This window comes from Colwellia sp. MB02u-6 (assembly GCF_014077095.1).
In the GTDB taxonomy this organism is placed as follows: Bacteria; Pseudomonadota; Gammaproteobacteria; order Enterobacterales; family Alteromonadaceae; genus Cognaticolwellia.
On sequence record NZ_JACGVG010000036.1, the window covers coordinates 115,344 to 173,014 of the forward strand.

Sequence of the window (57,671 nt, forward strand, 5' to 3'; positions counted from 1 at the left end):
AAATGCTTAATTCGTTCGCCATGAACACCAACAATATGCATACCTATGTAGAGGAGATAAATAGTTATCGACCCACAGCAATGGTTTCTTATGTGAACCCTTTATATGAATTAGCTCGATTTATTATCGAACACAAAATATCGGTATTCTCCCCGAAAACCATTCTGACTGGTGCCGAGCCATTGCACGAATTTCAAAGAGAAATCATCGAAAAAGCTTTTAACTGTGAGGTTTATAATACCTTTGGTTGCCGTGAATTTATGTTAATGTCAGCAGAATGCCAAGAACACAAAAATCTTCATATCAATAGTGATCACCTAGTGGTGGAAACCGTTAACGATTTAGGGCGGTCAATAACTGGCGAGTCAGGCGATTTGGTTGTTACCGACTTATATAATTACGGTATGCCGTTAATTCGATATCTGAATGGTGATCGAGCCACTTTAATAGACCAAGCTTGCGGGTGCGAAAACCCGTTACCCATTATGAGCAGTATTGATGGCCGTAAACTCGATATGATTAAAACTGCTTCTGGCAAATCAATTCCCGGCGAGCTTTTCCCACACTTGTTTAAAGAATTTATTGGCATAGATAAATTTCAAGTTAAACAAAGTGAAATATCTAGTTTGCAGATACTGTTGATTATCAATAAGCACTTTACTGAACAAAACAAAAATGACATTGCCAAAGAGATAAATAAATACGCTGAAAACGAGTTACAGCTGATGTTTGATCTAGTAGATGATATACCGCTAACCGTTAGCGGCAAACACAGAGTAACTATCTGTGAACTCTGATAAAAGCAAACAATCACTTGTTATCATATCTAATTTATACCCTTTACCTTGGGAGCCTAACAGAGCAACATTCAACCGTCAGCAGTTTGCTCAACTCGATGATGACTTTACTAAAAGTGTTTTAGTGCCCATTGCCTTTGCTGATTGGATTTCACATAGAAAAGCGCTTAAACAAACAGAGAACTTGCGATACGTGCCTTACTTTTACCTGCCAAAGTTTGGTCGACGATTTTATAGCGCTATGATGTTTGCCTCTATAATGCTGCATTCTGGTTACTGGTTAATGCACAAAAAGCCGAAAAAAATATTCGCCAGCTGGGCCTTTCCCGATGCAGTAGCGGCTAGTTGGATCAGCAAGCTATTTAATTGTGACTTCTATTTTAAAGTGCATGGCAGTGATATTAATTTGCATGGCAAAGTACCGGCTCGCGCCAAACAAATAGTTAATGCCAGTAAAAAAGCTTTAGGTATTTTGTCAGTCTCTCAGGCTCTCGCTAATGAAATGATAGCTATGGGTGTTAATAAAGAAAAGATTCATGTTATTTACAACGGTGTTGATCACCAAAAGTTTCAAGTTCAACATGCCATATCAAAAGAAAAAACTGATGATTATATTTTATATGTCGGCAATTTAAAAAAAGAGAAAGGTGTCATTGAACTACTCAAAGGCTTTGCTGCAATAAGTGAAAAACACCCTACCCTTAAATTGTTATATGCTGGGCCTGGTAATTTACGCAGTGAAATTTCTAGCCAAGCAAAACATTTAACCATCAGTGACAAGGTTATTTTATTGGGCAGTGTTGATCATGACCAATTGCCTGAGCTTATCAGCCAAGCTCGTGTATTAGCTTTACCGAGTTATAACGAAGGTGTGCCGAATGTAGTACTTGAAGCAATGGCTTGTGGCACAACGGTATTGGTCAGTAATGTTGGTGGTATTCCTGAAGTGGTTGACGAAAAAATTTGTGGCAAAATAATTGCAGCCAAAAGTGACTTGGCCGTGGCCAATGGCTTGGCTTATGTTTTATCAAAAAAATGGGATAAAGAAAAAATACAGCGGCATAGCTTACAGTTTTCTTGGCAAAAAAATCGCCAGCAATTACTGCAAATGTTAATGAAAATTAACATTTAATAGCTTAATTATTAACATTAAGGGTATGATTATTAATCGTTACTGTTACACTGTGATTAAATCAAATAATGGAACTATGATTTAATGCTCAGTAAATTAAAATATCTCCTCAGGTCAATCATAATGCCCGACCGTTTATTTTTATTGAGCAAAACTCAACAAGAAAAAACACTCTACTTAACCTTTGACGATGGCCCTGTTCCTGGCATAATCGAGCGTTTGTTGGATTTACTTGATAAATATCAAATTAAGGTCACCTTTTTTATTATTGGTAGTCGAGCAGAAAAAAACCCTGATTTACTGCACGAAATCCACAAGCGCGCTCACACCATCGCCAATCACTCTTATAGTCATCCAGCGTTTGATAAAATTTCACATACTAAAAAAATAATAGAAATTGATAAAACTAATCTCATTATTAAACAGGTTACGGGTAAACCTTGTACCTTATTTAGAGCGCCTCAGGGGCGTTGGGATAAACGCTTAATATTGACACTGCTGCTGAAAAAAATTACCGCAGTACATTGGAGTCGCGACTCTCAAGACTTTTTAAAAGAGCCTGCTAATAAAATTGCCGAACGCTTGCTAAAACAGCCAGTTAAGTCTGGCGATATTATTCTGTTTCATGACGACAACATACTTTGTATCGATGCACTTGACATACTAATTCCGCAATGGCTTGAGCAAGGTTACTGTTTTAGCGCACTGGAGCACAAATACGAGTGAATATTTTATTTCATCATAGAACCCGTGGCAGAGGTGCTGAAGGTGTGCATATTCGAGGTGTTGTTAAAGGCTTGAGGCAATTAAATCATCATGTTTATATTTTGTCTTTGCCCGGTGCAGAGCCTGAAATGGAGGAGGCAAAGGCTACGGTTGAAAAAGTGGCGCAAGCAGCGACTAAAAAAAGTAGTTTTTCCATATTGTCTGATCTGACTAAACATGTGCCAGAATTTGTCTTTGAACTTTTTGAACTGGCTTTTAATTTAATTGCCTTAATACGTTTACGTAAAGCGGTTAAAGAAAAAGATATTACCCTTATTTATGAACGTTATTCTTTATTTATGTTTTCCAGTGTTTGGTGGGCAAAACGTCATAACTTACCTATAGTGCTAGAAATTAACGACTCTTGCCAAGTTCAAAGGGTGCGTGCATTAAGCTTTAAAAAGCTTGCTGCAAAAATAGAGGCTTGGACTTTTAAAAATGCCACCGGCTTAGTGTTTATTTCAACGCGATTTAAGCAAGTCGCTGAGCAAGCCTACGGTGAGATTGCAAACTCTGTTGTTTCACCCAATGCGGCCGACTTAGATAAGTTTGTTATTGACGAAAGTTCAGGTTGCGCTTTAAGAAGTAAACTCGGTATTGAAGACAAAATAGTGCTGGGTTATGTCGGTGCATTCGTGCATTGGCATGGTATTGACTGGTTTGTAGATTTAGTGTGCCATCGATTAAAACAAACACCTGAACTAGTATTATTGCTAGTAGGCGATGGTGTCGCTTTTGAGGGTATTAAAAACAAGGTGATTGAAGCCGGTGTTGAATCGCAAGTTATTTTACCGGGTAAAGTGCCACATCACCAAGTTTCATCCTATCTATCTGCCATGGATTTAGGGATATTACCTGATTCAAATGATTATGGTTCACCGATGAAATTATTTGAATTTATGGCGATGGGCAAAGGCATGATCGCTCCTGATTTTAGTCCTATTGCTGAGGTTGTTCGAGATAACGTTACAAGTTGGTTGTTCCCCGCAGGCGATGAACAAGCCTGTATTGACAAAGTTTTTGCCATTGTTAATGATAGAAAAGCGCATAAAGCTGTCGGTATCAATGCCCGTGCTTATATTGAAAGCGAGCGCCAATGGCAGCATAACGCGGCGCAGTTATTATCGCTCGTTAATCTAGATATAAGTCGAGATGTTAATTTAAATGGATAATTTAAAAGCTGACTTAAGAAGAAAAAAACAAATTTTTGCCCAAGATGGTGCTGATGTCAGTATGCTCAGAATTTTCATGGCTGACGGCACAAGCGCTAATGTGCTGTATCGATGTATGCGCTGGTGTGCTAACCACCAACTTGGCTTATTGGCTTACTTTTTTCAATGGACTAATAAATTTTTAAATGCTTGTGTTATCGGTAGTGGTGCTGACTTTGCCCCAGGTTTTGTCATTATGCACCCTATGGGTATCGTTATTAATTCTAAGGTGGTTGGCGGCTATAATATTACGCTAGAAAGTGGCGTGGTTATTGGCGATGAAAAAGGTCAGTCACCTATTTTAGCTAACAATATATTTGTTGGTGCTGGTGCAAAAATTATTGGTGGGCTAACCGTCGCTGATGATGTGAAAATTGGTGCTAATGCCGTACTGACTAAAAATGCTGATAAAGGCACAACTATGCTTGGTATACCGGCCGAAGCGTATGTGAAAAAAAATGACGGGGCAGCGAGCTAATGGAAAGCTTATTTTGGGTTAGCCTCACAATAATTATCTACAGTTATTTTATTTACCCGTTAGTTTTATTTACTTTTAGTGGTATTAAACAAGCTTTCAGTGACACTAAGTATTTATGGCGCAGACATCAACGCCGGACCTTAAATATTAAGGATTACCCTGCTGTTACTGTCATTATTGCTGCATATAACGAAGAGTCTTGTATCAAAGCCAGAATAGAAAATCTATTGAGCTTAGATTACCCAAAAGAAAAACTTACGTTATTAATTGGCTCAGATGGCAGTAACGATCAAACTGCAGATATACTCTCAGCCTTTAATATCGAAAATTTACACGTGCATATTTTTAACACTAACAGAGGAAAAATGAGTGTTTTAAATGACTTAGTTGAAAAAACCATTGACGATATCATCATATTTTCTGATGCTAATACCCATTTTCAATCTGATACCATAACGCAATTAGCTCGGCATTTTAACAATGATAAAGTTGGCGCGGTTTGCGGTGAGCTGCATCTAGTAGATGGCGATACGGGTGACAATAAAGACAACGTATATTGGCGTTACGAACAAGTACTAAAATTTCATGAATCTAGGCTGAATGCGCTGCAAGGGGCAAATGGGGCTATTTATGCTATAAGAAAGTCACTTTTTATGCCATTGCCTGCAAACACCATTGTTGATGACTTTCACATTGCGATGAATGTGGCAAAGCAAGGTTTTCGTTTAGTTTACGACCCTGAAGCCATAGCCGTTGAAGAGATAGCCCCAAACCTTGCCGAAGAAAAAGGCAGAAGAGTGCGCATTGGCTTAGGCAATTACCAAGCTTTTTTTAAGATGTCTTGGGCTTTAAACCCGTTATTAGGTTGGCGTTTTGTCGCTTATATTAGCCATAAAGTCTGCCGATGGTTTGTACCCCACTTGATGTTGATCGTTTTGATTAGCAATGTGCTGTTACTTGATAGTGGTTTTTATCAAGCGATACTGGCGGCGCAATTAATATTTTATTTCACTGCCTTCTATGGCATTAAACAACAGGCTGATAACAAGAAAACAACAACGTTAATCGCACTTTTAGCCTTTTTTGTCGCGATGAATCTGGCATTGATGCGTGGATTTATTAAATATTTTAGTTCCAATGTGCAGGGAACTTGGCAAAGGACAACTCGCTAGTGATCATTTTATTTTTATTTATAATAGCTTTATATCTATTTTTTCTTATTTTAAAGAAGAAAAATATGCAGGAGTGGCTGCCACAATACATTAAACAACGCATGAAAAAACCAGCCCACAACGCGGCAAATACCCAACATATTATTTTCTCTTTTGTTGATCACTATGAACCTCAGTGGGGTAAGCCAAATAGCATTGATATTGAACGCAGCCGTGTTGACCGTTGGTGTGAAGAATATCCCGCCATGGCAAGTAAACACCTTGATGCCAACGGCGTACACCCTCAACACACTTTTTTCTACCCCGAGGAAGAGTATCGCGTTGAACATTTAGATAAAATTGCCAAATTATGTCGCGCTGGTTTTGGTGAGATAGAAGTACACTTGCATCATGACAACGACACCTCTGATAACCTAAGAGCGTCAATTAGCCAATTTTGTCATATTTTACATAATGACCATGGTGCTTTGTCTCATCACCCAGAAACAGGGCAATTAATGTATGGCTTTATTCATGGTAATTGGACACTCGATAATTCAGGTCATGACGGTAAGCTTTGTGGTGTAAACGACGAATTAATTGTTTTAAAAGAAACCGGTTGTTACGCAGACTTTACCTATCCGTCGGCCCCTCATAGTACACAACCTAAAACCATTAATAGTATCTATTACGCCAAAGATGATGCGCTTAAACCAAAATCGCATAACACGGGTGTTGACGTGAGTGTTGGAGGAAGCCCATGGGGTGACCTTATGATAGTGAACGGCCCATTGATGTTGAACTGGAAAAAATTAAAAAAAGGCATTTTTCCTCAAATCGAAAACGCTGACATTAGAAAAGGCATGGAGCCGACTGATAAGCGTGTTGATTTATGGGTAGAAGCTAATGTGCATGTTAAGGGTAAGCCTGATTGGGTATTCATTAAAGTGCACACCCATGGTACACAAGAAAGAGATATGGACATTATATTAGGAAAACCTGTTGATGATATGTTTTCTTATTTAGAAGCTAAATACAACGATGGTGAGCGTCATCAATTGCATTACGTTAATAGCAGGGAAATGTACAATATGATTAAAGCAGCCGAAGCAAATGAGGCAGGAAGTCCTCATCAATACCGTGATTATATCTTACCCAAACCTAATTTTTTTGCGAAATAGCGCATGCTGATTAATAAAATTAGAACGCGAATTTTCCGTCATTTAGGTATAACAAAACTATTATGGCGTTATCGAAAAAATGGCATTTATTGCTTTAACTTTCACCGTATAGGTGACGCTAATAAAGGCAAGTATGACCCTAATATATTTTCTTGTAGCGTAGAAGACTTAAAAAAACACCTGTCTTTTATTAAAAATAATTTTGAAGTCATCAATCAAGCTTGCTTTATAGCCATAGTCAATAGTGGCCAGGTAGTGGATAAAAAGCTCGCTTACATTACCTTTGATGATGGTTATTTAGATAACTACGAATTAGCTTTTCCTGTTTTAAGGGCCATGAATGTTCCCGCAACCTTCTTTGTTGCTACCGGGCTAATTGAATCAAAAGTTGTTCCCTGGTGGGATGAAATTGCCTGGCATGTTAGGCAGTGTAATTTAGATGAACTGAGTCTGCCTTCGTGGCATAAACCGATTGTATTATCGAACACAACATTAAATAATAATATTAGAGCCGTATTAAGCCAATTCAAATCGGTATCGGTGCCGATAGAGAAGCAATTAGTAGAATTACGCCAGATTACTGGCTTGGTATTAGAGCATTATGACAGTGAATTTATGACTTGGGCGCATATAGCTGAAATGGAGTCTGCTGGCATGGCAATCGGTGCTCATTCACATTCGCATCGTATTTTTTCAGGCTTAAGTGCCAAAGAACTATCACATGAATTATCGCATGCAAAAATGTTATTAGAAGCGAAATTAACTCAAAAAATATTGTCTATTTCTTACCCCGTGGGCAATGCCTCAACCTATAACAAAGACATGTTTGATGAAATAGATCGACAAGGATATCAACTTGCTTTCACTTTTCGATACTTTATCAATCAACAATTAAAGCCTAACAAATTTCAATTAGGACGATTCTCAATTTCTGAGCCCTTTACTGAAAGAAGATTTATGGAGTTGTGTCTTAACGCACCTACCCTTTAAATGATAACAACAGCTTGAAGTTTTAAGCTGTTGGCTGTCAGCTTTCAGTTAATAAATAGCGGTTTTAAGTGATTAATATTACGGTGTAAACCTGCATAAATGTGGGGGGGGGGGGTATTCCTGAAGCTACCTCTCAAATTCAAGTACATAGGCACTTGAATTTAAAGATATTAGGGTGGAAAGTTTAGCGGCCTTTGCCAAATAAAATGATTTCAACTGTTCTGATTAAAATCAGTAAATCCAACATAAAGCTGCGATGTTTGATGTAATACAAATCGTATTTTAGTTTTTCTAAAGAGTCATTTTCTGTAGCGCCGTATGGGTACTTAAGTTGCGCCCAGCCTGTTAAGCCCGGTTTAACATTATGGCGTTCATTATAGTATGGAATATTCTTAATCAACTGCTGAACAAACTCTGGCCGCTCGGGACGAGGGCCAACAAAACCCATTTCACCCAACATTACGTTATATATTTGTGGTAGTTCATCAATGCGATATTTTCGAATAAACTTGCCAATTTTTGTGGTTCTATTGTCATTTTCTGAGGCCATTTGAGCACCATTTTTTTCTGCATCAAGTCGCATACTTCTAAATTTAATAATATTAAAAGCTTCGCCATCTACGCCAACACGCTCTTGGGAATAAAAAACAGGCGCTTTTAACCCTTCATCTAACTTAATTAATAGGGTAGTAATGAGCATAATAGGCCAAGTGACCATCAGTAAAATCAAGCCCATACCCGCATTAAAAATCCAGTCTAAAGTGTTTCGTAAATGATTAGATGATGCAAAGCCATTAGAATATATAACCCAACTTGGATAAATTAAATTAACAGCAATTTGACCCGTTTCACGCTCTATAAAGTCAAGGATTTCTGTTATTTCAACGCCCCTAATTTTACAGGCAAAAAGTTCATCCACAGGTAGATTTTCTCGGCGCTCGTCGTTGGCCACAACAATTTCATCAATTTGATGCTCTAACGCGTAATTAACTAATGAGGTATCTAACTTAATGATATTTTCATTGATGATGCCATGGTCAGCATCGCCATTAAGGACCACAAAGCCATGCATAAAAAAGTTTTGTCGGTCAACATCTCGACGCATTCGCCTTTCTATAATCGAGGCACGTTCACCTACTCCTAATACTAGGATATTGCGTTTATTGAAACCAAAAAAGTCTATTCGTAGTGTTAAATACCTCACGGCACTCACTATGAAGAAACTTATCAATGACGCCGTAGCTAATAACTCAATAGCTAATGCACCATCACCGTAAATAAGATTAAGCAAAGAAACAATAAAGAAACCGATAGCGACCGACACTAGTGATCTTCTCATTACGCCTCGTAAGTTCTCCCTTAATTTTGAGTTATAAAGTCCCATTGCCAAACATGAAAGCTGAACCATCAAGGCAAAAACAACTGCGTGGATAAACAACACGTTTAACGCGACACTTTGTGGATCGTAAGCAACAAAATGAAATAAACTATTTAGGTATAAGCTCAGTAAAAGTGCGCCCGCAAAACAGAAAAATTCGATTAGGACTAAAGACTTGCTACCCACAGGTAAATTGCGAAATTTAAGATTCGACATAAGCTTGGAAAGTTCCTTTTAGTGAATAAAAATAAACCAGCATGTAATGCTTTTATTTTATTAGAGTTGATTCATTACTAAATGTAAATATTGATGTAGGTAAACATTAGTATATTTAAAGTACTTTATTTACAATATCTTTACAATATATTAAATAATGTGCATCATATGTGAAAATCAAATACAATCTAATCGCTTATATAAAAAACAGTTGTAAATAAGAAGGTTAATACCATGGAAAAATGCATGACTAATACATTAAAAGCACTTATATTTCTTGCACTAGGCTATATTGTAACCGGATGTAGTTCACCTACATTACCTCCTGCCCAGCTTCACCCGTCAAACACTGTAGATGTAGATTCGTACAAATATTTAATTGGTGCCGGCGATGTGGTCAATATTTTTGTTTGGCGAAATCCTGAAGTTTCGGGCACGTTTATCGTCCGTCCTGATGGTATGATCACCACTTCGCTAGTTGAAGATATTCCCGTATCAGGCAAAACACCCACAGAACTTGCCCGTTCAATTGAAGAAATACTTGCTACCTATTTGCGAGAACCTGTTGTGACCGTAACGGTCAATAATTTTGTTGGCCCCTTCAGTGAACAAATTCGCATTATTGGTGAAGCAGCCCAGCCCCAGTCGGTTAGTTATATTCAGCAGATGACCTTATTAGACGTTATGATCCGCGTTGGTGGGTTAACTGAGTTTGCCAATGGTAACGGGGCAATATTAGTGCGTATAGAAAATGGTCTACAAAAACAATATGACATATTTATTGAAGACCTAATTAAAAATGGGGAAATATCAGCAAATGTTGATGTATTACCTGGCGATATTATCGTAATACCTGAAACATGGTTTTAAACGTAATAGCTTTATTTACCTGTTTTAGAGGTCAGGAATGCAAGAAATTATAGAACAAATTATAGATTACCTTAAAGGGATTTGGCTTAAGCGTCGCTTTATTATTATATCAACTTGGTTAATATGCCCGTTAGCGTGGGTTTATATTGCTCAACTTGATAATGTGTATGAGTCTGATGCCCGTATATACGCAGATACTCAATCTATCCTGGGTCCGTTGTTAAAAGGTTTAACGGTTGAAACAAATCCCCAAACACAAATCCGTTTAATGATTAAAACGCTGTTAAGTCGCCCAAATCTAGAGCGCATAACGCGTATGACAGATTTAGATGTGCAAGCCACCACGCCTGCAGCTTATGAGTCATTAATTGATCGCTTAAAATCTAATATTACGATTAGAAAAACGGGTGGTCGTGCAGACAATATTTTTACCATTTCTTATCTAGATAAAGATCCTGAAATGGCAAAAAATGTTGTTAATTCTGCATTAACTGTTTTTATTGAGAATACGTTAGGTGAAAATCGAAACGATTCCAACTCAGCACAAAAATTCTTAGATACCCAGATCAAAGACTATGAAAATCGCTTATTAGCCTCTGAGTCTAGGTTGACCGATTTCAAACAAAAATATAGTGGCGTTTTACCCGGTCAATATGGCGGCTATTATCAAAAGTTAAATCTTGTAAAAGAGCAACTAAAAGTAATTGATTTAAGTTTACGTGAATTAGAGACTCAATTAAAGTCTGCGAAAGCGCAATTAAGCTCTTCTCCGTCCAGTGGTGGTAATGCTCAAAATAATATTAAGAATTCCTATAGTATTCAAACCACTTATGACGGTCGTATTGCTGAATTAGAAGCAAATTTAGATTCACTGCAATTACGTTATACAGAAATGCACCCTGATGTTAAAGAAGTTAAACGCAGACTTGCTCACTTAAATAATCAACGCAGTGAAGAAATTGATGAATATTTAAGTAGCACTAAAAATGACGATGGCAGTAAGCTTTTAAGCAGCCAAAACCCCGTTATACAACAATTGCAAATACAGGTGAATCAGTTAGAAAATCAAGTAGCATCAACTACCGTTCGAGCAAATGATTATCGCCGGCAAGTTAAAGAGCTTGAAAGCAAAATTCACATTTTGCCAGAAATTGAAGCAGAGTTAACCTCATTGAATCGTGGCTATAACATTACAAAAGAGAAATATGAACAATTACTCAACCGCAAAGAAACAGCACTGTTAGCTCAACAAGCCAATGAAACAACAAACCCAATACAATTTAAAGTTATTGACCCACCTCGAGCCCCAACTGCACCCGTTGGACCCAAACGCGTGCTATTTTTAGTGGGTTCGACTATTTTTGCTTTTGGTGTTGGTGTTGGCTTATCTCTGTTATTTAGTCAAGTTAATCCCGTGGTTACCTCTAGTAGTCAGGTAGCAAAAATTACGGGTATTCCTGTCTTTGGTGTGGTGTCAGCCACAGAAAATCTTGGCTTGCAACGTTGGTATAAACGAAAAACCCTGATTTTTATTATTTCTAATAGTGTGCTCTTCATCATGCTGGCATTTTTTATGCTTTATGCCATTGCACCCAATGTTATATTAGCGCCGATTAGAGGGATTTTATAATTTATGAGTATTATTGAAAAAGCGCGAGCCAAACAACAGCAGAAAAATTTGGAAACCTCCGTTAAGGAGGCTCAATATTCGCTAGAAAAAGAGAGTATTAAGGAGCCTATTTACGCAAGTCCAAAGCACGAATTGCCCCTTGATAAAATAGGTTTAGCAGAGCGCGGTTATCTCATTGATAACGGTACTCGGAAAAGTATCAAAGACGAATTCCGTAAAATCAAGCGAATACTGCTGAACAATGCTTTTGGTAAAGCGGCAAAAACACTACACCATAGTAATTTAATTATGGTCAGTAGTGCTAAACCCAACGAAGGTAAAACCTTTGTTGCAATTAACTTAGCGTTAAGTATAGCGCTTGAACAAGATAAAACGGTATTGCTTGTCGATGCAGATGTTCTTCGGCCAAGTGTTATGCGTGAATTAGGTATTGAAGAGCAGCTTGGTATGATTGATTATTTACTGGGTAAAACAGAACACGTAAGCGATATAATTTACAATACCGATATTAATAAATTGAAATTAATACCGGCTGGGAAACTACACCATTTGTCTAACGAATTATTAGCCAGTGAGAAAATGGCTACATTGGCTAATGAGTTGGCTAATCGTTATCCCGATCGTATCGTTATTTTTGATTGCCCGCCATTGATTGGCGTCACAGAAACACTGGTATTAGCAAATTTAATGGGACAAGCAGTCATTGTTGTTGAGGAATCAAAAACCTCAATTGTTGATATACAGGCGGCAACTGAACACCTCAACGAAAATTTAGCTTTGGGGCTGGTACTTAATAAAGCAATAAGATCTCATAAGGATTTGTATGGCTACTACGGCTACGGCTATGGGTATGGCACAAAAAACTAAACTCACTAGTGTTTTTTTCGCATTGATTTACTCTAACTTTGCTTTTGCAGGTGATTGGCAATTTGACCCGAGCATTAATCTTGATGAAACCTATACTGACAATGTTGGTTTAGTTCTTAATAATCAACAATCTAGCTTAGTAAGCCAAGCTGGGGTTAATATAAAAACCAGTTATACCGCACAACAAGCAAAATTTACTTTGTCGTCGCAAAGTAATTATGCACTGTATAGCCATAATCATAAACTTGATAATGATTACCACACGATAGCGAGTGATTTACGGCTTCAGCTTTGGCCTAACGGCATTGTACTTTTTGGTGCTGTGAATATTTCAAACCAATCCCGTAATGGCAGTAGAAACGCCTTAGCTGATATTGTTTCCGCCGATACAACTCAAGTTGAAACCTATAATGGTGGTATTGAATACAATATTAACAATAGTACTTATGTTGTTAATTCGTCTATTGGCTATAAAAAAAGCAATTCAGCAGATAATATCGGCAATCGAGAAAGCGTAATTACCCAACTCAACAGTACTAATGGTACTGGTACTCGACATGCGTTTTGGGAATTACAGCATAATTATCAAGAGCAAAAAAATAATGGCAAGAATGGTCAGCAAAGCCAAAGTGAAGCTATTATTGGCTTAATTACTGACTATAATGTCAATCCCTTTGTACGTTACTATAGCGAAGATAATAGTGGTGATATAAATACTACGAATCGATCATTAGAGTCAAATTCTTATGGCTTAGGGGTTCGCTGGTTAATTTCACCAAGACTGCGTTTAGATGCCTCATATAACAAACCGATTGGCGATAAGTTAGATCTGAATGACGATGAACAGAAAGCATATGTAAATGCCGCTGTTCAATGGCAACCTTCTCCTCGCACCAAGCTTTCAGCAAACATTTCTGAACGCTTTTATGGTACGAGTTATGGCCTTGATTTAACACATAGTAATAGGCGTTTAACCAACACTATTAGTTATGTCGAAAATATTCAGACGTTTACCCGTAATAATTTTGTACCAAACACTATTGGACTTTATTTTTGTCCTAATAATATCTTGCAGATCGAAGAATGTATTCTTAAAGATGATACTACCATTTTTCTTAATACCCCAAATGACTCAAGCAATCAGGGCTCTCAAATAGTTTTGATTCAAGATTTTACCTTAGCAGAAGATAACGTTTATTCACTTAATAAAACCTTTAGTTGGACCTCTACACTTGCGCTACCTCGCACCACAATTAGTATTAATACTAATCAGCAAAATCGAGAAAATCTCGACACCCGTATTGAAGACGAATTGAGCTCAGCAAGTTTAAGCATAAAACGAAGAGTCAGTGGCCGTTCTAGTGCTGGTTTTACTTTATCTTATACTGAAACTAGCTTGCAACTTGATACCGAGCTAGAGCGTACTGATAGGTATCGACGTTACCAACTAGACTACGATACATCCCTAAATAGTGCATTGTCTTTTAATGTCGCTGTGAGCTACCTAAACAGAAGCTCTGGCAATGCACTTCTCAATTATGAAGAAGGCCGCATTAGCGCCAAAATTACCAAAGGCTTTTAGCAGTATGTATGAAATTTACTATGGTTTTAAAGAAAGACCTTTCCAATTAAGTCCTGATCCAAGATTCTTTTTTGCGTCTAGTCATCATCAAAGAGCGTTGTCTTATCTACAGTATGGTTTAGACCAAGGTGAAGGATTTATCGTGGTCACTGGGCCCATAGGTACAGGTAAAACGACTATCGCGCGCAATTTATTAAATAACTTAGGCGATAAAAGTATTGTAGCAGCTCAGCTTGTTACCACGAAACTAAATCCTCAGGAGTTACTTGAGTTAGTCGCTTCAGAATTTGACATCTCCGTTATTGGTAATAGTAAAGCAGATTTACTGCAAGGCATTGAAAAATTTCTAATTCGATTACATCAACAAGGAAAAAGAGCCTTATTAATTGTTGATGAAGCGCAAAACTTACCCAGTGAAACTGTTGAAGAGTTACGTATGCTGTCTAACTTCCAGCTGGATAATAAACCTTTAATACAGAGTTTTTTACTTGGCCAAGAAGAACTAAAAGGTATTATACAAGCGCCTAATATGGAGCAGTTTCGCCAACGTATTATTGCTTCTGCACATTTGAAACCTTTATCAAAAGCAGAGGTGAAAGAATACATCAATCATCGCTTGCACCAGGCCGGTTGTATTAAAGATGATTTGTTTTCCGATGCGGCATTTGACCTCATTCATGAGAAAACCCTCGGTGTGCCACGAAAGATAAATATTTTTGTCGACCGCTTACTTTTATTTGGTTTTTTGGAGGAACTTAAAAGTATAAACACTGATGCGATTAATGAAGTTGCACAAGAAATGGAAGTTGAACTCACCGGCTCACTAAATACCGCAGAATTAGCCAGTAATGAGCCAAGTCAAGTTGTGGTAAATTCTTCAGAAAAAGTGGAAAGCATTAAAGAGATATTAAGAGAAGTAGAAGAAATACTGGAAGGTAATATAAAACAAAAAATAAAAATGGCTCGTTACATTGATAAAATACTCAAACATAAAAGCCGTATTTACACCAATACAGAAGAGAGCACTCAAAAGTAACACACCTTATGGTTATAGCTTTGCCTGCGCAGATTAAGTGTAGGTTGAGCTAAATGCCAATCAATGAAGTAGTTTCCACTACGAGTGTTTTTTGGCCCATTCAGTTAATCGCCCGCTTAACGATTGACGAACTGAAGTCCGACCTACAAAAAAATTACCCAAGGCTAGATTATCACCCCTAGAGTCGATGTAAGTTGAATTTTAGTCCATCAAGTTAAATAAAATTTAACCATTAACTTTTAATCCATACTTTTCTATTAATGAATAAAGTGTTGGCCGAGTTATACCAAGCAAATCAGCTGCTTTAGACATGTTGCCGTCAGACAGTGTATAGGCTTTTTGAATGGCGATTGATTCGGCTTGCTCACGTACTACACGTAAATTAAGTGAGAGTTCAAAACTTTTATTTTGATGATCAAAGAAACCTAAGTCTATTGCGGTTACCTGTGTGCCAGTCGTCATAATAACCGAACTTTTCACCTTGTTTTGTAACTCACGTATATTACCTGGCCACTTGTGCGCTTTAATCGCGCTTAATGCATCTTCAGAGAAGCCTTTAACGTTACGCTTATATTCAATAGCATAATGTTGAAGAAAGTACTGTGCAAGGATGATGACGTCTTCATCTCGATCACGTAACGGCGGAATATTTAAAGTAATTTCACTAACACGATAAAACAAATCTTCTCGAAAGGTCTTATTAGCAACCATCTGTTCAAGATTTTGATTGGTCGCGCAAACAACTCTGACATCAACTGAAATTTCTTGTCGGCCACCAAGACGCTCTATATTTTTTTCCTGCAAAAAACGTAACAATTTGGCTTGTAAACTATAGGGCATATCACCAATTTCATCGAGAAATAATGTCCCGCCTTCTGCACATTCAATTTTTCCTTTGGTGGTACGATGCGCGCCAGTAAAAGCGCCTTTTTCAAAACCAAATAATTCACTTTCCAATAAGGCCTCTGGAATAGAGGCACAATTTATCGCAATAAAAGGCTTTTTTTTACGTTCACTCGCTAAGTGTACAGCATTAGCCGCTACCTCTTTACCGGTGCCACTTTCGCCTAACAGTAAAGCCGTTATGCTTGTTGGAGCAATACGTTTTACCATCATGCGCAAACGTTCAATACTCTCACTGTTGCCAATAATACCCATGTCACTGCCGGCAACCGCACGCATTTTGCGGTTTTCTTGTTCAATAGCTGCCAAACTAAATGCACGAGAAACAATGACATTAATCACGTCAGTTTCAATCGGCTTTTGATAAAAATCATACGCCCCAGCAGAAATCGCTGCTAACGCATGGGTTCGATCATCATTGCCGGTGATAACAATAACTTTACTATGTGGTGCAATAGTCAAAATTTCTTGCAATGCAGCGAGACCTTCTGACACGTTAGCTGGATCGGGTGGTAAGCCCAAATCTAAGGTGATAACTTTAGGTTCATGACGGCGAACTGCAGCAATCGCACTTTCACGATCGCCTGCGAGTACAACATCGTAATCAGATAAACTCCATTTTAATTGCTTTTGGATTCCTTTATCATCGTCTACGATTAACAACTTTTCCATGCTGGTTAGATCCTTATAGTAAATCTTGACTGCTTATTGCGCCCGCTAATTTTAATGGCAGATCAATAGTAAACACTGTTCCTTGTTTAGGCGTACTTGCTACTTTGATAATACCCGCCATATTCTCAAAAAACTGCTTTGCTTCAAATACCCCAATGCCCATACCAGCATTACCTTTGGTTGAGTCAAAAGGCCGAAATAATCGACTTTTAATAAATTCTTCACTCATGCCACAGCCATTATCTGCAATGGTAATTCTAATAGTGCGTTTTTTTTCAATAAGAGAAACTTTTATCCAACCATCCTTTGTTGTTGCCTCTTGTGCATTTTGTATCAAATGATGCATGACAGACTGAAAAGATTCACTATCTATATAAGTCACACAATTACCATGTTGCTCAAATTCAATCCCTGGTAAGCTTTGACTACATTGCGAAACAACCTTTTTAACGATTGTAGCTAAATCAGTCTGGCTATGAGAAGACTGTTCAATCTGTTTTTTTCGCAGTTGAGACAATACCTTTTCTAGCCTTTGTGTTGCTGATTCGACCGTTTCAAAAACGTCATCAATAAATTCAGGATTATTGCGATGCTTTTCGGCATTTGAAGTAATTAAGGCTAATTGCGCCTGAACATTTTTCAGATCATGTACCAAAAATGCTGACATACGATTAAAGGCATCAAATTGCTTTGATTCACTGAGTTTATCAGTGGCTTCATAGAGTGAAATAAAATTGCCAAGTTGTTTAGATATGGCAAATAATAAATCTCTGTCTTCCCAATTTAGTCCTTTGAGTTCATTTTCATCCGCAAGTAAAAATAAGCCATAAAATGCTTTGCCAATAAATATTGGCACTATAATTTGGATGTGGTTAGACCGACATAGCCCGACATCTAAGGTTAATTCAGGATAAAGAAAAGGAGAGTTTTCGTATTCATTGACGTCAACTATCCAACCTTTTTGGTGGCAGAATAGCCCAACTTCCAAAAGCTGTTTTTCTATCTCTTCATTGATTTCAAGCCCATGGCTGTATTGAATTTGATATTGTTGGTTGGTAAACTTTTTAATGATCGCCCCACGTGAAGCCTCTACTTTAGACATCATAATTTGTGTTGCCATTTGATAATGGCTTTCGCCGCTAGCCGTTTCTATTTTTTCAATCAGGTTTAACCACTCGTCGCGATATTCATATTTATTGGCAAAAAAGTTTTTGGCGATAAAAACTTTAACGCGACGGCGCAAAGACTCTGTAATCAACAAAGCAACAAGGACAATACCACTGAGCATTAAAAAACCAATACTAACTAAATCACCCCATTCTCCACCTAGGTAATTTATAACATAACCAGTAAATGACATTAGCAGTAAGTAAGCACCTGCTATCATCAACATGGAACTATAGAAAACAACGTGACGAGAGACAAAAATACGTACTTCACCATTATTAATACGGCGAATGCTGATCAATAAAAGTGGTGCCACAAATAGCGCTAAAAAACCTCGGCTAAACCAAAAGTTAAAAGCAATGCTATCAACCATAGCGGCTTGTGCATATAGCACAAAGTCAAATATAGCGACACCGGCAAGAGCGACTACCAACGGCCAAATAGCCCAACGCACTTGCCGGCTAGCATTGCGATAAAGCTGTTCAAGCAACACTAACATCCACAAATTAAGCACGATAAACAGCAAAAATATATATTTGTAGGCATAATCTAACCAGTAGCTTGCCAACCAACAACCCAACATCAACAGTAACCAAACACCAAGGTATTGGCGAATGGTGTAATTGCCCAATAGTGCTTTAAAATCACGATTTTCAGTATTAAATAAAATAATTAATAACGACCAACAGGCTATTTTAATGCCATCTGCTAACATAGCCCATTGCAGGTTATAACCTAATTTAATTTGTAGGGTAGCCACGACATTACTGCTTAACGTGACTAAGGTACAAAATAATACCGCTTGTGCAACTAAGCTCTGGTTACGGGCAGCAATAATGAGCAGTGCAAGTAATGCATAGACCACGACGGCTGAAGAGAAGCCTAATAAACCAATAAAATCCATAAATTATGCTTTAATCTTTCTTGAAAAGTCTGTTTTTGTAAATAACTCGGTGAGTATCGGCACAATGATAAAACTCGCAATAGCCGAAACACATAAGCCAGAAATAATAACGACACCCAAGGGTTGCCACAAACTGCCACCAAAAAGTGTTAAGGGTAATAAACCGCCAATAGTTGTAATTGTTGTTAATAATATTGGCGTAAAACGCGTGGCACTGGCAGATAAAATAGCTTGTTTTTTATCTAAACCTGTTGATAAATTTCGGTTGGTTGTGTCGATTAAAATAATGGCATTATTAACCACAATACCAAAGAGGCTTATCAAGCCAATAAAAGCCATCATAGAAAATGACAGGTTAGTTAAATACAAGCCAAATACTGCGCCTGCCATAGCAAAAGGTATTGAAGTAAAAATGATCAGTGGCTGTGAAAATGATTTAAATTGCAAAACTAGAATAGCAAAAATACCGATAGCTGTTATTAACATAATTTGTGACAGGCCCGAAAAAGACTCTTGTCGAGACTCTTCTTCTCCCCCTAAGCGGTAATACATACCTACTGGCAATGTATACTTATCTAGGTAGTTAACCACTTCACTGGTGATTGCTTGCACAGAATAACCTTGGGCTGCATCAGCCGATACACGTGCCATACGTAACTTTTGATAATGAAAAAAATCTGTCCGGCCTTTATGCAATTTTATCTCAACAAACTGCCCTAAAGGAATACTCTCACCTTGTTGATTAACAATTGTTATATCAGAAAGTACGGTTAAAGCACTTTTAGGCCGACGCACTAAAATAGGATAGTTCTCACCATTAACATCATTAAATTGTCCAATAAATGTGCCCGAAAGCGCGGTTTGAATACTATTATCCAACTGGTTTATGTCTATGCCTGACAGTGCTGCTTTATCATAATCTATCGCTAAGACTAATTCAGTATTGGCAATACCAATAGGATTATCTAGATTAATTACTCCTTCAATTGCAGCCATTTGGCTTTGTAAATCACTAGCAACCTCTTCAAGATCAGATAAGGATTCGCTGATCAATCTAATGGTAATCGGCTGATCAGTCACCGGGCCTTGAGTAAATTCCTTCACAGTAATTTTTGCTTGATGCCATTGTGAAAATTCTGCTCGTAACACCTTGACCAAAGTATTTACTGCTGTCTCATCATATGACTTCAATACCAATAGCACTTGACCATAACTTGCTACACCACGTTTAGGAATTTCGTTGTAATAAATACGGGGATTAGAGCTACCAACATTAAGGGCAACTTTATCAACATAGGGTTGAGTTTTCATAAACGCTGTCATCGAGTGCATAACATCATTGGTATAATCTAATGATGAGTTAGCCGGTGTTTCAACATCAATTAACAACATTGCTTTCTCAGCTTTAGGAAATAAGCTCACCCCTACTTGCCCAAAGAGAGATGCCATAGCAAGTAAGGCGACGAAGGCGAGCACTAACATGATAAGTTTTATATTCATTAAACGACCTAGCCACCCAACATAATAGCGCTCAGCAAATATGTTGACATAATGTTGTAGCGCTTTAACTTTACTGGGTTTTTGACTAAAAAACTTACTGGCCAGTAAGGGGGTAAGTGTTAAGGCAATCAGCAAAGATGCCAACAGTACCAATACCACAGTCACTGGCATCGAACGCACAAAATCACCTGTGTCGCTCGCCAGCATAAGCATGGGTAAAAAAGCCAACATGGTAGTGACTGTGCCACTCGTAATGGCCCAACCAACTTTACTGGTGCCTATTGCCGAGGCTTGCGCCAACGTTGCTGCATTTTTCTTTTCCTGGTGAATACTCTCTGTGACGACAATGGCATTATCAACTAACAAACCTAAGGCAATAATTAACCCTACGATAGACATTTGTTGCAGGCCAAAACCTGCAAAATCGAGCCAACCAATAGCAATTAAGAAAGACAATGGGATGGCAATAAGGACCACAATAGCTTCGCGTAACCCTAAAAATATTAATGACATTAGCCCAACAAGCACTAAACCTTGCCATAAGTTATCAAAAAAGCCGTTAACGCGATTTTCTACACCGTCAGATTGCTTAAACAGCATGGCTGTTTTAATGGTGTCAGGCAGCGTTTGTTTAAACGCCAATATTTCTTCATCAATGGCTTCAGTGAGCGCAAATATATTGGTATTTGATCTTTGCTCTACCGTCAAAAATATCACCGGCTTGCTATCGTAGTAAGCCAAATAGCTAGGTTCTCTACTAGAAAAACCAACACTGGCGACATCTTTTAAACGAATAACGCTTGTGTCATTCGAAAATACCACTGTGTTGTTAAGCTCGTCAATATGTTGAAAGTTACCACTGGTTTTAACATTAAATCGCCGTGTATTAGCGTCAACAAAACCTGGTGTAATGTTAATAGCCCGTTTTTGTAGCAAACTATTAATGGTGAGCATACTAATGCCGTAGTGTTTTAACATCGCAAGGTTTAAATCTACGGCCACAACCTGTGTTGGATAGCCCCATATATCGGCTTTTTTTACTGCTTCAATAGCTTCCAAACGTTTTTCAAGCTGTTTTGCGTGAAATTCCATACTTTTATAGTCAGTGATTTCACTCCAAAGAGCCAACTGAATAATAGCCACACTAGTGGGTGTTGCTTTTAACACTAAGACATCTTGTACACCTTCAGGTAAGCTTGGCTTGACCGTTGATACCGCTTGTTTAATTTCGTTATAAGCGGTATTGGGATCGCTACCATATAAAAAGGTTATGTAGATGCGGGCACCGCCATTTTTAATTTGTGACTCAATTTTTTTAATGCCTTCAATATCAGAAAATTCTTCTTCAAGCGGATCAACCACTAAGGTTTCAATATCAGTAGGTGACGCACCTGGATAGATAATTTCCAGCAAGATAATTGGAATATCAAATTGAGGGTCTTCAGAACGAGGCATATGAAAATATGAAACAATGCCGACAAGTACCATCAGCACAATAATAGTGAAGGTAAACTGAGCATTTTTTATGGCAATACGAGGAAGCTGCATAATAACTAATGTCCAGCCACGACAATATTTTGCCAACCTTTAGTGACTATTTTTAAAGCTTGGTCATTACGCACTGCTTTTAAGTAGACATAATCATTGTCTACCTGAAAGACTTGAAAACTATGCTCTTTAAAAACTGAATTATCTGAGGACTGCACAATAACAATGGCTTTATCTTCGTCATCAACAGCAACAAGTGCTGCTATTGGCAGCTGATAAACAAACTTGTCACTTTCAAAATCGATGCTAATTCTGGCAAGTTGTCCTGCGATCATACCTGAGGTTATTTTTATTTTCGGTAACAAAACCTCAATAATAAATAACTGGCTGCTTTCATTAGCCATGGCAGGAATTTTACTAATAACGCCTTCAACCATACCGGCTTGACTTAAAGCGACGCTAGCTTTTTGACCTAATCGAACTTGGCTAATTTCTTGGCCTGTTAGTGCCACTTTTATCACCCAGTCTAACTTGGCAATTTTCAGTACTTGATGGCCCGGACTTTGGAACTCACCAAGCTCTGTATCGCGGGCTAACACAACGCCTGAAAACGGTGCATATATTTTGGCTTTAACTAAATTATAATAAGCTACTTGATAAGACGCTTGAGTGGTTTCTACTCGAGTGATAGCAGCGTCCATATCGCGCTCAGAAGCCAGTTGATTATCCATTAAACCACTAATGCGTTTCACTTCACGCTTTGCTTGTGTCATTTGTGCATAATTGGAACTTTTCTGTTCTGTTAACTCAGTAATATCAAGCGACGCTAACAATTCCCCTTTCTTAAATTGCTCGCCCTCGTCAATACTGAGTAACGTTAAGTAGCCACTAGTTTTAAATGACAGGCTCAATGTTCTCTTGTAATCAAGCTTTCCAGTACGTTCAATGGTACCTCGGTAAAGTTCAGCGCTGATCACTTCTGTATCATATGACTGAGCCAATAGCGGTTTCGCTATTAAGATAAGTGATAAGGTAAATACAATTAAGAATCGTTTCATAGCCAAGTGTTTACTTATAGGGTCTTGAGATAAAAGATATTATGGCCTTTACTTTAGGCATCTTCATGACGAAAGTACATCTTTTCCCCCATTATATTAACAATATATTAAACTCATGTTAATGTAATAGCCTATTCGTCGCAAAGTGCAAACCGCAGAAACACCTTGTTATGCAGCTAGATTAATAGTGCATTTAAAGCTAATTTACATAAATGACTCAAAAGTGAAGCTTTTACATAATAAATTTCGCAATCTTCTAGACATAAACGACGATAATCTATAGTATTTGCCGCGCTTAAATCTTTTCAATATACTCCGATGCTTTAGCTAGATACAGCACTGTCTCTAAAAAGGATGTTGATTAATAAAGCGTTAACAATCAATTAGATGATTTTATTCTTATTGAATGATAACTTATTGTTTGTTATATCTATGTAACACAAGTCAAAAACCACCCGTAGCTCAGCTGGATAGAGTACACGCCTCCGAAGCGTGTGGTCACAGGTTCAATTCCTGTCGGGTGGGCCACTTTTTCAATAGATGCCTAGATTAATTTCAGTTATTTACCAAACGCTTATTCAAACCTCAGATTACGACTGTTATTAAATAAAAAGAGCACTACTGTGTAGTGCTCTAATAATAAAATTTAATTTAATTTTCTAAACTAGACACTAGAAACTAAAGTTTACTCGTGCATAATAGCTCATGCCATCGAAGCCATAAGGTAGCGCTCTGACTGGGTATTTAAAGGCTCCATTAGTAATAAAGTTTAAGACTTCATCTTCACCAAGCTCATCGGGTGTCTTATCAAATACGTTATTTATACCGGCAGATAATTGTAAAGTATCGCTAAGCTGATACGCTAGATTAACGTCAATTAATAACGCTGACTCTACAACACTGGTCGGTTTAAAACTGCCTGTTGGTGATAAAAATCCGGGTAGTCCGATATGATCATTACCAAAATACATAATGTCAGTCTCACCATAGTAATTGGCTCTAATAACGCCACTCCATGCTTGGTTACTATAGTCAAAGGTCAAAGTCGCACGTTGTTTCGGTTGTCCATCCGTTAAGAAGCTACGTTGTAAATCGTCTAACGCGACATTTTCTGGAATACCTTCTGGCGAGTTTACACTATCAATTTTAGTCTCATTTAAATTACCCGCGAGCGTTACGTCTAAATTACCTGCTAATAGCTCTGTCTGATAAGTAATAACAAGATCGAGCCCTTGGGTAGTAGAGTTCACTGCATTTGAGAAGTAATTACCTTGTACTGCCCCTGTAGCGTTGAGCGCCGTCAATGCCTCAGTATTAAATGACACGTCATTAGCATTTAACAAACTACCTAAGGTAATGCGATCATCAATCTTGACTCGATAGGCATCTAAAGAGACCGATAGAGCACTGTTAACATCATAAACCAGCCCTAGGCTTATATTTTTAGATGTTTCAAGCTGTAAACTATCTACACCTAATGCTGAAGGAAATGCTGAACCCGCTGTTGCGGTAAATGATGACAATAACACGCCGCCTGCACCTAAGTTAGTGGTGTAGGCAGTATATGCACTTTGCTGAAGAGACGGTGCTCTAAAACCTGTTGATAATGCTCCTCTGACGGCTAAACTTTCGGTAAGTTCATAACGCGTTGATAACTTACCAATGAGCTTGCTACCGGCTTCAGAGAAATCTTCGTAACGTAATGCTGCACCTAGGTTCCATTGCTCTGTAATTTGCTGTTCAAGATCAAGATATAAGGCATAACTGTGACGGTCTGCATCATTTGCTGCATCTGGTCTTAAGCCTGGATACGCTTGAAAACCACAACCCGCGAAAACATTACTATCGATCACAGACACAGAAGAGCTTGAACTATTATTTGCACCACAAGCGTATGAAGCGACTTCACCAGCAACAATTTCATAATTTTCTTGGCGATATTCAGCACCAAAAGCAACAAACAGTGTTTCGCCACTATTCATTTCGATAAGGCCTGAAATATCGGCGTTGAAAGTTAATTGATCATACCTAAAGCCACCAGAGTAACCTGATGTTGGTCCGGCGTTATTAGCAATGTCTTGATCGCTTGCTGTAGGGTTCAGTGCTAGATATTCTGCAGCATAAGAAGCGTTGATGGTATTGTTAGAATAAAAGTCATATTCATTTTCGCCATAGGTGGTGGAAACATCAAAACTCCAATCATCATTTAACTCGCCCCTTAGGCCAAATGCTGTTGATATATCTTGTGCTTCATTATCAATGCGAGGTAAAAATCCATCTGGATAAATTTGTGGTACATTTTTTTCAGCTTCATTAAAGCTACGGTAAAAACCATTACCTAAAGCGGTTCTATTTGAGTATCCACCAAAAGCATAAAGCTCCATATTCTCTAATGGTAGCATCGCATTATAGAAAAATGACTTGAAGCTTGATTCAGCATTACCTTGGCCCCATCGAACCTTTTTAGATAAGGTACCGGCTGGCGTTGTTGAACTGCCGCCGGTATCTTTTTGAGCGCGATTAGTGCCGTCGTAATCTCTATATTCAGCGGTTAAATTAATAAAACCGCCCGCTTTACCTAAATCAAAACCCGTATTTAAGCCTGCAGCTAAAACATCACCGTCTTCCTCTCCTGTAGCACCCGTTTGAATAAAGCCCGATGTCACATTTGTGCTGTCTTTAAGCTCAAGGTTTATTACACCCGCGATAGCATCGGAACCGTATTGAGCAGCGGCGCCATCGCGAAGTATTTGCACATTTTTTAGCGCGGTCATGGGGATTGCATTCATATCAGTACCGGCGGCACCCGCACCAACGGTACCATTTAACCCGAAAATGGCTTGATTGTGACGTCGCTTGCCGTTAACTAGCACTAAGGTCTGATCAGGCTGTAGACCTCGAAGCGTTGCCGGTCTAAATAAGTCAGAACCGTCTGATACTTGCGTTCTACTAAAATTAAATGACGGAGCCATAGCCTGAAGACTTTGACCTAATTCACTAAAACCACCTTTGGTTAATGACTCACTGGAAATAATATCAATAGGGGAACTTGACTCAGTTGCTGTTCTACTTGAAACACGAGAGCCAAGTATTGAAATGGTTTCTAAATTTTCATCAACAGAGGCTGTAGCAGCCGCAAAAGATGGTGAGCAAGAAAATGATGTACCTATAGCGATAGCTAGGGTGTGTAAACGAAAATATTTATTAAAGAACAACTTTTTCACCTTTAATTTAGAAATAAAAAAACCACAAGTTTGTGGCGATAAATTTACAGTGAAACTAAACATTATTCCATCATTTTATTGACAATTAACAGGCGATTCAACTTTCGCCTGATTTGACCTGTGATCGACAAAAATTTTATTGATAACAATATCAATAAATTTAGATTTACCTAGCCGCCATTAATATGATTTCAGCAACAAATGTTATTAGAGTTAGTAGCTAATGTTATTATAACTGGTTAACATTCAGCTGAATTTAACACTCAGGAAAATATAAATGAAAGCACAAGTAAAATGGATCGGCGAAGAAATGTTTATCGGCACGTCTGAAAGTGGCCACACGATTGTATTAGATGCGAACGCAGGTGCTCTGGCGCCAAGCCCATTAGAAAGTGTATTGATATCTCTAGGCGCTTGTTCTTCAGTTGATGTGGTGAGTATATTGGAAAAAGCACGACAAGCTATTACTAGCTGTAAAGTGGAAATATCAGCTCAACGCGTTGATACTGTGCCAAAATTATTTTCTGATATCCACTTACATTTCGTTATTCAAGGCAACAATGTTAGTACTAAGCATGTTGAGCGTGCGATCAGTTTATCTGCTGATAAATATTGTTCGGTAGCATTGATGCTAAATAAGTCGGTTAATATTACTCACGACTTCGAGATTATGGGTCTATAGCCCATTTGCTACCATTATAGCTGCTAGGGTAACCTTCTTTTTACCTTGGCGACGCTTTAAGCTTTTGACATTGAATGCTGAAGTAAGTCAACTGGGCCTTAAATTCTTTCAGTCGCTACTCATTGTTTCCTTCCTATAAAAATAATTCACAGAGAGAAAAGAAAAACGGCAGGAGTAGTAAAGGTCAAATCAAATAATTTGTTACCGGCTTAAAAAATATTGGCCTAGGATCACAAGTCACTCATCCAATCAAGTTGTTTGTTTGCTTCACTCTTTCTAAGCATTAAGTCTTTAATCAACGGGGTTAATAATAATTCCATTGCTAAGCCCATTTTTCCACCAGGCACAACTAGGGTGTTCATGCGAGACATAAATGATCCATCGATCATGCTGAGGTAATACGGAAAATCGAGTTGACTTGACTCACGGCAACGAATCACCACAAAACTCTCATCTAACGTTGGAATCGCTTTAGCACTAAAAGGATTTGAGGTATCAACAGTCGGGACTCTTTGAAAATTAATATGGGTACGCGAAAACTGAGGTGTGATAAATGAAATGTAATCTTCCATACTTCTCACAATACTTTGGGTTACAGCCTCACGACTATGACCGCGCTTGTCGGTGTCACGTATAATCTTCTGTATCCATTCTAAATTTACAATCGGCACCATACCTATGAGTAGATCAACATGCTTTGCTACGTCATTATTTTCGGTAACAACCCCACCATGCAACCCCTCGTAGTAAAGTAGATCCGTGCCCTCGCCCAGAGCTTCCCACGGGGTAAAAGTACCTGGCATTTGGTTATAAGGCACCGCTTCATCGAATGTATGCAGGTAACGGCGCATTTTTCCTTTACCTGTTTCTGAGTAATCTTTAAATAATTTTTCTAAGGCGTGAAAATCATTGGCCGCAGCGCCAAAGTAACTTAATTTAAGTTGCTGTTCTTTCGCTTTGCGCTTTTCTAAATCCATTTCTTGGCGCGAATAGCGATGGAAACTATCTCCCTCAACGTTTGCTGATGTAATGCCCAATGAACGAAAAATATGCTCAAACGATTCTGTTGTCGTAGAAGTGCCTGCACCCGAAGAGCCGGTAACAGCGATGATAGGATTTCGTGACGACATAATGGATGACCTTATTATTAATGGATAATTGTTATACGAGGTATTACTAGGCGGGTCAAGCTTTAGCTCATGTTCTTACCTTAGGGTAGGTGATTTTAGCGCACAAAAAAGCGGAGCCTAAGCTCCGCTTTTAATATCGTCAGAATAAATTTAGTACAAGTACTAAATTATGCTTCTGCGCTAACTTCTTCAACTACTTCAGCGGCTTCTTCTACTGCTGGGCGGTCAACAAGTTCAACATAAGCCATAGGGGCTTTATCACCAGTACGGAAACCACATTTTAAAATGCGAGTGTAACCACCTGGACGTTCTTGGTAACGAGCACCAAGTTCGTTGAATAAAATACCTACTACTTCTTTATCTTGTGTACGAGCAAACGCTAAACGGCGATTTGCAACACTGTCGGTTTTGGCCAATGTAATTAGTGGCTCAACAACGCGACGTAGTTCTTTAGCTTTAGCAACAGTAGTTTTGATCAAACCGTGCTTCACTAATGAACTTGCCATATTGCGGAACATCGCCTGGCGATGACTGCTATTACGGTTTAACTGGCGACCGCTTTTACGATGGCGCATAAGTTAATCCTTATCTCAACTATTAAAAAACGATGATCGACTTAGTCGTTATCAGCTATGCTTTCTGGTGGCCAGTTTTCTAGGCGCATGCCTAGAGACAAGCCACGAGACGCCAAAACGTCTTTGATTTCGGTTAAAGACTTCTTACCTAAATTAGGTGTTTTAAGAAGTTCAACCTCAGCACGCTGTACTAAATCGCCAATATATTGAATTGCTTCTGCTTTTAAGCAGTTTGCTGAACGAACAGTAAGTTCAAGGTCATCAACAGGACGAAGCAAAATAGGATCAAACAGTGGTTTTTCCTCTTTTGGCTCTACTTCAGTCACATCACGAAGCTCTACAAACGCATCTAGCTGTTCAGCTAGAATAGTTGAAGCGCGACGAATTGCTTCTTCAGGATCTAACGTACCGTTAGTTTCCATGTCTAAGACTAGTTTGTCCAAATCTGTACGTTGTTCAACACGTGCAGAATCAACGTCATAGGCAATTCTTACAACAGGACTGAATGAAGCATCAACTAACAAACGTCCAATTGCACGATCTTCTTCCTCGGCATCACGTCGAGTTGAAGCAGGAACGTAACCACGTCCCATCTCAACCTTTATACGCATACTGATAGAGCCATCACCTGTCAAATGACAGATTACATGAGTTGGATTTGCAATTTCTACATCACCATCATGTTGGATATCGGCTGCCGTTACAGGGCCTTCACCAGATTTAGTTAAGGTAAGAACAGCTTCATTTTTACCTTCTAAACTTATAGCTAATCCTTTAAGGTTTAACAGTATTTCGATGATGTCTTCTTGCACACCCTCTTTACTACTGTACTCATGAAGTACACCGTCAATTTCAACTTCAGTTACAGCACAACCTGGCATTGAAGATAAAAGAATGCGGCGTAACGCATTACCTAAAGTGTGACCAAAACCACGTTCTAATGGTTCTAAAGTTACTTTAGCACGAGTAGGGCTAATAGTTTCGATACCAACCAATCGTGGTCTAAGGAATTCGGTTACAGAACCCTGCATTATGTCCTCTCTTAAAGTGCAACTTTACTTAGAGTAAAGTTCAACAATCAACTGTTCATTAATTTCGGCAGACAAGTCAGAACGATCAGGAACACGTTTAAAAACGCCTTCAAGTTTCTTGTTATCTACTTCAATCCAAACTGGCTTCTCACGTTGTTCAGCTAATTCTAAAGCAGCGATGATACGCGCTTGAGTTTTAGACTTTTCACGTACAGAAACTGCATCTTCAGCTTTAACAGTGAAAGATGGAATATTAACAACAACACCGTTAACTACGATAGCTTTATGGCTAACGAGTTGACGAGCTTCAGCACGAGTGCTTGCATAGCCCATACGGTATACTACGTTATCAAGACGTTTCTCTAAAAGTTGCAACAAGTTTTCACCTGTATTGCCTTTTAGACGAGCCGCTTCTTTATAGTAGTTGCGGAATTGTTTTTCTAGTACGCCATAAATACGACGAACTTTTTGTTTTTCACGAAGCTGAATACCGTAATCAGATAAACGACCGCGACGGGCGCCATGTTGACCTGGTATTGTTTCGATTTTACATTTAGTGTCAATTGCTCTAACACCGCTTTTAAGGAACAAATCTGTACCTTCGCGGCGACTAAGCTTTAACTTAGGACCTAAATATCTAGCCATTTTCTTTCTCCAACAATCCTAAAAAAGTACGATTAAACGCGACGTTTCTTAGGAGGACGACAACCATTATGAGGAATCGGCGTTACGTCTGTAATGTTGGTGATTTTAAAACCAGCAGCATTTAAAGCACGGATAGCAGATTCACGACCTGGACCCGGACCTTTAACGAACACTTCAATATTCTTCAAGCCAAACTCTTGTGCAGCTTTACCAGCACGATCTGCAGCTACTTGCGCAGCAAATGGAGTAGATTTACGTGAACCACGAAAACCTGAACCACCAGCAGTCGCCCATGATAAGGCGTTACCTTGACGATCTGTAAGAGTTACGATTGTGTTGTTGAAAGATGCATGGATATGAGCCATGCCGTCAGCAACTTGTTTTTTAACGCGTTTACGCGTACGTACAGGTGTTTTAGCCATTATCTAGTTCCTCTTACTTCTTAATTGGCTTACGAGGACCTTTACGGGTGCGCGCATTAGTTTTAGTGCGTTGACCACGTAGAGGAAGACTGCGACGATGGCGAATACCACGGTAACAACCTAAATCCATAAGACGTTTAATGTTCATTGAAACTTCACGGCGTAAATCACCTTCTACGGTGTATTTATCCACTTCTGTACGAAGCAAATCAATTTGAGCTTCGTCCAATTCACTGATCTTAGTTGACTCTGCAATACCAGTTGCAACACAAATTGCTTTCGCACGTGTTGCTCCGATACCGAAGATCGCAGTAATGGCGATTACTGCATGCTTACGATCAGGGATGTTAATGCCAGCGATACGGGCCACTAAACACATCTCCTATTTTTAAATTAAAATTTACCAGTTGAAAAGCCCGTTAGGATACTCAACCAGCCGCATTTCTTTGTAAATCGAAGCGGCATTATACAGACTTATCTGCATAATGCTACTGCTTAAAGATTTAGCCTTGACGTTGTTTATGCTTTGGCTCTTCGCAGATTACGCGAATAACACCAGCACGTTTAACAATTTTACAGTTACGACAAATCTTTTTTACGGATGCACGTACTTTCATTCTATATACTCCGTTACCTAACGACTCAGTCTAACGACCGTAGCCCTTAAGGTTTGCTTTCTTAAGTACATTGTCATATTGATGTGACATCAAATGGGTTTGTACTTGTGCCATAAAATCCATTATCACAACTACAATAATAAGTAGTGATGTGCCGCCAAAGTAAAAATTGACGTCCCATGCCATGATAATAAACTGAGGTACCAAACAGATAAAGGTAATATACATCGCACCAGCTAAGGTTAAGCGAGTCATAACTTTATCGATGTATTTTGACGTTTGCTCACCAGGACGGATCCCAGGAATAAACGCACCGGATTTTTTCAGGTTATCTGCCGTTTCACGCGGATTAAAAACAAGCGCCGTGTAAAAGAAACAGAAAAATATTATCGCAGCGGCAAGTAACATGACATATAGCGGCTGTCCTGGAGAAATAGCAATTGATACTTCTTGTAGGAAATCAGCAACCATACCTTCACCTTGACCAAACCAGCTCGCAAGCGTGCCTGGAAACAAGATAATACTTGAAGCGAAAATTGGTGGAATAACACCCGCCATATTGACTTTGAGCGGTAAATGCGTGCTTTGGGCAGCGAAAACCTTACGGCCTTGCTGACGTTTAGCATAGTTAACAACAATACGTCGTTGACCACGTTCCACAAATACTACAAAGAAAGTAGTAGCAAATATAATTACGCCAATTAACAATAATACTAATAAGTGCAATTCACCTTGACGCGCCGCCTCTGCTGTTTGAGCAACAGCTGACGGCATACCAGCAACTATACCTGCAAATATCAAGACAGAAATACCGTTACCAATACCGCGTTCAGTAATTTGTTCACCTAACCACATTAGAAACATGGTACCAGTAACCAAACTTACTACCGCAGCAAAGTAGAATCCGAAACCTGCGTCCATTACTAGACCTGGCATCATTCCCGGTAAACTTCTTGCTATTGCAATTGATTGTACAGTCGCTAGAACTAAAGTGCCGTAGCGGGTGTATTGACTGATTTTACGTCGTCCAGCTTCACCTTCTTTTTTCAATTCTGCCATCGCCGGGTGCATGACCGTAAGCAATTGCATTATGATTGAAGCTGAGATGTACGGCATAATACCCAGTGCCAATACAGAGGCTCGCTCAAGTGCACCACCAGAGAACATGTTAAACATCTCTACAATGGTGCCCTTTTGTTGATCAAACAACTGAGCTAATACAGCGGCGTCAATACCAGGGATTGGCACAAATGTTCCCAAACGAAGCACAATAAGTGCACCGAATACAAACCATAATCTTTGTTTAAGCTCGGACAAGCCGCCCTTTGCTTTATTATCAATTCCTGGTGTAGCCATAACCTGTACTATTCCTCGATTTTTCCGCCTGCCGCTTCAATAGCTGCACGTGCGCCTTTAGTAACACCTAAACCACGTATAGTAATTGGACGAGTGATATCACCAGAAAGCATGATTTTCACTGCAACAATGTTACGTGTGATTAAGTTAGCATCTTTAAGGGCAAAGATATCGACAACATCACCTGTGATGTTATTTAGTTCATGTAAACGTACTTCAGCGCGAACTAAAGATTTACGTGACGTAAAACCAAACTTAGGTAAACGTTGTTTCAATGGCATTTGACCACCTTCGAAACCAGGACGTACACTACCGCCAGAACGAGATTTCTGACCTTTGTGACCACGACCGCCTGTTTTCCCTATGCCAGAACCAATACCACGCCCACAGCGTTTCTTGGCTTTCTTAGCACCTGGTGCAGGAGATAAAGTATTTAAATGCATTATTAATCCTCCACCTTAATCATATAAGATACTTGATTAATCATACCACGTACAGAGGGAGTATCTTCTAACTCTACTGTATGACGGATACGACGTAAACCAAGACCCTTTAATGTAGCTCTATGCTTCGGTAAACGACCGATAGAACTTTTTAACTGAGTTATTTTAACTGTTTTAGCCATGCTCAATTACCCCAAGATATCTGAAACGCTTTTGCCACGCTTTGCTGCAACAGCTTCAGGCGAATGCATATTCGCAAGAGCAGATACAGTAGCGCGAACTACGTTGATTGGGTTAGTAGAACCGTATGCTTTTGACAATACGTTCTGTACGCCTGCAACTTCAAGTACTGCACGCATAGCGCCACCGGCGATAATACCTGTACCTTCAGAGGCTGGTTGCATGTAAACTTTAGAACCAGAATGCTTGCCAATAATGACATGCTGAAGAGTAGTACCCTTCAAATCTACGGTTACTAAGTTACGACGCGCTTTTTCCATTGCTTTTTGGATTGCAGCAGGCACTTCACGTGCTTTACCGTAACCAAAACCAACGCGACCAGCACCATCACCAACTACGGTTAATGCTGTGAAACTGAAAATACGACCACCTTTAACCACTTTTGAAACGCGGTTAACTGCGATTAGCTTTTCAGCCATATCACTTTGTTGTGAGTTTTCTTGATTATGATTAGCCATTATCAACCCCTAAAACTGAAGACCAGCTTCGCGAGCTGCATCTGCTAACGCTTTCACGCGACCATGGTAACGGAAACCTGAACGGTCAAAAGCAACACTTGTGATGCCTTTAGCTACTGCACGTTCTGCAAGAGCCTTACCTACAGCCGTAGCTGCTTCAACGTTGCCTGTTTTTTCTAACTGAGCACTAACTTCTTTATCTAAAGTAGACGCTGATGCGATTACTTCAGAACCTGTTGGTGCAATCAATTGCGCGTAAATATGACGAGGAGTACGGAATACAACTAAACGATTCGCACCCAACTCGCTAATTTTTGCACGAGAGCGTTTAGCTCTGCGCAAACGAGATGTTTTCTTATCCATAGTATTACCCTACTTCTTCTTAGCTTCTTTACGACGGACATTCTCATCACTATAACGAATTCCTTTACCTTTATAAGGCTCAGGTTTACGGTATGCGCGAATGTTCGCTGCAGTTTGACCGACCAACTGTTTATCAGCACCTTTCAGTATGATTTCAGTTTGGGTAGGAGTTTCAACGGTAATCCCTTCAGGGATTGCGTGCTCAACCGGATGCGAAAAACCTAAAGATAAGTTTAAAATCTTACCTGCAGCTTTAGCACGGTAACCAACACCGTTTAACAATAACTTCCTTTCAAAACCTTTACTAACACCTTCAACCATATTATTGATTAAAGAGCGTACAGTACCGGCTTGGGCCCAAGCGCCTTTAGTATCGGCGACGATATTAGTGATGATATTGCTCTCTTCTTGAGAAACAACAACAGCGCTATGGATCGTATGCGATAATTCGCCAATTGGACCTTTAACTTTGATGTCTTGACCTGATAACGTAATAGTAACGCCAGCAGGGATTGCGACATGTGCTTTTGCAACACGAGACATAATTCTGCTCCTTTACTCTACGAAACCAAGAACTTCACCGCCAAGACCCGCATTGCGAGCGGCGCGATCAGTCATTAGACCTTTAGAAGTAGAAATAATTGCGATACCCATGCCTGCTAATACTTTAGGAAGCTCTTGAGCACCTTTGTATACGCGAAGACCTGGACGTGAAACACGTTTGATCACTTCAATTACTTCTTTACCTTCAAAATATTTCAATTCAACAGTTAATTCAGGCTTTGCATCGCTTGAAACTGTAAATTCTGAAATGTAACCTTCTTCTTTAAGTAAGTTGGCAAGTGCAACTTTTACCTTAGAAGATGGCATTTTTACTGCAGTTTTTGCTGCAGATTGACCGTTGCGGATGCGTGTAAACATGTCCGCGATAGGATCAGTCATCATAACCATTTACTCCCGTGAATTACCAACTAGCTTTCTTAAGACCTGGAACTTCACCGCGCATCATAGTTTCGCGTAATTTAATACGGCTTAAACCAAATTTACGTAAGAAACCATGTGGACGGCCAGTAATGTTACAACGGTTACGTTGACGACTACTACTCGAATCACGAGGTAAACTTTGAAGTTTCAATACAGCATCCCAGCGTTCTTCATCAGAAGAATCAGCACCAGAGATGATAGCTTTTAGTGCACTACGCTTTTCAGCATATTGAGCAACTAACTTGGTTCTTTTAGCTTCACGAGCTTTCATTGACGTTTTTGCCATAACTCTACACCTTCTTCTTAAATGGGAAGTTGAAGGCAGCCAATAATGCATGACCCTCTTCATTGTCCTTCGCACTTGTAGTGATAGTGATATCCATTCCGCGAATTTTATCGATTCTATCGTACTCGATTTCAGGGAAAATGATTTGCTCACGTACGCCCATGCTGTAGTTACCACGACCATCGAATGACTTAGGATTTAAGCCACGGAAATCGCGGATACGAGGAATAGAAATAGAGATTAAACGCTCTAAAAATTCCCACATACGTTCGCCACGTAGAGTTACTTTTGTGCCTATAGGATAGCCTTCACGAATTTTGAAGCCCGCAACTGATTTGCGTGCTACTGTCGTGACCGGCTTTTGACCTGAGATTGCAGTAAGATCATTTGTGGCGTGTTCTAAAACTTTTTTATCAGAAATAGCTTCGCCAACGCCCATGTTAAGGGTGATCTTTTCAATCCGAGGGACTTGCATGACACTTTTATAACCAAATTGCTTTTGCAATTCAGCTACAACTGTATCTTTATATAAATCATGCAGTTTCGCCATCGTTTACTCCAATTAAATTAATTCGTTATTAGATTTGAAAAAGCGCGCTTTTTTGCCGTCTTCATCTCTAAAACCAACACGATCTGCTTTGCCAGTAGCTGGGTTAACAATCGCAACGTTGGATACATTTAAAGGTGCTTCTTTTTCAACAATCCCACCAGGCTGCTGTAACTGAGGTACAGGCTTAGTGTGCTTCTTGATTAAATTAATACCTTCAACAAATACTTTGCCGTCTTCAACAAGAACTTTGGTCACTTTACCAGTTTTGCCCTTGTCTTTACCTGCAAGTACGATTACTTCATCATCACGACGAATCTTAGATGCCATTATCGTGACTCCTTATAGTACTTCTGGTGCAAGTGAAACAATTTTCATGAATTTTTCATTACGAAGTTCACGAGTCACAGGACCGAAAATACGAGTACCAATTGGTTGTAAGTTAGCATTTAACATTACAGCCGCATTTTCATCAAAACGGATGGTAGAACCATCTGAACGACGAACACCTTTCTTAGTGCGCACCACTACTGCAGTTAGGACATCACCTTTTTTAACTTTGCCGCGAGGAGTTGATTCCTTCACTGCAATTTTAATGATGTCACCAATGCGTGCGTAGCGACGGTGCGAACCACCAAGAACCTTTATACATTGTACACGTCGAGCGCCGCTGTTATCAGCTACGTTCAATTGTGATTGCATTTGGATCATTTAATATGTCTCCGCTAAATTATCTTTATAAAAGATTAAATTCAAGGCCAGAAATTTGACCCGTCACTGCCTTCTAAATCCCACTCACAACGAGCGGGCGCGAGATTATAACACCGGTGATTTAAAAGTGATACTTTATTTAGCTAAAAAGTAACCACTATGCTAGGAGGGGTCTGTGGGATGATTGCTGCCACAGTCACGAAAAAATGCGCTATACCTGGGCTATAAAACACTTAATTATCCGGTATCAATATCACTTTCAAAAAATGACGTTTAAAAATCTATCTATAATTTATTTCAAAAAAAAGGCCCTGCCGAAGCAGAGCCTTTTAAAAGTTCTTATTGTGAATTAGATCAAGCGATTAAGCTTTCTCTAATACGCTTACCAAAGTCCAAGACTTAGTCTTAGAAATTGGTGCACATTCACGAATAGATACTAAATCACCAGCTGCACATTGGTTAGTTTCATCATGCGCTTTCAACTTAGTTGAACGCGTCATGTACTTACCGTACATAGGGTGCTTAACACGTCGTTCGATCAGGACAGTGATAGACTTATCCATTTTGTCACTGACGACACGACCTTGTAGTGTACGAATTTTTGCTTCGCTCATTACTTACCTGCCTTCTCAGTTATGATAGTCTTAACACGCGCGATGCTACGGCGTACATTTCTTTGCAAATGAGTTTGCGTTAACTGACCTGTGCTTGCTTGCATGCGATAGTTAAACTGTTCGCGTAACAACTCAAGCAATTCAGCGTTTAGCTCTTCAATGCTTTTTTCTTTCAATTCACTAGCTTTCATTACATCACCGTTCTAGTTACGAAAGTTGTTTTGAACGGAAGTTTAGCTGCCGCTAAAGCAAATGCTTCGCGAGCAATCTCTTCCGAAACACCTTCCATTTCATAAAGAACACGACCAGGTAGAATTTGGCATACCCAATATTCCACTGAACCTTTACCTTTACCCATACGAACTTCAAGAGGTTTTTTAGTAATTGGCTTATCAGGGAATACACGGATCCAGATTTTACCTTGACGCTTCACGTGACGAGTCATTGCTCGACGAGCCGCTTCAATTTGACGCGCAGTCATACGACCACGTTCCATTGATTTTAACCCGAAAGTACCGAAGCTTACTGAACTACCTACATGTGCAAGACCGCGGTTACGCATTTTAAATTGCTTGCGGAACTTAGTACGTTTTGGTTGTAACATTACTTATTCCCCTACTTACTGGTCTTGCGGTTAGGTTTTCTTTTAGGCTTAGCAGCTGGTTGCTCTACTTGTAATGGCATGTTGCCAATTACTTCGCCTTTAAAGATCCATACTTTGATACCGATAACACCGTAAGTGGTATCAGCACGCGCAATTGAGTAATCAATATCAGCACGTAAAGTGTGTAATGGAACACGACCTTCACGATACCATTCAGCACGTGCAATATCTGCACCGCCTAAACGACCACTTACTTGTACTTTGATGCCTTTTGCGCCTAAACGCATAGCATTTTGTACAGCACGTTTCATCGCACGACGGAACATTACACGACGTTCTAATTGACTAGCGATGCTATCAGCAACAAGCTGCGAATCCATTTCTGGCTTACGCACTTCAGCAATGTTGATTTGAGCAGGAACACCAGCAATTTTAGAAACCGCTAAACGTAGTTTCTCAACATCTTCGCCTTTCTTACCGATTACAACACCCGGACGAGCCGTGTGGATTGTAACGCGGATAGATTTAGCTGGACGTTCAATTACAATTTTTGATAATGAAGCACGCTTAAGCTTTTCAGTTAAATATTCACGAACCAAATGGTCACCGTGTAAATTAGCTGCGAAATCTTTAGTACTTGCAAACCAAGTAGACGCGAAAGGTTTCGTGATACCTAAGCGAATACCATTTGGATGGACTTTTTGACCCATTCTAATATCTCCTAGCTATCAGATACAATCACAGTAATGTGACTTGTACGCTTAAGGATTCGATCCGCGCGACCTTTCGCACGAGGCTTAATACGTTTCATTGTTGGACCATCGTCAACCATAATAGTTTTTACGATAAGCTCGTCAATGTCTGCACCTTCGTTGTGCTCTGCGTTAGCAATAGCTGAATCAAGTACTTTTTTAACCAAAACAGCAGCAGATTTATTGCTGAATGTTAAGATCTCGAGTGCTTTTTCAACGTGCAAGCCGCGGATCTGATCCACAACTAAGCGTGCTTTTTGTGCAGAGCCACGGGCAAATTTATGTGTAGCAATAGCTTCCATCTAATTTCCCCTATCTCTTCGCTTTCTTATCCGCGACATGGCCACGGTAAGTACGAGTTGGTGCAAATTCACCTAATTTGTGACCGATCATTTCATCAGTTACAAATACAGGTACGTGTTGACGGCCATTATGGACGGCAATGGTCAATCCGATCATCGTAGGGATGATCATTGAACGACGAGACCAAGTCTTAATTGGCTTTTTAATCCCGCTTTCCACCGCTGTCTCTACCTTCGTCAACAAGTGTAGGTCTATAAATGGACCTTTCTTGAGAGAACGTGGCATGGTGATTCCTCTTTAATTAAAAGTACTATTATTTAGCACGACGACGTACGATAAATTTATCGGTACGCTTGTTAGAACGAGTCTTGTAACCTTTAGTTGGTACACCCCAAGGTGATACCGGGTGACGACCGCCTGATGTTTTACCTTCACCACCACCGTGTGGGTGATCAACTGGGTTCATGGCAACACCACGAACAGTTGGTCGAACACCACGCCAGCGTGAGGCACCAGCTTTACCCAAAGAGCGAAGCATGTGTTCAGCGTTGCCGATTTCACCTAAAGTAGCACGACAATCTGACTCTATTTTACGCATTTCACCAGAACGAAGACGTAAAGTGACATAAGCACCGTCTTTCGCAACTAACTGCGCGTAAGTGCCAGCAGCACGTGCGATTTGAGCACCTTTACCTGGTTTAAGTTCGATTGCGTGAACAACACTACCTAATGGTGTGTTGCGAAGTGGTAAAGTGTTACCTGGCTTAATAGGAGCATCGACACCAGACTGGATTGAATCTCCAGCGCTTAAGCCTTTAGGGGCTAGGATGTAACGACGTTCACCATCAGCGTAAAGTACTAGTGCAATATTTGCACTACGGTTTGGATCATATTCCAAACGTTCTACTTTAGCAGGGATACCATCTTTATTACGTTTAAAGTCAACCATACGATAATGTTGCTTGTGTCCACCACCAATGTGACGAACAGTAATGCGACCATTATTATTACGACCACCAGATTTAGACTTAGTGTCTAATAATGGTGCGTAAGGCTTACCTTTATGCAACTCCGTGTTTACCACTTTAACAACGTGGCGACGACCCGGAGAAGTAGGTTTACATTTAACTATAGCCATTTTCGTAAACTCCTATGATTCCGCGCCAACGAAGTTGATTTCACTGCCTTCAGCAAGTGTAACGTATGCTTTTTTCCAATCGCTTCTGCGACCAAAACGAGCACCAGTACGTTTCACTTTACCTTTGACATTTAATGTACGAACACCATCAACTGAAACTTCAAAAAGTTTCTCAACAGCAGCTTTGATTTCAGCTTTAGTAGCAGTAGTGGCAACTTTGAAAACAACTGTGTTGTTAACTTCAGCAGCCATAGTGCTTTTCTCAGAAATGTTCGGTGCTAAAAGCACTTTCAGTAAACGTTCTTCGTTTATCATCCTAACATCTCCTCAAGTTGCTTAACTGCTGATGCAGTCATCAAAACTTTTTCGAAACCTACCAAGCTAACTGGGTCAATACCGTCTACGTCACGCACGTCAACTTTATACAAGTTGCGCGCTGATAAGAACAAGTTCTCATCAACATCTGGAGTAACGATTAATACGTCTTTTAGCTCCAATGCGTTAAGTTTAGCTACTAACTCTTTAGTTTTTGGTGTTTCAACTGTAAAATTTTCTACCACGATCAAGCGTTCTTGACGAACTAGCTCAGAAAGGATGCTTTTAATCGCACCACGGTACATTTTACGGTTTACTTTTTGGCTGTGATCCTGTGGCTTAGCAGCGAATGTTACGCCACCTGTACGCCAGATTGGACCACGACTAGTACCAGCACGTGCACGGCCAGTACCTTTTTGACGCCATGGTTTTGCGCCGCCACCACTAACTTCTGAACGAGTTTTTTGAGCACGAGTACCTGCACGAGCACCAGCTGCATAAGCAACTACTACTTGGTGTACAAGAGCTTCATTAAACTCAAGTCCAAAAGTTGTTTCAGAAACTTCAAGAGCGCCTGAAGCGTCTTTTAATGCTAATTCCATCACAAATCTCCTGGACTAGGCTTTAACAGCTGGTTTGATGATTACGCTACCGTTGATTGCACCCGGAACCGCACCTTTAATAAGGAGCAAGTTACGTTCTACATCAACACGAACCAATTCAAGGTTTTGCGTTGTAACTTTTGCAGCACCCATGTGACCAGACATTTTTTTGCCTTTGAAAACACGACCTGGTGTTTGACACATACCTATCGAACCGTTTGAACGGTGAGATAGTGAGTTACCATGAGTTGCATCTTGCATTGAAAAATTCCAACGCTTAATACCACCTTGGAAACCTTTACCTTTTGAGGTGCCAGTAACATCTACTAATTTCGTGTCGTTAAATAACTGCACAGTGATTTCACTGCCAGCTACAAGACCTTCGCCTTCATCTGCATTTAAGCGGAATTCCCACAGGCCACGGCCTGCTTCGATACCAGCTTTCGCAAAATGACCAGCTGTTGGCTTGTTAACACGGTTAGCTTTTTTGCTTCCCGTAGTAACTTGAAGCGCCGAATAACCATCGTTGTCAACAGTTTTAACCTGAGCAACACGGTTCGCTTCAACTTCTAGGACGGTTACAGGAGTAGATACGCCATCTTCAGAGAAGATGCGAGTCATGCCCACTTTACGTCCAACTAGACCTATAGTCATGTTAAAACTCCTATTAACCCAAGCTGATTTGAACGTCAACACCAGCTGCAAGATCTAAACGCATTAATGCATCTACAGTCTTCTCAGTTGGTTCTACGATATCAATCATGCGTTTGTGAGTACGAATTTCGTACTGATCACGTGCATCTTTGTTAACGTGTGGTGAAGTCAAGATAGTGAAACGTTCTTTGCGTGTAGGAAGTGGAATTGGACCACGAACCTGTGCGCCAGTACGTTTAGCAGTATCAACGATTTCAGCTGTTGATTGATCAATCAAACGATGATCGAACGCTTTCAAACGAATGCGAATTCTTTGATTTGACATTAAGACAAATCCCCATTTTAAAGAACAACAAAATACTGCCCATCACCTTTTTATATAAAAGGGGGGAGTATCGCTATAACATTCAACTCCATATCGGAATTGCTGTGTGTTAACTATTAATAATTAAAACTAATACGTTAACTAATAAACACGTTGAGACGAGCTCGACGTGGAGGCGTATTATACAGAGAGCGATGATAATTTCAACTATTTATTTAACAACTTTAACACCTATAACTTTCTCGTTTCTAAATATAGACTTGCCAGTCTAAGAAGGCTCAACTACATATGGATTGAAGGCTAGATCATCGATGATGCGTGTAGCGTAAAGTAGGTTGTCAGAATCAGAAATAATTGTGCTATTGTTGCAATCAATAATGTAACCAATAAGCCTTTAATAACTTGCCTGTGCGAAGTTAAGATCGACGCTAGCAAAATCGTCTCCTGCCATCGTACTTAGTCGCATGCTGATATAGATATGTTATCAAGCTAATCAGCTTCCCAACAGCCTAGTGAATTTAGTCTGTAAGAGCGTATAAATCTTGGTGGAGGACAAACACGCTATAACATTGTGAACAATAGGCAAAGCCGTCCATAAATAGCTTGGATAGACAAGAGCGATGATTTTCTTCACTCATCGATGATTTATTACCTTGTCATAAAGCTTCTCACCACTGTTGCCATTTAAGCAGTACTGAACCCGATGACTAAAAATGACACTAACCTTCAAGATTACACTATTATGGTATTATGGTATTAGCTCAATAGAGACTAATACTAGATGTATTTAATCTAGGCTAAAAATAATAGCTCAGGTGGTATAGCCAATATCAAAACACTGTCGACATACTGTCAAAGCAATATTTAAAGCTATTTTACCTTGATTCAAATTTCATTACAGTTTTCAGTCGCTATATTTCATAGCCTTTCATTGCAGTTTTCACTCGCTATATTTAATAGCTTATATAAGCAGAGCTATTGGTTTGTTATTTTTTTATTTATTATCTCAATACCACTAAATATGCACCACAATTGATCTTTTTAACTGCACTGAGCAAAAATTAGTAAACTTAAATGATTTTTTATGTCGATTCTTCTTGAGTAATGGTATACTCGCGCGCAAATTTTCAACAATTCCGCTTTTTTAGTAGCGACTTAAATAGAGTAAAGTAATGGCAGATTTATCTAAATACAGAAACATTGGTATCTTCGCTCACGTTGATGCTGGTAAAACCACAACAACTGAACGTATCCTTAAACTTACCGGTCAGATCCATAAAACAGGTGAAGTACATGATGGTGAATCTACTACTGACTTCATGGAACAAGAAGCTGAGCGCGGTATTACCATCCAGTCTGCTGCGGTAAGCTGTTTTTGGGACGATCACCGTTTTAACGTAATCGATACTCCTGGTCACGTTGATTTCACCGTTGAAGTTTACCGTTCACTTAAAGTACTTGATGGCGGTATTGGTGTATTTTGTGGCTCTGGTGGTGTTGAGCCACAATCAGAAACTAACTGGCGTTATGCGAATGACTCAAAAGTTGCCCGTATTATCTTTGTAAACAAATTAGATCGTCTAGGTGCTGATTTTTATCGCGTTGTTAAACAAACTGAAACAGTACTTGGTGCTACCCCACTTATCATGGTGTTGCCAATTGGTGAAGAAGATGAGTTTGTTGGTGTTGTTGACCTGCTTACCCGAAAAGCATGGATATGGGATTCAACGGGTCTACCAGAAAACTTTGAAATCACCGATGTACCTGCAGACATGGTTGATAAAGTAGAAGAATACCGCGAAATGCTTCTTGAAACTGCTCTTGAGCAAGATGATGACCTTTTCGAAGCATATCTAGAAGAAGGCACAGAGCCATCTATGGAAGATATCAAACGTTGTATCCGTAAAGGCACACGTACTATGGACTTCTTCCCTACTTACTGTGGTTCTGCTTTTAAAAACAAGGGTGTTCAAAACATTCTTGATGCCGTAGTTGATTATTTACCGTCACCAGTGGATGTTGATCCACAACCACTTACTGATGAAGAAGGTGAGCCTAATGGTAAATACGCAATCGTTTCTGCAGATGAAACATTCAAAGCGTTAGCATTCAAAATCACTGATGACCGTTTTGGTACATTAACTTTCGTACGTATCTATTCAGGTACGTTGAAGAAAGGCGATAGCATTCTTAATGCTGCAACAGGAAAAACTGAACGTGTTGGCCGTATGTGTGAAATGCAAGCCGATGACCGTAACGAACTTACTTCAGCACAAGCCGGTGATATCATCGCGATTGTTGGTATGAAAAGTAACGTTCAGACAGGTCACACATTATGTGATCCCAAACACCCAATCATCCTAGAAGCTATGGTATTCCCTAAGCCAGTAATTTCAATTTCTGTGACACCGAAAGATAAAGGTTCAACTGAGAAAATGGGTATTGCTATCGGTAAAATGGTTGCTGAAGATCCAACATTCCAAGTTGAAACTGACATAGATTCAGGTGAAACAATCTTATCTGGTATGGGTGAACTTCACCTAGATATCAAAGTAGATATTTTAAAACGTACCTATGGCGTTGAATTAGCTGTTGGTAAACCACAAGTTGCTTACCGTGAAACTATTACTCAAGAAATTGATGATAGCTATACACATAAGAAACAATCGGGCGGTTCTGGTCAATTTGGTAAAATTGATTATATCATCCGTCCAGGTGAACCAAATTCTGGTTTTACATTCTCATCAAAAGTTGTTGGTGGTAATGTACCAAAAGAATTCTTCCCTGCTATTGAAAAAGGCTTCAAAGGCATGATGGATACTGGTGTTCTTGCTGGTTTCCCTGTACTTGACGTTGAAATTGAATTATACGATGGTGGCTTCCATGCTGTCGATTCATCTGCCGTTGCATTTGAACTCGCTGCTCGTGGTGCTTTCCGCCAATCAATTCCAAAAGCTGGTGCCCAGTTAATCGAACCTATCATGAAAGTTGATGTGTTTACACCAGATGATCACGTTGGTGATGTTATTGGTGATTTGAACCGTCGTCGTGGCATGATCGCAGGTCAAGACGCTGGTGTTTCTGGTGTTCGTATTAAAGCTGATGTACCACTTTCAGAAATGTTTGGTTACATCGGAACTTTACGTACAATGACATCAGGTCGTGGTCAATTCTCTATGGAATTCTCTCACTACTCTCCATGTCCAAACAATGTAGCAGAAGCCGTTATTGCTGAAGTAAAAGAAATGAAAGACGCTAAAGCTAAAGCTAAAAAGTAATTCTTTTACTTTTAGTCTTTTTATAAAAGGATGCTTCGGCATCCTTTTTTATTGCCTAAAGTATCATCAGCAAGCGCGTGCAAAATCTAGCCATCTGATAAAGCACATGATACTATTTTCTTTAAATACGATGTTATATGAATTTTTCATCCATTTGTTATTACTAACGTTATTACAGATATTAGTACAGTCTATCCTTTGAATAATAAGATTCATCAAATAGGTATAAAATAGTATGTTCAATTTTTTTAGTCGATCGATAATGCGCCAATTGGTGATTACCATATCAAGTGCAGTTGCTATACTACTGGTTATTACCTCATTCTTTATTTTATCCAATGTTAGTGATAATACCAGAGAGCAACTTATCTCTGATATAGAGAGTATTGTTACGTTGCAATCAACCAAAGTGAAAGAATTTTTTGTCGCAAAAGGCCAAATAAATCATAGTGTATTTTCTAACCCCTTGGTTATTGATTGGTTTAATAACTACGATAAGCGACTTTCCAATATCAGTGATAATAAGCAATACCAAGATGTAACTCGGTATTTTAAATTCTTCTCAGAAAGAGACCCTGCAATAAAAAGTGTATTTTTTGGTAGCGAAAATACCCATGAATATTTCGACTTAAATGGTCGTTATGATGATGAGAAATATTTCACCAATCAACGGCCATGGTGGTCAAGCAATCTTAGCGCAGCCACAATGTATGTTACTGAACCCGCAGTGGACAATAACGATGGTTCAATTTCAGCCACCATTACTTCGCCCTACTATTTACCCGATGGACAATTATTAGGTATTGGCGGTATGGACATTTTAATTACCACCATAGGACATGATTTACTCGCCCCTATTAAATATAAAAACGAAGGAGAAGCCTTCTTAATAACAGACACAGGAAAATTAGTCTTCTTCCCTGGTTTTGATGATAACTTCAAACCAGGAGACTCTATCGCCAGTGTAGATAGTCAATTCTCAGACACATCCGGCTTTTCACAATTGCAAACGACCCTTGCGCAGAACGATAGTGGCATTACCCAGGTATCTCTTCGTGGCATAGACTATCAAGTCATTTTTAATCAAGTGAAAAGTGAATATCCGCTAATGAATTGGAAACTTGGCTTTCTGGTCCCTGAGCAACTAATATCACAGCCAGTCGAAGCAGCTTTTAGGTCTTCTGTGGCTATTGTTATCGCGATTATTATTATGATTGCTATTGTGGTGTGGCTAAGCGTATTACCTTTCGTTAATCGCATAGCAAGCCTTAGAAATGCGATGAAAGACATTGCCGATGGCGATGGCGATTTAACCCAAAGAATAGCGCCATTAAAAAATGATGAAATTGGCAAGTTGGTTGATGAGTTCAATCTCTTTGTTGATTCAATTCAACATCTGGTCAGCCAAACTATCATTATTACTAAAGAAGTGTCAGCTTCAAGTGACGCCGCAGAGAAAATCGGCAATAAAACAGTTCATATAATTGAAGCGCAAAAACGAGAAATAGATCTTGTCGCCACCGCAGCCACCGAATTAGCTCAAACAAGCATCGACATATCTAACAATACCAGTTATTCAAAACAATTGGTGACGAGAGCTGAAGAAAAAGTAGCGTTAGGCTCTGACGTTGTTAACCAAGCTACCATTGGCATTCAACAACTTTCAAATAATGTTGATGACGCATCACAAGTTGTGCAACAGCTAAAAACAGGCACACAAACCATTGGTGATGTTGTCACCGTAATACGCAGTATCGCTGAACAAACAAATTTATTGGCGTTAAACGCAGCCATTGAAGCGGCTAGAGCCGGTGAACAGGGCCGAGGCTTTGCTGTTGTTGCTGACGAGGTTCGCACCCTTGCTTCACGTACACAAGAATCTACCGCAAATATCCAACGTATAATTGAAGAGCTACAAGCAACCGCGTTAAATGCAGTAGGAGTGATGGAGTCTAGCTGCCTACAGGCAGAAAATAGTGTCCAGCTAACACAGCAAGTACAGCAAGTATTAGCTGATATTGCCGAGGTTATTGGTCAGTTTCAGAGTCAAACATTTGAAGTAGCTCATGCAGTCGAGCAACAAGCCAATGTCGCTGAAGAAGTATCCAAAAACATTGAGAACGTCAGAGTGTTAACTGACGATACTGTTGATGTCTCCACAACAATGAAAAATAGTCTGACTAATTTATCTGATCAAGCTAATGCATTATCAAAAGTCGTAAACCAATTTAACGTTTAGCCTAGGTGAAAATATTTTATAGACTCAAAACTGTCGTGGTCTGAATTCATGCCACGATTAACATACTACTTACAGGCTCACTTTCTGATAAAGCCAGCTGTTTTAAGTATTGTCCTCATAACCACTTTTGATTGATGATGATAGTAAAAATGATAGGTAAATACTATAACTCAGCTACAAAAAAAGACGCCTAAGCGTCTTTTTTTATCCTGCTAATGTGTTTTAAAATCAAGCAATAATTCGTTAAGATAAGAGTGATACCACACCAGCAACTACTGACCTATTTCCACTTTACTATAGCTCAGCTGCAAAAAAAAAGACGCCTAAGCGTCTTTTTTTATTGTGTTAATGTCTTCTAAAATTAAGCGATAATTTTAGATACAACACCAGCACCAACTGTACGACCACCTTCACGGATAGCGAAGCGTAAACCTTCGTCCATCGCAACTGGGTTGATAAGCTCTACAACAAACTTCAAGTTGTCGCCTGGCATTACCATTTCAACACCTTCAGGAAGCTCTACTGCACCAGTAATATCCGTTGTACGGAAGTAAAACTGTGGACGGTAGCCTTTAAAGAATGGCGTATGACGACCACCTTCATCTTTGCTTAGTACATAAACTTCTGACTCAAACTTAGTATGAGGTAAGATTGAACCAGGCTTACATAGTACTTGACCACGTTCAACGTCTTCACGCTTAAGACCACGAAGAAGAACACCACAGTTCTCGCCAGCACGACCTTCGTCAAGTAACTTGCGGAACATTTCAACACCAGTACAAGTAGATGTTTGTGTGTCACGAATACCAACAACTTCAACTGCGTCGCCGATTTTAACAATACCGCGTTCAACACGACCTGTTACAACCGTACCACGACCTGAGATTGAGAATACATCTTCGATAGGCATGATGAATGCTCCATCAATTGCACGCTCTGGCTCTGGAATGTAGTTATCTAATGCATCAGCAAGTTCGATTACTTTCGCTTCCCATTTCTCGTCGCCTTGAAGAGCGCCAAGTGCTGAACCTTGAATTACCGGTAAATCATCACCTGGGAAGTCATATTCAGAAAGAAGTTCACGAACTTCCATTTCTACTAATTCTAATAATTCATCATCATCAACAACATCACATTTGTTCATGAATACTATGATGAAAGGTACACCAACTTGACGTGATAACAAGATGTGCTCACGTGTTTGTGGCATAGGACCATCTGTAGCAGCAACTACTAAGATAGCGCCATCCATTTGTGCAGCACCAGTGATCATGTTTTTGATGTAATCGGCGTGACCAGGACAATCTACGTGCGCGTAGTGACGTGCAGCTGTATCATACTCAATGTGAGAAGTATTAATCGTAATACCACGTTCACGTTCTTCAGGAGCGTTATCGATTTGTGCGAAATCTTTAACTTCACCACCGTGGACTTTAGTTAATACTGCAGAGATAGCAGCTGTTAAAGTTGTTTTACCGTGATCGACGTGACCAATAGTACCAACGTTAACATGCGGTTTTAAACGTTCAAATTTTGCTTTAGCCATTTTTCAATTACCTTAAAGTTTATTAAAAGCCCGGCCAAAAGACCGAGCCAGACTTTCAAAAAGCCTTACTAAGATTCAATTATTTTGTCGGCAACAGCCTTTGGTGCTTCACTATATTCGTGAAACTCCATTGAGTATGATGCGCGACCTTGAGTTGCACTACGCAATGCAGTAGCGTAACCAAACATTTCAGATAGCGGCACAAATGCATTTACTATCTTCGAACCAGCTGGACCTTCGTCCATGCCATCGATCATGCCACGGCGACGGTTTAAGTCACCAACAACATCACCCATGTTTGCGTCTGGCGTAATAACTTCAACTTTCATCATTGGCTCAAGAATTACCGGTGACGCTTTTAGCGCCCCTTGTCTAAAACCAATTGATGCAGCGACTTTAAACGCCATTTCGTTTGAGTCAACGTCATGAAAAGAGCCATCGTAAAGCGTGACTTTGATGTCTAATAACGGGTAGCCCGCTAACACACCACTGTCCATCTGCTCTCTACAACCCTGTTCAACTGAGGGGATAAATTCTTTTGGAACACTACCACCGACAATTTCATTAACAAACTCGAAGCCTTCACCTTTGGGTAAGGGCTCCATTTTCAACCAAACATGACCAAATTGACCACGACCACCTGATTGACGAACAAATTTACCTTCCACTTCAACCGTCGAACGAATGGTTTCGCGATAAGCCACTTGTGGATTACCGACATTACATTCAACGCCAAATTCACGTTTCATGCGTTCAACTAGGATATCGAGGTGTAATTCCCCCATACCTGAAATGATGGTTTGACCCGTTTCCTCATCAGAGACTACTCTAAATGACGGATCTTCTGCGGCCAACTTACCTAACGCAATGCCCATTTTTTCTTGGGAAGCGACAGTTTTTGGCTCAACTGCTACAGAAATTACTGGTTCAGGAAACTCCATACGTTCGAGCGTGATCACGTGATTCACATCACATAAAGTATCACCTGTAGTGACATCTTTAAGACCAATAGCCGCAGCTATATCGCCTGCTCTTACTTCTTTAATTTCCTGACGGTCATTTGCATGCATTTGCACAATACGACCTAAACGCTCTTTTTTACCTTTCACAGGGTTGTATATACTGTCGCCAGTTTTTACTACACCTGAATAAACGCGAAAGAACGTTAACGTACCGACAAATGGGTCAGTGGCGATTTTAAATGCTAAAGCAGCAAATGGCGCTTTATCATCAGCCTCACGACAACCTTCAGTTTCGTTTTTGTCGTTATTAATACCTTTTATCGCTTCAACATCAGTTGGCGAAGGTAAAAATTCTACAACAGCATCAAGTACTGCTTGAACGCCTTTGTTCTTGAAAGCTGAGCCACAAGCACAAAGGACAATTTCATTGTTTAGCGTACGCGTACGCAGCGCAGATTTTATTTCTGCTTCGGATAAGTCACCTTCTTCAAGGTATTTATCCATTAATTCTTCAGAGGCTTCTGCAGCTTCAGAGACCAGATGTTCATGCCAATGTTCGGCTTGCTCTAGCATCTCTGCTGGGATATCTTCATAAGTAAAGGTCATACCCTGGTCACTTTCGTTCCAGTTAATGGCTTTCATCTTGATTAAGTCGACAACACCAGTAAAGTCATCTTCAGCGCCAATTGCTAAATGAATGGGCACTGCATTAGCTTTTAAGCGAGAATTAAGTTGCTCAACTACTAATAAGAAGTCTGCACCTGTGCGGTCCATCTTATTAACAAAAACTAGCCGTGGAACAGAGTATTTCTCCATTTGACGCCAAACAGTTTCTGTTTGTGGTTGAACTCCTGAAGAAGCACATAATACTAATACCGCACCGTCTAATACACGTAATGAACGTTCTACTTCAATCGTAAAGTCTACGTGACCAGGGGTGTCGATGATATTAATGCGATGGTCTTCAAACTGGGCTTGCATGCCTTTCCAGAAACAAGTTGTTGCCGCAGAAGTGATGGTTATACCACGCTCTTGCTCTTGCTCCATCCAGTCCATAGTGGCTGCGCCATTATGAACTTCGCCGATCTTATGTGAACGACCAGTGTAGAAAAGTACCCTTTCTGTTGTTGTCGTTTTACCGGCATCGACATGAGCACAAATACCAATGTTCCGGTAACGCTCGATAGGGGTTATACGTGCCACAATTTATTCCTCTTTCTGAGACTTTATCTCAGATTATAAAACAGTTGTGGTTATCACTTTATATCAATGTTGATATTCGGTGATAACCACGGCATTACGCTTGTTACTATAAAATCAGCAAATATTGCTAATTCATAGTACCTACCAACGGTAGTGAGCGAATGCTTTGTTAGCTTCGGCCATACGGTGAACGTCTTCACGTTTCTTAACCGCTGAACCTTTGCTGTCAGACGCATCTAACATTTCGTTAGCTAGGCGCTGAGCCATTGATTTTTCACCACGTTTACGAGATGCTTCAACTAACCAACGCATGGCTAGTGCATTACGACGCACAGGACGAACTTCAACTGGAACTTGATAAGTAGAACCACCAACACGACGAGACTTTACTTCCACTTGTGGGCGGATGTTATCTAACGCTGTTTCGAATAACTCAAGATGAGTCTTCTCAGTGCTTTTCTCAGTTAAAATGTCTAATGCACCGTAAACAATTTTTTCTGCAGTAGATTTTTTACCATCAACCATAAGAATGTTGATGAATTTTGCTAAAAGTTCGTTATGGAACTTAGGATCTGGCAATATCTTACGTTGCCCTACGACGCGTCTTCTTGGCATCTTAATTCTCCGTTTTTTTCAGGTATAACCCAAAATTTAATATTTTATTTGGCCTTACTTAACGCTTTCTATCTCTAATTAAAGAAATAAAATAGCTTAAGATTTAGGTCGTTTAGCACCGTATTTAGAACGGCCTTGTCTTCTGTCGCTTACACCTGAACAATCAAGTGCACCACGAACGGTGTGGTAACGCACACCTGGTAAATCTTTAACACGGCCACCACGAATCAAGATAACACTATGCTCTTGTAAGTTATGACCTTCACCACCGATGTATGAAGTTACTTCGAAGCCGTTAGTTAAACGAACACGAGCTACTTTACGTAATGCTGAGTTAGGTTTTTTTGGTGTAGTTGTATACACACGAGTACATACGCCACGACGTTGTGGACAAGCTTGTAACGCTGGTACGTTACTTTTAGTTACTTGTCTTACACGTGGTTTACGTACTAATTGGTTAATAGTTGCCATTAAATAGCTCCCGATTAGTTAAATTTGTGTAAATTCCAATCAATGGGGAAATTTACACCCTTATAAACGTGAAAATCCGCGACCTCATATTCAATACTTAAAAGTAGGGAATACAGGGTCGCGGAATTCTATAGGTCAAGCTTTAACCTGTCAAGCTTTACTCGCAATAGACAGGTTAATCATCTGCTTTAACCAATTTTTCAATACGATTGATTAAGATGACAAATCTGCATTCAAAGCATCCGTTAATGCTTGCGCTGCGTCGTCAGCTGATACTGTTACTTCTTCTACAGGAACAGCGTTTTTAGCACGCGCACGTTCTTGATGATAAGAATAACCAGTACCTGCTGGGATTAAGCGACCAACAATAACATTCTCTTTTAAGCCACGAAGTTTATCTTTCTTACCAGCTACCGCTGCTTCAGTCAGTACACGCGTCGTTTCTTGGAAAGAGGCTGCCGAGATAAATGACTCAGTGGCTAATGATGCTTTAGTAATACCCATCATTTGCATTTCGTATTCAGCTGGTTGTTTACCTGCAGCTTCTAATTCACGATTAGAGATATTGACACGGGCAACTTCCAGGACTTCGCCCTTAAGGAAGGTACTATCACCGGCATCTAAGATCTCACACTTGCGGATCATTTGACGCACGATAACTTCAATATGCTTATCGTTAATCTTAACACCTTGCAAACGGTACACTTCTTGTACTTCGTTAACAATATAGTTAGCTACTGGTGCTACACCACGTAAACGTAAGATATCATGTGGAGACTCTGGACCATCGGCAATAACTTCACCTTTAAGTACAGATTCACCTTCAAACACGTTTAATTGACGCATTTTAGGGATCATCTCTTCGTATATTTCACCACTTGGTTGTGTGATTAATAAACGCACTTTACCTTTAGTTTCTTTACCGAAGGCGATGATACCTGTCTTCTCAGCTAATATTGCTGGAAGTTTTGGCTTACGCGCTTCAAATAAATCAGCTACACGTGGCAAACCACCGGTAATATCACGCGTTTTCGACGACGCTTGAGGAATACGCGCTAACGCATCACCGATACCAACTTCTACACCATCTTCTAGGTTAACAATTGCATTACCTGGTAAGAAGTATTGTGCTGGAATTTCAGTGCCAGCGATCATCACATCGTTGCCTTTAGCATCAACCAATTTAACTGCTGGGCGCATTTCTTTACCCGCAGTATTACGTTGACCAACGTCCGTGACTACGATACTTGATAAACCCGTAAGATCATCCGTTTGGCGAACCATAGTTACGCCATCAATAAGCTCAACGAATTGCACCTTACCAGCTACTTCTGTGATAATAGGATGCGTATGCGGGTCCCAGTTAGCAATGATATCGCCTGAGTTTAGTACTTCGCCATCTTTCTTATTAAGAATGGTACCGTAAGGTACTTTATAACGCTCTTTCTCGCGACCAAGCTCATCAATTACCGTTAGCTCAGATGAACGAGAGGTAATCACTAAGTGATCTTCAGAGTTAGTTACAAATTTAGCATTTTGTAATTTCAGCGTACCTGTATTCTTAACCTGTACGTTGTTCTCTGCTGATGCACGAGATGCCGCACCACCAATATGGAACGTACGCATAGTTAACTGAGTACCTGGTTCACCGATAGATTGTGCTGCCACAACGCCAATCGCTTCACCTTGGTTGATCATATGTCCACGAGCCAAATCACGGCCGTAACAATGAGCACAAATACCGAAATCGGTTTTACAGGTAATGATTGAACGTACTTTCATTTGATCAATTGAATTTTCTTCAATGAAATCACATAAAGCTTCGTCAATTAGCGTATTACGCGGTAATAAAACTTCATTGGTACCCGGTCTAACCACATCTTCAGCGACAACACGACCCAGCACACGTTCACGTAACGGTTCAACAACATCGCCACCTTCAATCAATGGTGTCATTTGTAGCCCGTCTAATGTGCCACAGTCATGTTCGGTAACAACCAAATCTTGTGCAACATCAACTAAACGACGAGTCAAGTAACCCGAGTTAGCTGTTTTCAATGCCGTATCAGCCAAACCTTTACGCGCACCATGAGTAGAGATGAAGTATTGTAATACGTTCAAACCTTCACGGAAGTTAGCGGTGATTGGCGTTTCGATGATTGAACCATCTGGTTTTGCCATCAAACCACGCATACCTGCAAGCTGACGAATCTGAGCAGCACTACCACGAGCACCTGAATCGGCCATCATGTAGATTGAGTTGAAAGAGTCTTGCTCTTCTGGCTCACCGTCACGGTTAATCACAGTTTCTTTTGATAAGTTGTCCATCATAGCTTTCGAGATTTTCTCGTTGGCAGATGACCAAATATCAATAACTTTGTTGTACTTTTCACCCTGAGTTACAAGACCTTGCTCGAACTGAGTTTGAATTTCTTTAACTTCTTCTTCTGACTCTTCAATGATGGTGTATTTCGCCGCTGGAATAACCATATCGTCGATACCAACTGAAGCACCCGCGATCATCGCGTAGTGGAAACCTGTGTACATAATCTGGTCAGCAAAGATAACAGTATCTTTAAGACCTAAGTTACGGTACGCATGGTTAATCAGTTTTGAAATTGGCTTTTTACCTAGTGGCTGATCAATAAGATCATAAGGCATGCCGTCTGGACATACTTGCCATAAGATTGCACGACCGACAGTAGTATCACGCAGCTTAGTTAGTGGTTCATACACACCATCGCTGTTACGAACATGTTCAGTAATACGAACTTTCACACGGGCATGAAGTTCAGCAAAGCCTGTACGGTAAGCTTTTTCAACTTCTTTGATGTCAGTAAAAGTCATACCTTCACCTAAACCATTAACACGATCGCGCGTTAGATAATATAAACCTAATACAACATCCTGTGATGGTACGATGATTGGATCACCGTTAGCAGGTGAAAGAACGTTATTCGTTGACATCATCAACGTACGTGCTTCCATTTGTGCTTCGATTGTCAACGGTACGTGTACCGCCATTTGGTCACCATCGAAATCGGCGTTATAGGCCGCACAAACCAACGGGTGCAAATGAATCGCTTTACCTTCAATTAGTACAGGTTCAAACGCTTGGATACCCAATCTATGAAGTGTAGGTGCACGGTTAAGCATAACCGGATGTTCACGAATTACTTCGTCAAGTACATCCCAAACTTCAGCGCCTTCACGTTCAACTAATTTCTTAGCTGCTTTAATTGTAGTTGCTAAGCCACGTGCTTCTAACTTACCGTAAATAAATGGCTTGAATAGTTCAAGTGCCATTTTCTTAGGTAAACCACATTGATGTAAACGTAATGTTGGACCAACAGTGATTACAGAACGACCAGAATAATCAACACGTTTACCCAATAAATTCTGACGGAAACGACCTTGCTTACCTTTGATCATATCGGCAAGAGATTTAAGAGGACGTTTGTTAGAACCGGTAATGGCACGACCACGACGACCGTTGTCTAGTAAGGCATCAACAGATTCTTGCAGCATACGCTTTTCGTTACGTACGATGATATCTGGTGCAACTAAGTCTAGAAGACGTTTTAAACGGTTGTTACGGTTGATTACACGACGGTATAAGTCGTTTAAATCAGACGTTGCAAAACGGCCACCATCCAATGGTACCAACGGACGTAAATCTGGTGGTAAGATTGGTAAAACGTTCATGATCATCCACTCAGGCTTATTGCCTGATGCTGCGAATGCTTCCATCAATTTCAAACGTTTAGTGATTTTCTTACGTTTTGTTTCAGAACCAATTTCAGGTAACTCTTCACGCATTTGCGCTACTTCACCGTCAAGATCAATCTGTTGTAATAACGCAAGTACCGCTTCAGCACCCATTAGGGCGTCAAATTCGTCACCGTGCTCTTCTAAAGCATCAAGATATTCTTCTTCGGTTAGAATTTGGCTTTTCTCTAATGTTGTCATACCAGGTTCGGTAACAACGTAAGATTCAAAATAAAGCACACGCTCAATATCACGTAACGTCATGTCTAATAATAGACCGATACGAGATGGTAATGACTTTAAGAACCAAATATGGGCAACTGGACTTGCTAGTTCGATATGACCCATGCGGTCACGACGAACTTTAGTTAATGTAACTTCAACGCCACATTTTTCACAAATTACACCACGGTGCTTAAGGCGTTTGTATTTGCCACAAAGACATTCGTAGTCTTTAACTGGGCCAAAAATACGCGCACAGAACAAACCATCACGTTCCGGCTTAAAAGTACGATAGTTAATCGTCTCAGGTTTCTTTACTTCACCAAATGACCATGAACGAATCATGTCAGGTGAAGCTAGTCCGATGCGAATACCATCGAACTCTTCTGTTTGATTTTGTTGCTTAAGAAACTTAAGTAAATCTTTCACACACTCTCTCCTGTCGGAGTTAAATACCGGAGAGAACAGTTATCTGTTCTCTCCCTGTACTGACTTCAGCTTGTGCTAAAAGTCAGCAATGTAGCTTGAGGTAGCTTAGTCCTGATCTAATTCGATGTTGATACCCAACGAACGAATTTCTTTCAACAATACGTTGAATGATTCAGGGATACCCGGCTCCATGCGATGATCACCGTCAACTAAGTTTTTATACATCTTAGTACGACCGTTAACATCATCAGATTTAACCGTTAACATTTCTTGCAAGGTGTAAGCAGCACCGTATGCTTCAAGTGCCCATACTTCCATTTCACCGAAACGCTGACCACCAAACTGTGCTTTACCACCTAGAGGCTGTTGCGTTACTAGCGAGTATGAACCCGTAGAACGCGCATGCATTTTGTCATCAACTAAATGGTTTAGTTTTAACATATACATGTAACCAACCGTCACAGGACGCTCAAAGTTACGACCGGTACGGCCGTCCGTCAGCGTAAATTGACCACTTTCAGGCATATCAGCAAGTTTAAATAAGTCTTTAATTTCTTTCTCGCTGGCACCATCAAATACTGGTGTCGCAATCGGAAGACCTGCTCGTAAGTTGCCCGCTAAGCGCATAATTTCATCATCGGAAAATGAATCAATATCAACTTCTTGGCGAGATTCACCTAGGTTGTACACTTCTTTTAAGAATTCACGTAATTTATGAATTTCTAATTGAGCTTCCAACATACGGTTAATTTTTTCACCAATACCACGTGCTGCCATACCTAAATGTGTTTCTAGGATCTGACCAATGTTCATTCGTGATGGAACACCCAATGGGTTAAGTACCACATCAACAGGAACACCGTATTGGTCGTAAGGCATGTCTTCAACAGGTACTACGTTTGAAATAACACCTTTGTTACCATGACGACCGGCCATTTTAT

General features: G+C 39.8%; 57 protein-coding genes and 1 tRNA gene (2 of these 58 cut by a window edge). 17 read left to right on the forward strand and 41 right to left on the reverse strand.

Annotated features, from left to right (window positions below; all coding sequences use genetic code 11):
- The 8 genes from H4J46_RS12400 to H4J46_RS12435 form a co-directional block, all read left to right on the forward strand.
- Window positions 1-797, forward strand: partial view of a phenylacetate--CoA ligase family protein gene (locus H4J46_RS12400; RefSeq protein WP_182233809.1) — the 3' portion only. Its footprint begins 544 nt before the window's first position; 797 of the gene's 1,341 nt are visible here — the last part of the coding sequence; the start codon falls outside the window, past its left edge; the stop codon is at window positions 795-797.
- Window positions 787-1,929: a glycosyltransferase gene (locus H4J46_RS12405; RefSeq protein ID WP_182233810.1), complete on the forward strand. Its 1,143-nt coding sequence runs from the start codon at window positions 787-789 to the stop codon at window positions 1,927-1,929. Before H4J46_RS12400 ends, H4J46_RS12405 begins: the two co-directional genes overlap by 11 nt.
- A gap of 123 nt (window positions 1,930-2,052) precedes the next feature.
- A complete protein-coding gene (locus H4J46_RS12410) occupies window positions 2,053-2,655 on the forward strand; it encodes a polysaccharide deacetylase family protein (RefSeq protein ID WP_259365827.1) in 603 nt (200 codons plus the stop codon).
- Entirely contained in the window at window positions 2,652-3,866 is a 1,215-nt protein-coding gene (locus tag H4J46_RS12415; protein ID WP_182233812.1) for a glycosyltransferase family 4 protein, read from the forward strand. Before H4J46_RS12410 ends, H4J46_RS12415 begins: the two co-directional genes overlap by 4 nt.
- Window positions 3,859-4,383 carry a serine O-acetyltransferase gene (locus H4J46_RS12420; RefSeq protein WP_259365828.1) on the forward strand — a complete coding sequence of 175 codons (525 nt, stop codon included), beginning with the start codon at window positions 3,859-3,861 and terminating at the stop codon, window positions 4,381-4,383. The genes H4J46_RS12415 and H4J46_RS12420 overlap by 8 nt, the downstream gene beginning before the upstream one ends.
- Complete coding sequence (locus H4J46_RS12425) at window positions 4,383-5,555, forward strand: glycosyltransferase family 2 protein (protein ID WP_182233813.1); 1,173 nt, start codon at window positions 4,383-4,385, stop codon at window positions 5,553-5,555. The genes H4J46_RS12420 and H4J46_RS12425 overlap by 1 nt, the downstream gene beginning before the upstream one ends.
- Before the next feature lie 65 nt (window positions 5,556-5,620).
- A complete protein-coding gene (locus tag H4J46_RS12430) occupies window positions 5,621-6,715 on the forward strand; it encodes a hypothetical protein (RefSeq protein WP_259365829.1) in 1,095 nt (364 codons plus the stop codon).
- A 3-nt stretch (window positions 6,716-6,718) separates the two neighbouring features.
- Complete coding sequence (locus tag H4J46_RS12435) at window positions 6,719-7,705, forward strand: polysaccharide deacetylase family protein (RefSeq protein ID WP_182233815.1); 987 nt, start codon at window positions 6,719-6,721, stop codon at window positions 7,703-7,705.
- A 184-nt stretch (window positions 7,706-7,889) separates the two neighbouring features.
- Here H4J46_RS12435 and H4J46_RS12440 read toward each other — a convergent pair whose 3' ends face one another.
- Window positions 7,890-9,299: a TIGR03013 family XrtA/PEP-CTERM system glycosyltransferase gene (locus tag H4J46_RS12440; protein ID WP_182233816.1), complete on the reverse strand. Its 1,410-nt coding sequence runs from the start codon at window positions 9,297-9,299 to the stop codon at window positions 7,890-7,892.
- Between the two features lie 246 nt (window positions 9,300-9,545).
- Here H4J46_RS12440 and H4J46_RS12445 point away from each other — a divergent pair, with 246 nt between their 5' ends.
- Genes H4J46_RS12445 through H4J46_RS12465 form a run of 5 tightly spaced genes read left to right on the forward strand, consistent with a single transcriptional unit; the run spans window position 9,546 to window position 15,284 of the window.
- Window positions 9,546-10,169: an XrtA/PEP-CTERM system exopolysaccharide export protein gene (locus H4J46_RS12445; RefSeq protein WP_259365830.1), complete on the forward strand. Its 624-nt coding sequence runs from the start codon at window positions 9,546-9,548 to the stop codon at window positions 10,167-10,169.
- Between the two features lie 37 nt (window positions 10,170-10,206).
- On the forward strand, window positions 10,207-11,799 hold the full coding sequence (locus H4J46_RS12450; protein ID WP_182233818.1) for an XrtA system polysaccharide chain length determinant: 1,593 nt from the start codon (window positions 10,207-10,209) through the stop codon (window positions 11,797-11,799).
- 3 nt (window positions 11,800-11,802) lie between these two features.
- Window positions 11,803-12,666 (forward strand): XrtA-associated tyrosine autokinase, encoded by an 864-nt coding sequence (locus H4J46_RS12455; RefSeq protein ID WP_182233819.1) that lies wholly within the window; start codon window positions 11,803-11,805, stop codon window positions 12,664-12,666.
- Complete coding sequence (locus H4J46_RS12460; protein WP_182233820.1) at window positions 12,623-14,248, forward strand: TIGR03016 family PEP-CTERM system-associated outer membrane protein; 1,626 nt, start codon at window positions 12,623-12,625, stop codon at window positions 14,246-14,248. The genes H4J46_RS12455 and H4J46_RS12460 overlap by 44 nt, the downstream gene beginning before the upstream one ends.
- A gap of 4 nt (window positions 14,249-14,252) precedes the next feature.
- Entirely contained in the window at window positions 14,253-15,284 is a 1,032-nt protein-coding gene (locus H4J46_RS12465; RefSeq protein ID WP_182233821.1) for an XrtA/PEP-CTERM system-associated ATPase, read from the forward strand.
- 225 nt (window positions 15,285-15,509) lie between these two features.
- Here H4J46_RS12465 and prsR read toward each other — a convergent pair whose 3' ends face one another.
- From prsR to H4J46_RS12485, 4 genes are read right to left on the reverse strand one after another with little or no spacing between them, the layout of a single operon-like run.
- Window positions 15,510-16,859, reverse strand: coding sequence for a PEP-CTERM-box response regulator transcription factor (prsR, locus tag H4J46_RS12470; protein ID WP_182233822.1), 1,350 nt, complete (start codon window positions 16,857-16,859; stop codon window positions 15,510-15,512).
- 13 nt (window positions 16,860-16,872) lie between these two features.
- Window positions 16,873-18,930 carry an XrtA/PEP-CTERM system histidine kinase PrsK gene (prsK, locus tag H4J46_RS12475; RefSeq protein ID WP_182233823.1) on the reverse strand — a complete coding sequence of 686 codons (2,058 nt, stop codon included), beginning with the start codon at window positions 18,928-18,930 and terminating at the stop codon, window positions 16,873-16,875.
- A gap of 3 nt (window positions 18,931-18,933) precedes the next feature.
- Complete coding sequence (locus H4J46_RS12480; RefSeq protein WP_182233824.1) at window positions 18,934-21,978, reverse strand: efflux RND transporter permease subunit; 3,045 nt, start codon at window positions 21,976-21,978, stop codon at window positions 18,934-18,936.
- A gap of 5 nt (window positions 21,979-21,983) precedes the next feature.
- Window positions 21,984-22,976: an efflux RND transporter periplasmic adaptor subunit gene (locus tag H4J46_RS12485; protein WP_182233825.1), complete on the reverse strand. Its 993-nt coding sequence runs from the start codon at window positions 22,974-22,976 to the stop codon at window positions 21,984-21,986.
- Window positions 22,977-23,427: 451 nt separating this feature from the next.
- Here H4J46_RS12485 and H4J46_RS12490 point away from each other — a divergent pair.
- Window positions 23,428-23,504, forward strand: a tRNA-Arg gene (locus H4J46_RS12490).
- 143 nt (window positions 23,505-23,647) lie between these two features.
- On the opposite strand, the gene H4J46_RS12495 is transcribed toward H4J46_RS12490, so the two are convergent.
- Window positions 23,648-26,146, reverse strand: coding sequence for a TonB-dependent receptor plug domain-containing protein (locus tag H4J46_RS12495; RefSeq protein ID WP_404851797.1), 2,499 nt, complete (start codon window positions 26,144-26,146; stop codon window positions 23,648-23,650).
- Window positions 26,147-26,477: 331 nt separating this feature from the next.
- Between H4J46_RS12495 and H4J46_RS12500 the strand changes: the two genes are divergently transcribed.
- On the forward strand, window positions 26,478-26,882 hold the full coding sequence (locus H4J46_RS12500; RefSeq protein WP_182233827.1) for an OsmC family protein: 405 nt from the start codon (window positions 26,478-26,480) through the stop codon (window positions 26,880-26,882).
- A gap of 230 nt (window positions 26,883-27,112) precedes the next feature.
- Here the strand turns inward: H4J46_RS12500 and H4J46_RS12505 are convergent, their stop codons facing one another.
- From H4J46_RS12505 to rpsJ, 29 genes are all read right to left on the reverse strand, one after another.
- Window positions 27,113-28,012: a phosphoribulokinase gene (locus tag H4J46_RS12505; protein ID WP_182233828.1), complete on the reverse strand. Its 900-nt coding sequence runs from the start codon at window positions 28,010-28,012 to the stop codon at window positions 27,113-27,115.
- A gap of 167 nt (window positions 28,013-28,179) precedes the next feature.
- Entirely contained in the window at window positions 28,180-28,587 is a 408-nt protein-coding gene (gene rplQ, locus H4J46_RS12510) for a 50S ribosomal protein L17 (protein ID WP_182233829.1), read from the reverse strand.
- Window positions 28,588-28,628: 41 nt separating this feature from the next.
- Window positions 28,629-29,618 (reverse strand): DNA-directed RNA polymerase subunit alpha, encoded by a 990-nt coding sequence (locus H4J46_RS12515; protein WP_146877766.1) that lies wholly within the window; start codon window positions 29,616-29,618, stop codon window positions 28,629-28,631.
- 24 nt (window positions 29,619-29,642) lie between these two features.
- On the reverse strand, window positions 29,643-30,263 hold the full coding sequence (gene rpsD / locus H4J46_RS12520) for a 30S ribosomal protein S4 (RefSeq protein WP_146877767.1): 621 nt from the start codon (window positions 30,261-30,263) through the stop codon (window positions 29,643-29,645).
- Window positions 30,264-30,295: 32 nt separating this feature from the next.
- The gene (gene rpsK, locus H4J46_RS12525; RefSeq protein WP_076420861.1) at window positions 30,296-30,685 is read right to left on the reverse strand and encodes a 30S ribosomal protein S11; all 390 of its coding nucleotides are present in this window, start codon (window positions 30,683-30,685) and stop codon (window positions 30,296-30,298) included.
- A 13-nt stretch (window positions 30,686-30,698) separates the two neighbouring features.
- Complete coding sequence (gene rpsM, locus H4J46_RS12530; protein ID WP_182137391.1) at window positions 30,699-31,055, reverse strand: 30S ribosomal protein S13; 357 nt, start codon at window positions 31,053-31,055, stop codon at window positions 30,699-30,701.
- Between the two features lie 133 nt (window positions 31,056-31,188).
- Complete coding sequence (gene rpmJ / locus H4J46_RS12535; protein WP_182137244.1) at window positions 31,189-31,302, reverse strand: 50S ribosomal protein L36; 114 nt, start codon at window positions 31,300-31,302, stop codon at window positions 31,189-31,191.
- Between the two features lie 30 nt (window positions 31,303-31,332).
- Entirely contained in the window at window positions 31,333-32,658 is a 1,326-nt protein-coding gene (gene secY / locus H4J46_RS12540; protein ID WP_182137243.1) for a preprotein translocase subunit SecY, read from the reverse strand.
- Between the two features lie 8 nt (window positions 32,659-32,666).
- Entirely contained in the window at window positions 32,667-33,101 is a 435-nt protein-coding gene (gene rplO, locus H4J46_RS12545) for a 50S ribosomal protein L15 (protein ID WP_182192291.1), read from the reverse strand.
- 2 nt (window positions 33,102-33,103) lie between these two features.
- A complete protein-coding gene (gene rpmD, locus H4J46_RS12550; RefSeq protein WP_081151057.1) occupies window positions 33,104-33,283 on the reverse strand; it encodes a 50S ribosomal protein L30 in 180 nt (59 codons plus the stop codon).
- Between the two features lie 6 nt (window positions 33,284-33,289).
- The gene (gene rpsE / locus H4J46_RS12555; RefSeq protein ID WP_146877772.1) at window positions 33,290-33,799 is read right to left on the reverse strand and encodes a 30S ribosomal protein S5; all 510 of its coding nucleotides are present in this window, start codon (window positions 33,797-33,799) and stop codon (window positions 33,290-33,292) included.
- 9 nt (window positions 33,800-33,808) lie between these two features.
- Window positions 33,809-34,162 (reverse strand): 50S ribosomal protein L18, encoded by a 354-nt coding sequence (rplR, locus tag H4J46_RS12560; protein WP_182137241.1) that lies wholly within the window; start codon window positions 34,160-34,162, stop codon window positions 33,809-33,811.
- 9 nt (window positions 34,163-34,171) lie between these two features.
- Window positions 34,172-34,705 carry a 50S ribosomal protein L6 gene (rplF, locus tag H4J46_RS12565; RefSeq protein WP_182233830.1) on the reverse strand — a complete coding sequence of 178 codons (534 nt, stop codon included), beginning with the start codon at window positions 34,703-34,705 and terminating at the stop codon, window positions 34,172-34,174.
- Window positions 34,706-34,717: 12 nt separating this feature from the next.
- Entirely contained in the window at window positions 34,718-35,107 is a 390-nt protein-coding gene (rpsH, locus tag H4J46_RS12570) for a 30S ribosomal protein S8 (RefSeq protein ID WP_404842454.1), read from the reverse strand.
- A gap of 19 nt (window positions 35,108-35,126) precedes the next feature.
- A complete protein-coding gene (gene rpsN, locus H4J46_RS12575; RefSeq protein ID WP_182233831.1) occupies window positions 35,127-35,432 on the reverse strand; it encodes a 30S ribosomal protein S14 in 306 nt (101 codons plus the stop codon).
- A 4-nt stretch (window positions 35,433-35,436) separates the two neighbouring features.
- Window positions 35,437-35,982 (reverse strand): 50S ribosomal protein L5, encoded by a 546-nt coding sequence (gene rplE, locus H4J46_RS12580; protein WP_182233832.1) that lies wholly within the window; start codon window positions 35,980-35,982, stop codon window positions 35,437-35,439.
- A 12-nt stretch (window positions 35,983-35,994) separates the two neighbouring features.
- Entirely contained in the window at window positions 35,995-36,309 is a 315-nt protein-coding gene (gene rplX, locus H4J46_RS12585; protein ID WP_182137238.1) for a 50S ribosomal protein L24, read from the reverse strand.
- Window positions 36,310-36,321: 12 nt separating this feature from the next.
- Entirely contained in the window at window positions 36,322-36,690 is a 369-nt protein-coding gene (gene rplN, locus H4J46_RS12590; protein WP_182137237.1) for a 50S ribosomal protein L14, read from the reverse strand.
- A 362-nt stretch (window positions 36,691-37,052) separates the two neighbouring features.
- The gene (gene rpsQ, locus H4J46_RS12595; RefSeq protein ID WP_146877779.1) at window positions 37,053-37,304 is read right to left on the reverse strand and encodes a 30S ribosomal protein S17; all 252 of its coding nucleotides are present in this window, start codon (window positions 37,302-37,304) and stop codon (window positions 37,053-37,055) included.
- On the reverse strand, window positions 37,304-37,495 hold the full coding sequence (rpmC, locus tag H4J46_RS12600) for a 50S ribosomal protein L29 (RefSeq protein ID WP_182192296.1): 192 nt from the start codon (window positions 37,493-37,495) through the stop codon (window positions 37,304-37,306). The genes rpsQ and rpmC overlap by 1 nt, the downstream gene beginning before the upstream one ends.
- Window positions 37,495-37,908 carry a 50S ribosomal protein L16 gene (gene rplP, locus H4J46_RS12605; RefSeq protein WP_146877781.1) on the reverse strand — a complete coding sequence of 138 codons (414 nt, stop codon included), beginning with the start codon at window positions 37,906-37,908 and terminating at the stop codon, window positions 37,495-37,497. Before rplP ends, rpmC begins: the two co-directional genes overlap by 1 nt.
- 11 nt (window positions 37,909-37,919) lie before the next feature.
- Window positions 37,920-38,618: a 30S ribosomal protein S3 gene (gene rpsC / locus H4J46_RS12610; protein WP_146877782.1), complete on the reverse strand. Its 699-nt coding sequence runs from the start codon at window positions 38,616-38,618 to the stop codon at window positions 37,920-37,922.
- Between the two features lie 11 nt (window positions 38,619-38,629).
- Window positions 38,630-38,962, reverse strand: a complete 333-nt coding sequence (rplV, locus tag H4J46_RS12615; RefSeq protein WP_126667308.1) for a 50S ribosomal protein L22 — start codon at window positions 38,960-38,962, stop codon at window positions 38,630-38,632.
- A 10-nt stretch (window positions 38,963-38,972) separates the two neighbouring features.
- Entirely contained in the window at window positions 38,973-39,248 is a 276-nt protein-coding gene (rpsS, locus tag H4J46_RS12620) for a 30S ribosomal protein S19 (RefSeq protein WP_146877784.1), read from the reverse strand.
- Window positions 39,249-39,276: 28 nt separating this feature from the next.
- A complete protein-coding gene (gene rplB / locus H4J46_RS12625; RefSeq protein WP_182137235.1) occupies window positions 39,277-40,101 on the reverse strand; it encodes a 50S ribosomal protein L2 in 825 nt (274 codons plus the stop codon).
- 12 nt (window positions 40,102-40,113) lie between these two features.
- Window positions 40,114-40,416 (reverse strand): 50S ribosomal protein L23, encoded by a 303-nt coding sequence (rplW, locus tag H4J46_RS12630; RefSeq protein WP_182192297.1) that lies wholly within the window; start codon window positions 40,414-40,416, stop codon window positions 40,114-40,116.
- The gene (rplD, locus tag H4J46_RS12635; protein ID WP_146877787.1) at window positions 40,413-41,018 is read right to left on the reverse strand and encodes a 50S ribosomal protein L4; all 606 of its coding nucleotides are present in this window, start codon (window positions 41,016-41,018) and stop codon (window positions 40,413-40,415) included. Before rplD ends, rplW begins: the two co-directional genes overlap by 4 nt.
- Before the next feature lie 15 nt (window positions 41,019-41,033).
- Entirely contained in the window at window positions 41,034-41,672 is a 639-nt protein-coding gene (gene rplC, locus H4J46_RS12640; RefSeq protein ID WP_182233833.1) for a 50S ribosomal protein L3, read from the reverse strand.
- 13 nt (window positions 41,673-41,685) lie between these two features.
- Entirely contained in the window at window positions 41,686-41,997 is a 312-nt protein-coding gene (rpsJ, locus tag H4J46_RS12645) for a 30S ribosomal protein S10 (protein ID WP_070375080.1), read from the reverse strand.
- A gap of 1,172 nt (window positions 41,998-43,169) precedes the next feature.
- On the opposite strand from rpsJ, the gene fusA (H4J46_RS12650) reads away from it, so the two are divergent.
- Window positions 43,170-45,275, forward strand: coding sequence for an elongation factor G (gene fusA, locus H4J46_RS12650; RefSeq protein ID WP_182233834.1), 2,106 nt, complete (start codon window positions 43,170-43,172; stop codon window positions 45,273-45,275).
- Between the two features lie 235 nt (window positions 45,276-45,510).
- On the forward strand, window positions 45,511-47,514 hold the full coding sequence (locus H4J46_RS12655; RefSeq protein WP_182233835.1) for a methyl-accepting chemotaxis protein: 2,004 nt from the start codon (window positions 45,511-45,513) through the stop codon (window positions 47,512-47,514).
- Between the two features lie 361 nt (window positions 47,515-47,875).
- On the opposite strand, the gene tuf is transcribed toward H4J46_RS12655, so the two are convergent.
- The 6 genes from tuf to rpoB form a co-directional block, all read right to left on the reverse strand.
- A complete protein-coding gene (tuf, locus tag H4J46_RS12660) occupies window positions 47,876-49,060 on the reverse strand; it encodes an elongation factor Tu (RefSeq protein ID WP_182137223.1) in 1,185 nt (394 codons plus the stop codon).
- 68 nt (window positions 49,061-49,128) lie between these two features.
- Window positions 49,129-51,225, reverse strand: coding sequence for an elongation factor G (gene fusA, locus H4J46_RS12665; RefSeq protein ID WP_182233836.1), 2,097 nt, complete (start codon window positions 51,223-51,225; stop codon window positions 49,129-49,131).
- A 141-nt stretch (window positions 51,226-51,366) separates the two neighbouring features.
- Window positions 51,367-51,840 carry a 30S ribosomal protein S7 gene (gene rpsG / locus H4J46_RS12670; protein ID WP_182233837.1) on the reverse strand — a complete coding sequence of 158 codons (474 nt, stop codon included), beginning with the start codon at window positions 51,838-51,840 and terminating at the stop codon, window positions 51,367-51,369.
- A gap of 96 nt (window positions 51,841-51,936) precedes the next feature.
- Window positions 51,937-52,311 carry a 30S ribosomal protein S12 gene (gene rpsL, locus H4J46_RS12675; protein ID WP_011045492.1) on the reverse strand — a complete coding sequence of 125 codons (375 nt, stop codon included), beginning with the start codon at window positions 52,309-52,311 and terminating at the stop codon, window positions 51,937-51,939.
- 213 nt (window positions 52,312-52,524) lie between these two features.
- Window positions 52,525-56,730: a DNA-directed RNA polymerase subunit beta' gene (gene rpoC / locus H4J46_RS12680; protein ID WP_182233838.1), complete on the reverse strand. Its 4,206-nt coding sequence runs from the start codon at window positions 56,728-56,730 to the stop codon at window positions 52,525-52,527.
- A 105-nt stretch (window positions 56,731-56,835) separates the two neighbouring features.
- A protein-coding gene (gene rpoB, locus H4J46_RS12685) for a DNA-directed RNA polymerase subunit beta (RefSeq protein ID WP_182233839.1) crosses the window boundary here: on the reverse strand, window positions 56,836-57,671 show its final stretch. It continues 3,193 nt past the right edge of the window; only the last 836 of its 4,029 coding nucleotides appear in the window; its start codon lies beyond the right edge, outside the window; it ends in the stop codon at window positions 56,836-56,838.

What these genes read in the sequence shown, in the direction of transcription:
- H4J46_RS12410 (WP_259365827.1), top strand. Translation starts at nt 2,053, where the DNA reads ATGCCCGACCGTTTATTTTTATTGAGCAAAACTCAACAAGAAAAAACA.
- H4J46_RS12420 (WP_259365828.1), top strand. Translation starts at nt 3,859, where the DNA reads ATGGATAATTTAAAAGCTGACTTAAGAAGAAAAAAACAAATTTTTGCC.
- H4J46_RS12425 (WP_182233813.1), top strand. Translation starts at nt 4,383, where the DNA reads ATGGAAAGCTTATTTTGGGTTAGCCTCACAATAATTATCTACAGTTAT.
- H4J46_RS12430 (WP_259365829.1), top strand. Translation starts at nt 5,621, where the DNA reads ATGCAGGAGTGGCTGCCACAATACATTAAACAACGCATGAAAAAACCA.
- H4J46_RS12435 (WP_182233815.1), top strand. Translation starts at nt 6,719, where the DNA reads ATGCTGATTAATAAAATTAGAACGCGAATTTTCCGTCATTTAGGTATA.
- H4J46_RS12440 (WP_182233816.1), bottom strand. Translation starts at nt 9,299, where the DNA reads ATGTCGAATCTTAAATTTCGCAATTTACCTGTGGGTAGCAAGTCTTTA.
- H4J46_RS12445 (WP_259365830.1), top strand. Translation starts at nt 9,546, where the DNA reads ATGACTAATACATTAAAAGCACTTATATTTCTTGCACTAGGCTATATT.
- H4J46_RS12450 (WP_182233818.1), top strand. Translation starts at nt 10,207, where the DNA reads ATGCAAGAAATTATAGAACAAATTATAGATTACCTTAAAGGGATTTGG.
- H4J46_RS12455 (WP_182233819.1), top strand. Translation starts at nt 11,803, where the DNA reads ATGAGTATTATTGAAAAAGCGCGAGCCAAACAACAGCAGAAAAATTTG.
- H4J46_RS12460 (WP_182233820.1), top strand. Translation starts at nt 12,623, where the DNA reads ATGGCTACTACGGCTACGGCTATGGGTATGGCACAAAAAACTAAACTC.
- H4J46_RS12465 (WP_182233821.1), top strand. Translation starts at nt 14,253, where the DNA reads ATGTATGAAATTTACTATGGTTTTAAAGAAAGACCTTTCCAATTAAGT.
- prsR (WP_182233822.1), bottom strand. Translation starts at nt 16,859, where the DNA reads ATGGAAAAGTTGTTAATCGTAGACGATGATAAAGGAATCCAAAAGCAA.
- prsK (WP_182233823.1), bottom strand. Translation starts at nt 18,930, where the DNA reads ATGGATTTTATTGGTTTATTAGGCTTCTCTTCAGCCGTCGTGGTCTAT.
- H4J46_RS12480 (WP_182233824.1), bottom strand. Translation starts at nt 21,978, where the DNA reads ATGCAGCTTCCTCGTATTGCCATAAAAAATGCTCAGTTTACCTTCACT.
- H4J46_RS12485 (WP_182233825.1), bottom strand. Translation starts at nt 22,976, where the DNA reads ATGAAACGATTCTTAATTGTATTTACCTTATCACTTATCTTAATAGCG.
- H4J46_RS12500 (WP_182233827.1), top strand. Translation starts at nt 26,478, where the DNA reads ATGAAAGCACAAGTAAAATGGATCGGCGAAGAAATGTTTATCGGCACG.
- H4J46_RS12505 (WP_182233828.1), bottom strand. Translation starts at nt 28,012, where the DNA reads ATGTCGTCACGAAATCCTATCATCGCTGTTACCGGCTCTTCGGGTGCA.
- rplQ (WP_182233829.1), bottom strand. Translation starts at nt 28,587, where the DNA reads ATGCGCCATCGTAAAAGCGGTCGCCAGTTAAACCGTAATAGCAGTCAT.
- H4J46_RS12515 (WP_146877766.1), bottom strand. Translation starts at nt 29,618, where the DNA reads ATGCAGGGTTCTGTAACCGAATTCCTTAGACCACGATTGGTTGGTATC.
- rpsD (WP_146877767.1), bottom strand. Translation starts at nt 30,263, where the DNA reads ATGGCTAGATATTTAGGTCCTAAGTTAAAGCTTAGTCGCCGCGAAGGT.
- rpsK (WP_076420861.1), bottom strand. Translation starts at nt 30,685, where the DNA reads ATGGCTAAAACACCTGTACGTACGCGTAAACGCGTTAAAAAACAAGTT.
- rpmJ (WP_182137244.1), bottom strand. Translation starts at nt 31,302, where the DNA reads ATGAAAGTACGTGCATCCGTAAAAAAGATTTGTCGTAACTGTAAAATT.
- secY (WP_182137243.1), bottom strand. Translation starts at nt 32,658, where the DNA reads ATGGCTACACCAGGAATTGATAATAAAGCAAAGGGCGGCTTGTCCGAG.
- rplO (WP_182192291.1), bottom strand. Translation starts at nt 33,101, where the DNA reads ATGCATTTAAATACTTTATCTCCTGCACCAGGTGCTAAGAAAGCCAAG.
- rpmD (WP_081151057.1), bottom strand. Translation starts at nt 33,283, where the DNA reads ATGGCTAAAACAGTTAAAATAACTCAGTTAAAAAGTTCTATCGGTCGT.
- rpsE (WP_146877772.1), bottom strand. Translation starts at nt 33,799, where the DNA reads ATGGCTAATCATAATCAAGAAAACTCACAACAAAGTGATATGGCTGAA.
- rplR (WP_182137241.1), bottom strand. Translation starts at nt 34,162, where the DNA reads ATGGATAAGAAAACATCTCGTTTGCGCAGAGCTAAACGCTCTCGTGCA.
- rplF (WP_182233830.1), bottom strand. Translation starts at nt 34,705, where the DNA reads ATGTCTCGTGTTGCAAAAGCACATGTCGCAATCCCTGCTGGCGTTACT.
- rpsH (WP_404842454.1), bottom strand. Translation starts at nt 35,107, where the DNA reads ATGATGACTGATCCTATCGCGGACATGTTTACACGCATCCGCAACGGT.
- rpsN (WP_182233831.1), bottom strand. Translation starts at nt 35,432, where the DNA reads ATGGCAAAAACGTCAATGAAAGCTCGTGAAGCTAAAAGAACCAAGTTA.
- rplE (WP_182233832.1), bottom strand. Translation starts at nt 35,982, where the DNA reads ATGGCGAAACTGCATGATTTATATAAAGATACAGTTGTAGCTGAATTG.
- rplX (WP_182137238.1), bottom strand. Translation starts at nt 36,309, where the DNA reads ATGGCATCTAAGATTCGTCGTGATGATGAAGTAATCGTACTTGCAGGT.
- rplN (WP_182137237.1), bottom strand. Translation starts at nt 36,690, where the DNA reads ATGATCCAAATGCAATCACAATTGAACGTAGCTGATAACAGCGGCGCT.
- rpsQ (WP_146877779.1), bottom strand. Translation starts at nt 37,304, where the DNA reads ATGAGCGAAGCAAAAATTCGTACACTACAAGGTCGTGTCGTCAGTGAC.
- rpmC (WP_182192296.1), bottom strand. Translation starts at nt 37,495, where the DNA reads ATGAAAGCTAGTGAATTGAAAGAAAAAAGCATTGAAGAGCTAAACGCT.
- rplP (WP_146877781.1), bottom strand. Translation starts at nt 37,908, where the DNA reads ATGTTACAACCAAAACGTACTAAGTTCCGCAAGCAATTTAAAATGCGT.
- rpsC (WP_146877782.1), bottom strand. Translation starts at nt 38,618, where the DNA reads ATGGGTCAAAAAGTCCATCCAAATGGTATTCGCTTAGGTATCACGAAA.
- rplV (WP_126667308.1), bottom strand. Translation starts at nt 38,962, where the DNA reads ATGGAAGCTATTGCTACACATAAATTTGCCCGTGGCTCTGCACAAAAA.
- rpsS (WP_146877784.1), bottom strand. Translation starts at nt 39,248, where the DNA reads ATGCCACGTTCTCTCAAGAAAGGTCCATTTATAGACCTACACTTGTTG.
- rplB (WP_182137235.1), bottom strand. Translation starts at nt 40,101, where the DNA reads ATGGCTATAGTTAAATGTAAACCTACTTCTCCGGGTCGTCGCCACGTT.
- rplW (WP_182192297.1), bottom strand. Translation starts at nt 40,416, where the DNA reads ATGATAAACGAAGAACGTTTACTGAAAGTGCTTTTAGCACCGAACATT.
- rplD (WP_146877787.1), bottom strand. Translation starts at nt 41,018, where the DNA reads ATGGAATTAGCATTAAAAGACGCTTCAGGCGCTCTTGAAGTTTCTGAA.
- rplC (WP_182233833.1), bottom strand. Translation starts at nt 41,672, where the DNA reads ATGACTATAGGTCTAGTTGGACGTAAAGTGGGCATGACTCGCATCTTC.
- rpsJ (WP_070375080.1), bottom strand. Translation starts at nt 41,997, where the DNA reads ATGTCAAATCAAAGAATTCGCATTCGTTTGAAAGCGTTCGATCATCGT.
- fusA (WP_182233834.1), top strand. Translation starts at nt 43,170, where the DNA reads ATGGCAGATTTATCTAAATACAGAAACATTGGTATCTTCGCTCACGTT.
- H4J46_RS12655 (WP_182233835.1), top strand. Translation starts at nt 45,511, where the DNA reads ATGTTCAATTTTTTTAGTCGATCGATAATGCGCCAATTGGTGATTACC.
- tuf (WP_182137223.1), bottom strand. Translation starts at nt 49,060, where the DNA reads ATGGCTAAAGCAAAATTTGAACGTTTAAAACCGCATGTTAACGTTGGT.
- rpsG (WP_182233837.1), bottom strand. Translation starts at nt 51,840, where the DNA reads ATGCCAAGAAGACGCGTCGTAGGGCAACGTAAGATATTGCCAGATCCT.
- rpsL (WP_011045492.1), bottom strand. Translation starts at nt 52,311, where the DNA reads ATGGCAACTATTAACCAATTAGTACGTAAACCACGTGTAAGACAAGTA.